The sequence below is a fragment of the Brevibacillus sp. IT-7CA2 genome (genome assembly GCF_949767855.1).
Taxonomy (GTDB): domain Bacteria; phylum Bacillota; class Bacilli; order Brevibacillales; family Brevibacillaceae; genus Brevibacillus.
Genome location: NZ_CATKQT010000015.1, coordinates 1 through 55,942, shown reverse-complemented (window position 1 = coordinate 55,942; position 55,942 = coordinate 1). Strand labels below are relative to the sequence as shown.

Here is a 55,942-nt window from a genome sequence, read left to right as displayed (position 1 = left end):
GACCCCTATTACTAGGAGTCTTGTTACTTGGTACGGGCTTCTACTGGTGTTGGGGTGGTCTGCCAACGCTCCCCACAGTCCAGACATTTGCACTTGATTACTTTACGCTTTTCTAAGGCAAGACGAACGGCAAACAGGATAAAGGCCCCTGATAGTCCGAGGAACAAAAAGATGACAGGAGTCCCTTTCACCGAAATGCCGATCAAGGCAAGCACTGCCAAAACCGCTACATAAATGGTTATGTATACTGGCTTATTGATCGAATCGGTAAAATCGATCTTTGCAGAACGGCACTTCGGGCACTTTGGTTGCGCACTCATGGTATTCTCTCCCCGTTTCTTGGATCATGTACATCTTACACGAAAACAGAGAGGGACACTACACTGCCATGAAAATGTCGTTTTTCCTTTTCACTTTCTCCGCGAATGTCTATAATAGTAGGACATTGTAGAGCATGAGGTGATGGATACAGTGGATGACATCTGTGAAATCCAATGTTTTGATGAGGAAAAAGTAAATCGGTTAAAGCCGCTCGCCACAGAATCAGAAGGGGTAGCAAAAATCTTCAAGGCGTTGGCCGATGACACCCGCGCCAAAATCATTCACATCCTCTCGATGGAAGACGAGCTCTGTGTCTGTGATGTGGCTGCTATCATCGGAAGCTCAATCGCTAACACCTCCCACCATCTGCGGCTTCTTCGCAACATGGGACTAGCCAAGTATCGAAAAGAAGGAAAACTCGTTTTTTACTCGTTGGATGATGACCATGTACGCCATCTCATATCTGCGGGGATTGAACACGCCAAAGAACAGAAAACGATTGTCCGAGCTACCTGATGCTCGGGCTTTTTTGTTACTCCCGCATTTTAAACATTTGATTAACCATGGCGATTTACATTCGTTTTCCGGGTAAAACGCTGCCTGATCGCCTCTATTCCCACAAATATAAGGAAGTAACATATACTGGCGAACACAAAAACCGTTGCCTGCGGATAAAACAATGAAGCATGCGGATCAACACTCATTAGCCATTGAAAAAACACAGGCACATAGCCGATAACAGCATATCCCCCGAAACGCACAGCGTATTTTTTCCACCCGAACAAGTGTGATCGACTCACTAGCCAGTCCACGAATACCGACAGCCATACGAAGACAATCAGGTTCAATGCCATACTGATAAGTACACCCAGCAAATACTCTTTTCCGAACCCGTATGGCGCGCTTGGATCACGATAGTTATAGATGATCAATGCAGCATATAGACCGGTAATAAAAGGGGATATGACTGCGGCGAGTATACGCATGCCGCTATTCATGGAAATCACTCCCTTGCTTCGCTTCGTTCTGATTCGTTTGTCGTTCTCGCAGTAGGATGCTCACCCGTCGGTAGGCTGACCGTAGCCGTTGTCCCTTCGCCTATCCGGCTTTGAATATGTATGCTGCCTTTTGCAACCTGCAAAATTTTTTGCACGATAGAAAGACCGAGACCGCTTCCCGTTGCTTCTCGATTGCGTGACTTGTCTCCTTTGTAAAAACGGTCAAAGACATGCTCCTGCTCTTCTTCTGACATGCCGATCCCCGTATCCCGAATGGTCACGAAGATTCGCGTATCCTTCTGTATCGCAATGTAAAGAGAGCCAGCCGTTGGGGTGAATTTAATACTGTTGGCAAGCAGGTTCATCCATACTTGATTGAGCAGCTGCTTGTCACCCACGATGAAGGTCTCCGGTAAAGTCAGCTCCATCGCGAGCTTTTTTTGTTGCCACTGATGCTGCAAAACTAAGAGGACTTGCCTGATCTGCTCATCCAGACGGAAACGTATCGGTTCGTACAGACCTGTCTCTTTGTCCAGGGACGCGAGCGTCAACAGTTGCTTGCTCAAGGAAGACAGCCGCCTGCTCTCTTCTTCGATGATAGTCAAGTACGTCTCCCGCTGTTCGTTTGTCACACCACCGCTGCGGATGGCTTGAGAAAAGCCTTGGATCGATGTCAATGGAGACTGGATTTCATGAGAGACATTGGAGACAAACTCTTGGCGCATCTCGTCCAGTTGTTTGAGTGACTCTGTCATCCTGGCAAAATGCATGGCCAAATCGCCGATTTCGTCCCGGCGAGCGATGTCCAGGTGAATGTCGTACTGGCCTTCTGCCAGCTTTTTGGTCGCATGGCTCAGCTTCTCGATCGGTTTCACCAAATAACGGGTAAATATCAAAATCAGGATCAGGCTAAGTACAAACATCGCTGCCAGCAGCAAGGCAAACATAATATGCACCTCGCCAAACTGCTGCTCAATATTTGGCCGTACAAACAGGGCGTATTTTTTCCCTTCTGCTGTAAGCGGCAAGCCAATGCTATTTTTCAATGTATTCTCAAAAAATCCGGTCACAAACAAGCCGTGCTCTTCTTCTGTGATCCCTCTGTAGGTCTCACCCGCCAACACTTTTTGAACAATGGCAGGCTCTATCTGCTGATCACGAAAAGGTGCTCCGAATTGGCTTACTCCGCCATTCTCATCCACGAGATGCAGTTGAAAATTCAAATTGGCGACATGGGTCATGTAGGAGGACAGGTCGAGTGTGGATTTATGCTCGTACAAATCGATCATCTGCTGTCCAATGCTCGTGATTTTCTGTTCATTATAAGCGCGCAGATTTCGTTGATAATACTCATTTGCCAACAAAAATCCAAGTGTGCCGCTGATCAGTACAATTGCGACGAAGGTAAGAACTACCCGGACGTAGAGAGATTTCACGTGCCTCGTACCTCCAGCTTGTAGCCTAAGCCGCGAACGGTAGAAATGACAAAGTCATTTGTTTTCTCCGTAAATTTCTCTCGCAGCCGCTTAATATGCACATCGATGGTACGACTATCGCTCTCGGTATCGCCGCCCCACACGAGCTCCAACAGTTGATCCCGGGTAAAAATCCGATCAGGAAAACTGGCAAGCTGGGCAAGCAGTTCAAATTCCTTTAACGGTAAATGAATCAACTCATCTCTTACCTTCACGACATGGCTGATACGATCGATGACGGTATCGTTCATGACGATGATTTGTTTGCTGACCATCTGATAGCGACGCAGCAAGGCCTTGATGCGGTACAGCAATTCGGTAGGCTCAAATGGCTTGGTCAAATAATCATCCGTCCCCGCCAAAAAACCTTTTTCTTTATCCCGCACCTCTCCCTTTGCCGTTAGCATGATGATAGGGAGGTCGTAAAATTCCCGTATCTCCCGGCACAGCTCCCAGCCGTTTTTGCCTGGCATCATCACATCCACAATGGCGAGCTGGACAGATTCCTGTTCCAATAGCTGCGAAGCCTCATTTCCATCCACACAAGCCAAGACGTGGTATCCCTCTTTTGCCAAGTAAAATCGCAATAGCTCACGTACGTGTGGATCATCATCTGCAATCAGAATCGTCAGTTTCATCAAGCTGGCCCCCTTGTTACTCCGCCCTCTGGTTCTCCTGCTTCATTATTTTGAATGATACTCACTTGTATACCATCCTGCAAATCGTCAATGGCTTGCACCTATCTATGTGGATCAATCGTAAAGAAGCAATATGAACAAGAGATGAACGAATCCTGCTGGCTCTTGAAGACTCTTACACATCTGATTAAATCTGCGGGAAGCATACTCTTTTCCCGGAAAAACAGCCGTTTGCGCACACAAAAAAGCGGCAGACACCTAAGCCCGCCGCTCTTGTTACTCATCGATTACTTACGAAACATCTCTGTAAACCACGCGGCCGAAGCCTCTACTTCCTTCACCGTCAGCTGATGACCATATGAATCCCAATGCACAGTCACGTCAGCGCCTGCTTCTGTCAGTAGTCGGTTCAGCTCCTCTGTCTCTTGTGCAGTACAGATCGGATCATTCGTACCCGCTCCGATGAACACCGGGATGGCTGACATATCAGGCAGAGCGATCCCACGGCGTGGAACCATTGGGTGGTAAAGAATCGCCCCTTTTAGCGGATTCGGGTAATGGAACAGGAGACTACCTGCGATATTCGCCCCGTTCGAATAGCCTACTGCCACGATATTGTCTCGCTCGATCTGATACGTATCCGCCGCCTGATCCAAAAACTCATGCAGCTCCTGCGTGCGGTTGACCAAATCCTCTTCGTCAAAAACACCCTCTGATAGGCGTCGGAAGAATCGCGGCATGCCATTTTCGAGAACATTCCCACGGACGCTCAGAACAGAAGCACCTGGATAAATGCGATTGGCCAGGGGCAAGAGGTCGTTTTCATCTCCACCTGTTCCATGAAGCAGCAACAGTGTTGGTACTTCTGAATCGGTTCCTTTTCGAAAAATGTGCTTCAAATTCATTATTTATCTTCCTCCAACACTCTGACTGTAATCGGCGGCAGGCCTTGCTCAATCTGGGCACGACGTGGCTCATACCACTCGGGGAGCATCAGTTTTTCACCCAATGTGTCAAATGGCTCATCTCGTTCAAAGCCCGGAGGATCGGTCGCAATCTCAAACAAAATCTCGCCCGGCTCGCGGAAGTAGATGGCGTTGAAATATTGACGGTCAATAATATCTGTTGGATGGAGACCGGATTGAGCCGCGCGCTGCTGCCACATTTGGTGATCTTGATCATCTATGGCACGCCATGCGATATGGTGGATCGTACCTGCACCACCTGCGCCTCTTTCTATTGGCTCGGCATTCACGTCAATGATATTGCCCAAATCGCCGTTAGCCTGGAATCGGACAAGGCCGTTTTCTTCGCCAACTCTAGTCAGTCCCATCAGTCTCTCGAGAACATCCATGGTGTGGGCTGGAGCCATACTGTACAAGATCGCTCCGCCGAAGCCTTTGATCGCCTTGTCAGCTGGCACTCCGCCAAAGGACCATTTGCTCGCTGGACCGCCTTCGCGTTCCACGATCTCCAGCTGTAAGCCGTCTCTGTCTGTAAATTGCAGATACGTTTCATTAAAACGCTCCACGCGGCGGTACTCGATTCCGAATTTTTTCAGTCGATCCTCCCAGAAGGAAAACGCCCCCACTGGAATCAAGAAAGTGGTATAGCCCACCTGCCCACCGCCCACGCGTCCACGGCGACCAGATTCCCACGGGAAAAAGGTGATCGCTGTACCTGGACTACCGACCTCATTCCCGAAGTACAGATGATACACATCTGGCGCATCGAAGTTGATCGTTTTTTTCACCATGCGCAATCCGAGAAACCCTGCATAAAAATCAACGTTATTTTGGGCGCTTGTAACAAAAGCCGTGATATGGTGAATTCCTGCTGTTTGCTGTGTCATTTTGATTAGCCTCCTCTAATTATTATTTACTTGCTTGGAATGTGTTGTAGCTCACGAACTCTCCAACGGGCTTGCGGTACCCTCTGACACGCTGGCTGGATGTATCTTCTTTTCCAATCGTGATCATCAGAGCTGGCACAAAGCTGTCCGGAACCTTTGCTATTTCTTGGACAGCTGCTGGGTCGAATCCGATCATCGGGCAAGTATCCCAGCCTTTATCCTTTGCAGCGAGCATGAACAGCATTGCGGACAAATTAGCATTGCGGATTGCTTCATCACGCTTGAACTGCTCTCCTCCACCCTCGTACATTGCTCTGACAGAAGAATTGTTGTGGTCGTACTCGCGTTGATCCATGATTCCTAATTGAAGAAGACCTTCATTAATGCGCTCTACGCTTTGGTACGCTTCCTTGTCTCCAAATACAAGCACAACTGCCGAAGCGGTTTTCACCTTATATTGTCTATATGCGGCTTCATATACACGCTCTTTTGCTTCAGGATCGGTGACAACTACATAATGGGCATGCTGCAAGTTGAATGCAGATGGCGCGAATTTGACCAGCGACATGATTTCATCGATCTCAGTAGGTGTTATCGTTACGTCCGCTAGAAACTTGTTTGCGGATCTTCTGTTTTTTACAAGAGTAGTGAATTCACTCATGGGACTTCCTCCTCGATTTTTTCTATCTCAATCATTTTTGAATATCTTAAATTAAAGATAATGGCGTTTAAAAATGTTCCTGCCTGGGGAAGTAAGATGACGATGTTACAAAAATAAATATCTTGAATTTGAGATAATTATAGGACTAAAATTCTCCCTTGTCAACAGCCCAAGGCCAGAAGAATGAAATCTCTTCCAGCCTAAAGCTCTTGTCAGTTGGCGTACCAGTAAAGAGCATAATCGGTCATGACAGAAGGATACCCCATTTGGCGCAGCATCGCCGTTATGTTTCCACGATGATACGTTCCGTGATTGACCACTTGCATGATGATTTCTGCCAAGCTCGTATCGCGTACTCTCGTGTACGGATTGTCGAGTACAATGTGGCGATCCAAATCTTCTTCTTGGTTGAGAAAAGCTCTGAATTGCTCGACCAGCTCGGCATACATCTGCTCTACTTCCTCCAAGCTTTTTCCCGTTAATTCCTTTTCCTTCTGCCATGCCTCATTTAATGCCGCTTGCATGTCCATTCCCTGCAATATGCGAATCCAGCCTTGGTCCACCATATAAATATGCTCCATCACTTTTGCTACTGTCGGGAAAACGCTTTGGACCTCCTGCTCGTAAACACCTTCCGGAAGTTCCTTCAAGCGATTGATTAACGTCTGATTCGCCCACGCGTGAAAGTCGTACATGTTTTTGGCATAGTGCGTCATGATAAAGCCCCCTCTGTGGTTCGTCGATAGCTCTATCATAGACTGGCTTCCCTGACAAATACGGTCAGTGATGCCTCGTGCTCCAGCCAAAATCTCATTTTTTCTAATGAAAACAATTGTTCCATATGGTGGACTCCTGGAGGAAACGCTTCTTCATACAGTGATTTTGCTACGGCAGCCGCCACCATTGCGGTCATGTTGGACTGATCACGCCCGTAAAGCAGACATTCTACTGTCGCCTCGTTCGTTCCCCGTTTTCCTCGTGCTTCTACCTTAATGGCAAACCGATCATCCCCCATTTTCCAACGCCCAAACGCTTCAATCGTGGCTTCCCGTACTTTTGGTTGATGAAGTAGTCGGCAAATTCCTATGCTCTTCAAACCAGCTACCACTCTCGTCATCCCATCCAGATCAAAACAAAGTCGGGTAGATACTGTAGGGACATCCAAGGTGCGTGCCAATGTCTGTTGATCGGAAAACGGAAATCGATACGCGTGCTTTTTTCCCAGCCCCGGTCCAAAATCAACAAGCTTGCCCTCTGTCATGCTCTCTACGGTTACACGCTGATGCTTGTTCATCACCTCGTAGCTCGTGCACAAGTTATCGACAGTCCATTCAATCGCGGCCTTCCCATGCCGATCACCGAGCCCAAGCATAATGAATATGTCCAGCTCATTCACCTGATCCAGCAAGCGATGAGCTTCCCCTGCGAGCAGGTTGGTCAGCCCTGGCGCCAGTCCTACACTGAGCACGGCGGTTCCCATGTTCTTCGTTTCAGTTTGGCTCCCCCATTGTTCGATTTGCGTCAAAAAATGGCCATTCGCCGAAATATCGAGATAATCCGTTCCATTTCGCACACACCCTTCCACAAAAGCCGTATTCGTCTGATCCAGACACATGACCACCAGCTTTACTTTTTCCAGCATGCTTTGGTCTAACGGCTTTTGAATATCGAGTTGCAGCGGCAGCACCTTCCCATCTGCTTCTCGGCAAAATGCTTCAGCCTTCTCCAAGCTGCGTCCGGCTGCATACACCCGTCCCGGATATGCTTCACCCAAATTCTTGCATATGGTTGCCCCTACATGACCGTACCCTCCAACTACCACAATTCGATCCTTGCTCATGCCTTCTCCACCTCTGTGCCTCTCTTTTTCTGTCGCTCAAGACGTCCCGCATACCACCAGACCAACAATCCGCTCAGGCAAATCAACCCTCCTGCTTCAAAAACCGCACGATACGCATCGATCGTCGGCTGCACAGCTTGACTCGACTCACCGTTCATCATACCCAGTCCCAACGCTGCGCCGACCACCATCCCCGCATTGCGTGTCAGGGCGATCATGCCTCCGATCGCGCCCGCATGCTCCATCGGAACGTGGCGCATGATGTAGCTGTTGTTAGGCGAAGCAATCAGCCCCATACCTGCCCCTACCAAAGCCAGTACCGCGATGATTTCTACCTTAGATAATGCCTCTAACCAGATCGCCAAGACGGTCATCCCTGCCCCCATCGCACCAAGACCTGCAAAAATGAGTGGGCGTGCACGATAGCGGTCTGAAGCCCAGCCACTAAAAGGACCCGTCAGTGCCAGTAGCAGTGGGTAAGCAGTCATCATATACCCTGCCGTCAAAGGGGATTCATGCGCTCGATCAAGCAAGTAGAACGGTAGAACAACCAGTACGAGATTAGCGAGCACAAACGAAGTGAAGCTAATGAACAGTCCACTGGACACAGCCGATAGGCGAAAAACCGACACGGGCAAAAACGGCACTGACTGTCGCCGCTCCCACCAGACAAACGCCCATGCCAAGACGAGTACACCCCCAAAAAGAATGAGCATCCCTTGTGAAGCCCAGCCCCACCCGTTTCCATTGGAGATCGCGATAATGACTGAGCTGACCAGCAGCATGAACAGACCTGCCCCAACAAGATCAAGTGAACTGGCCTTCTTCGTCTGCTCATGAGGAGGAATGTAACGAAAAGCCAGCCCCGTAGCCAAGATGGCGACAGGAACATGAATCAGAAACAACCACTCCCAGCTCAACCACGACGCGATCATCCCACCTGCAATCGGCCCGGTCATGCCGCCAAGCGCAACAGCTGTACTCATGATCCCCATTGCCCTTCCCCGCATTTCTTTTGGGAGCAAAATCGCGATGAGCGCGATATTGGTAGCCTGGAACATAGCCGCTCCGATGGCTTGCACGATTCGAAGCGCCAACAGCATCGTGATCGTCGTCGAGAATGCCACCAAGACAGAGCTTACCGTGAACAGCAGGAAACCGTAATTGTGCAGCACACGATGCCCGTATCGATCTCCCAGCTTGCCCATGAAAGGAAGAAGTGACGCAATGACAAGCAAATAACCCGTTGTAATCCATTGTGCGATCGCCAGCTCCGTCTGGAAAATGTATGTGAACTGAGGGAGCGAGACATTGACAATCCCCGCCGTAAAATGAGACAAGAATGCACCCAGACAAATCGCGATCATCATGAAAAAGCGCTGCCGCTGGCTCATATGGTCTTTCCAACTCCTCGCGTATCTTGTAAATTTAGACTAAGAATTATTCTCAATTATAGAGAGTACCGAGGAGAGCACCATCCCACAAAGCTGGGATTTTCCTTTGCCAATAGACGTACAGGAGAAATGCAGATGAGCACAAATCGGGAAGCGAGTAAACGAAAAGTGATGGCACTGGCTGAACGCTTTTCTCACTCCTCACAAGACTATCGGATAGCACTCTTGCAGCTTTTGCGAGAGTTTGTCCCTTTTGACGGGGCCTGCTGTACCGCCGTTGATCCGCAAACACTTTTGTCCACCGGAGCCATTACGGAAGACGGGGTGGAAGCCATTCATCATGGTATTTTTGAGCATGAATACTTGCGCGAGGACTTCAACCGGTATGATGATCTGTGCAAAGCGGCTGAGCCTGTCGCGACGTTGAGTCAAGCGACCGAGGGCCAGCTTGAACGCAGTGACCGCTATCGCAATGTTCTGCTCCCCGCCGGTTTTCATGATGAAATGCGTGCTGCCCTCAAGTACGACGGTGCATGCTGGGGCTATTTAACGTTGTTTCGTTCGCAGGTGCGGCCCTTTTTTTCTGAGCAAGAACGTGAATGTATTTTGGCTTTGGCGCCGCTGATTGCTTATCAGTTGCGAAAGACGAGTCTGTCCTTACCTGCTGAGGAGAATACGTGGATGGAAGAAGAAATGGGGATATTGATGCTGTCGGATCAGTTCACCTTGCTCGCTGCCAATCCTACAGCGGAAAAATGGCTGAGCCTGCTTCGCCAATGGGAATCGATTGATCGCGATACCTTGCCCCGACCAGTGCGAGCGGTTTGTTCGCGGGCACTCTCTCAGCTGGCAGAAGCAGGTCACACGACATCCATGGCAAAAGTCTGCATTCGCATGCCAGATGGCCCTTACATGACGATTCAGGCAAGCCCCATGAACAGCCAAAGCAGGACGGTGCACTTAGCTGTATTGTTCGGTCCCGCAAAACCTGCTGACATGCTGCCGCTCATCGCCGAAGCATACGGATTGTCTGTAAGAGAAAAGCAAATACTCGACCAGATTGTCCGCGGCGCTTCCACGAAGGAGCTCGCACGCACACTGCACATCTCCGCTTATACGGTTCAGGATCATTTGAAGTCCATCTTCGTAAAAACCGGGGTGTCCAGCAGACGAGAGCTGATCTGGCAATTGTTTACCCGATTTGGCGTACAGGCGAATCAGTGAAAACCTGGCCAAAAAAGCCCCCTTCTTACAGCACACGCTGCCAGAAAGGGGCTTTTCGCTACTGCTGACAATCCCTGTAATGAACAGAATCTGCTTCCTGCTGAGCCAATGCCCGTCCATACAGCATAAGCTGTTCCGACCGGGAGCGTCTGTACAGCGGTCGAGAGCAAATACAAGCTACTACTTGCAACCATTTATGTAGATGCTGTCAAATTCAGATGAAAAATCAGCTCTTCGCCATACTCCCCCGCAAATCTCCATCCTTGATCGACGAGCCCCGCCTTTTTATACAGTTGGATTGCCGGCGTATTCGTATGATGAACCGTCAACACGATTTCATCTCGCTCCGGGTAATGCTCTCTCGCGATGTCAGCCAAGCCCTGGAATACTCGCAAGGCGTAGCCCTTCTTTTGATGGCGGGAATCGATCGAAAATGATTTGAAAATAATCGCCTGGTCATTTGGTGTGTAGGGATTGCCTGTGTATGGTGTGAATAAGGCAAAACAGCCGATCAGATGGTCTTGGTCGAAAACCACATAGGGCTTATAACCAGGATTGTTTTGAGATGCTTCGATCACATCGACTGGCATAGACGTGTAGATCGCTTGTTCTTGCGGCAAATCGTAAGCCATGATCGAAGGGGAGTCGCTTTTTTCGTACGGTCTGATAATGAACATATCGGTTCCTTTCTCTTCTATCGGAAAAATTCTCGGCAGCCCGGTATGAATCGGTAAGCACCAGACTGCCACCGCCCTGAAATTGATTCATTTACTCGGCTTTTGATTTCTGCTCTCCTATTTTTTGGTTCAGCTTTTCGAATGCCAATGCCAGCTCTTCCTTCGGGATCATCGCATACCGATCGCCAATACTTACCTCATAGGAGCTAGAAAATTCGTCGTCCTGTCTGACATAATGCGTGAAGCCAATCCCGGTTTCTTCACTGAGTGAGACCATGATACGATCGAGCTCTTCTTTCGGCAAATCTGCGTGCACATGAAACATGTTGGATACAGGCACGGCCGGTCTCGTAGATATCCCCTGGCATTGGTTGTAGAGTGTCGCCAGCTCTTTTGCATCCTCGAAATATTGACTGAATTTATGTTTTCTCTGCTCAAAATGGTATTCTGCCGTGACAATATACGGGTACAAACTAATAAGGTCCCCGCCATGGCGTCTTTTCCATACCTTCGATTGCTTCGTGAAGTCTTCATCCCCAGCCAGGATCGCTCCGGCAATTCCGCCTATCCCTTTGTAAAAGGAAACGTACACGCTATCGAACAATGCGCATACCTCATCGGCTGACTTCTGGTAATACGGCAGGATTTCCAAAAGCCGGGCACCATCTAGATGCAGCCGAATTCCTTTTTCCCGACAATAACGGGAGATCGCCTCCAAATCCTCATACGCAGGCAGCTGTCCACCAATCTCACGTTGTGGCAATTCCAGCAACAGGCACGCGATATCGTCGTCCATGCTGAGAACATCGTCCAGTCCAATCACGCTGTCTTTATCCGCCAGCAAGACAGCCTCGATCTGATGCAGCTCTTTGAGCCCATCTTCCTCGTGAATCTCCAAGTGACAGAGCGGATGATAGGCGACCTTTTTGATTCCCTTCTCATCACACCAGATGCGTAACGCGATTTGTTGGGCCATCGTACCGCTGGGAAAAAATACGGCAGACTCTTTGCCCAAATATTCGGCCATCTTGTGCTGAAAATTCTCGATGAGTTCGCCTGACCCGTACATATCACCCTCCACATTCCCATCCACCCTGGACAGGACCTGCTGCAATTGATGGAGGTCTCTCTTGCTGTGCCCGGCGATTTGATAAGTGGTCTTTTTAAATACTTCTCGCAAGGTTTTCGTATCGTTCATCTTGGCAGGGCTCCTTTTCCTTTCTCATCTTCAATCGCTTGATAGGCAGTGGTCCAGAAATCAAGGAAAGCACCAGGTGGTTGTGGTGAATCCATCAGACGCTGGGTCAAGAGAATGCCAATCATTTCTTCCTGCGGATCTGTGTAGGCTGACGTTCCGAAACCACCGTCCCAGCCAAATCGCCCAGGCACCGTCCACAGATCATAACGCCTTATGTTTACGGCCATTCCGAAGCCCCAGCTGCTATGTCCACCGAAGAAAACGTGGAAATCGGCCTTCTGTTGTGCTGTCAGATGATCCATTGTCATTAGCTCTACGGATGGACGGGACAAAATGCGCTCGCGTCCGTAACGTCCCTTGCCCAGCATCATCTGGCAAAACGCCAAATTGTCGTCCACGGTGGAAACAAGCCCTCCCCCACCTGACTGGAAAACCGGCGGCTTGCTCCACTGACCCGTTCTCGGATCATCGTAAACCTTCAGCCCTCCATTAGTGGAATCACGCATGTAGCTCGGTGGCAGCCTATCCAGCTTCTCCGCCGGAACATGAAATCCGGTATCCTTCATGCCAAGCGGCTCAAAAATACGTTCCTGTAGAAATGCTTCCAACGATTGTCCGGTTATGCGTGAAATAAGTACACCCAAGACATCCGATCCTATATGATACGCCCATGATTCTCCCGGCTGGTGGATCAGTGGCAAGCTCTCGAACTGCTTCATCCATTCATCTGGTGATTTTGTAGGGAGGTCCGGTCCAGGGACGAATCCCTTTTCAGCCATGGCGCGCTGAATGGGGTACATATCCGGGGGAGCCATGATGTATCCGAACCCAAGCTGAAAGGTAAGCAAATCGCGCAGCGTAATTGGGCGCTTGGCTGGTACCGTGTCATCCAACGTACTATCGATTCTACGCAACACCTGGCGCTGACTCAGTTCCGGCAGCCATCGATCCACACCTTCATCCAGCCGCACCCGACATTCCTCCACCAAAATCATGGCGGCTACTGCAACAATCGGCTTCGTCATGGAAGCGATGCGAAAAATCGTGTCACGCCGCATCGGTTCACCGCCCTCTAGTGATTGCGTGCCAATCGAATCGACATGCACCTCGCCTTTACGATAAACCAGTGAGACCAGTCCTGGCAGTTCTCCGCGCTCGACATAGCCACTCAGCCTGTCATGCATGCGTCCGAGTCTGTCTAATGAAAATGCTCCCTTGCTCATCCCTTAACCCCTCCGTCCGGTTTTCAAAAAAACTCTTATGGAAGTGGTGGTTATTCTCGGATGCAGATGCTTCTTACCTTTAAAGATATCACATTTCACAAGCAGCTTATGTCGTTTGTTGTTTGACGTACAGATGACGGTATTCACTCGGCGTCTTGCCCGTCATTTTTTTAAACAACGTGACAAAATACGGCGTATTCGGCATTCCTACCAATTGCGCAACATCCGCGATCTGGTTGTTCGAATGAGCCAGCAGCTCTCGCGCCCTTTCTATCCGCTTTTTCTGGATGTACTCCACGGGCGTCATATCCATGAGTCGCTTAAACGTTCGCTGCAAATGAAACGGACTGCCATGGCACATATCAGCCAAATGCTCCAACGTCAGCTTTTCGTTATAATGAGAATCAATATACTGTGTAATTTGTGCCACCCACTCACGATCAGGCAACCTCTCTCCCGTGGGCTTGCAGCGTTTACATGGGCGAAATTCTTCCCGCAGGGCTTGGCTTGCATTTTGGAAAACCCGCACATTCTCCCTCTTCGGCGGCTTCGACTTGCACGACGGTCTACAAAAGATCTTCGTCGTTTTTACCGCATAAAAAAATTGATCATCGTAAGACACATCGTTATGAATAATGGCCTGCCATCGCTCATCGGTTACCGGTTCCTCCAAGACATGTCATCTCCTTTGCCATAGCCGTTTTCGAATCGCTTGCTCTTACCGACAGTATACCCCCACGCTATGTGATCCGTACTGCTAGAAGATTAAAATAGCAAGATAACGAAATGACAATATAGCTTTTTTTGTTATAAAACTAGGAGGAAGTCAGACAGGAGGTTTTCGCATGACAAGCGGTCTATCCCACTCGGCTTGGGTCGATAATAGAGAAGAAATAATCTTATCCGTGCCTACGGAATTCAGTTTTTCGCAAAATCTTCAATACTTGTCCAGAGCATCCAACGAATGCATGTTTCACATTCAAAACGGGCGCCTCTACAAAGCCATCCCAATGGAACAAGATCCACAAGTGGTCGAAATTCACGCAGATAACGATCAAGGATTGACTGTGCGTTTCCTCAGCCCTTCCCTTCCCACTGAAAAAGTCCGGATAGAGGTAGCACGCTATGTTCGCGATTGGTTCGATCTCGATCGAAATTTGGTTCCGTTTTATGAGCTTGCCGCAGAGGATGCTCTTCTGCAGCAGGCCGTTGAAAAGTTTTACGGGCTGCGGACCATGGGCATTCCCGACCTGTTTGAAGCGCTCAGTTGGGGAATCATTGGACAACAAATTAACCTGACCTATGCGTACACGCTTAAACGGCGGTTGGTAGAGACATTTGGAAGACGGGTAGAGTTCGAAGGACAGACGTATTGGCTTTTTCCCACAGCGGAAAAAATCTCCGGATTGACCGTCGCTGATCTGGATGGATTGCGCATGACGACAAAGAAATGCGAGTATTTGATTGACGTCGCACAACTCATCGTTGAAGGGAAACTATCGAAAGAGCTATTATGGGACGGAGGAGATTATCAAACCGCGGAGAAACGATTGACCAGCATCCGCGGGATTGGACCGTGGACGGCCAATTATGTGCTCATGCGCTGTCTGCGAATACCCTCTGCTTTTCCCATTGATGATGTCGGCCTGCACAATGCGATCAAATTTTTACTAGGCAAAGAAAAAAAGCCGACAAAAGCAGAAATACGAGAGCTATCCAAGGCTTGGACGAATTGGGAGTCGTACGCTACTTTTTATTTATGGCGTTTTCTTTATTAATCAAAGGAGGTTCTATCCTATGCTAAAAATAGGTTCGCACGTATCATTCTCCGGTAAAGGACTGCTGAATGCTGCCGAAGAAGCAGCCACTTACGGCTCGAGTACTTTTATGATCTACACCGGTGCACCGCAAAACACCCGCCGCAAGCCGATCGAGGACCAGTACATTACGGAAGGCAAAGAAGTAATGGCCAAGCAGGGCGTGGATGAAATTGTGGTACATGCCCCGTACATTATTAACTTGGGCTCTTACAAGGACGATACCTATGAGCTTGCTGTCCGCTTTCTGCAAGAAGAGATTCGCCGGACAGACTACATTGGCGTCAAAAATATCGTGCTCCACCCTGGCGCTTACACCGACAAGGATGCGGAGTACGGCATTGCCCGGATCGCAGAAGGCTTGAATGAAGTTCTGACAGGCATCAAAGACACCGACGTGAAAATCGCGCTGGAGACTATGGCGGGCAAAGGAACGGAAATCGGTCGTAGCTTTGAGGAAATCGCGTCCATCATCGAGAAAGTAGAAGACAACAGCAGGCTGACCGTCTGCATGGATACTTGCCATATTCACGACGCTGGCTATGATATCGTCAACGACTTCGATGGCGTCTTGGAACAGTTTGACCGGACAATCGGCTTGGATCGACTCGCCGTTGTTCACTTGAATGACAGCAAAAACTTCCGCGGGGCAGGCAAAGACCGCCACGCGCCAATCGGTGCGGGACTCATCGGCTTTGATGCGATGAACTACATCGTGAATCACGAGAAAATCCGCCACCTGCCACTTGTACTGGAGACACCTTGGATCAGCAAGGAAAAAGGCAACGAGCGTCCGATGTACGAGGCAGAAATCGCCCTCTTGCGCGGGGAAGTGGACAAGCGCTTCGGCGATGAATTCATGGACCATGTGGAGCGCCTCGATTTCTTTTTCCGCAAACAGGATATTACCAGACGCGAGTATGTGATTGGAATTTGGGATCTGCTCAAAAACGACGCGAAGGCAAAGAAAGCCGATGGCCGCGAGCCGATGGAGCGTCTGTACGATATGGTGAAGGAAGCGAGATTGTTCCCAGATCTCACCGAAGAGCAGATCAACCACCGCTTGTCTGCCTACTTCGCAATTCCGAAATTCTCGTAAGGAAAAAATCCATGTAGGCTTGCTATGGCTTCCTCCTGTTGAAGTGAATGTACCGACATCAACCAATAAAGGAGGAAGCCACATGCCTTCGAAAACTTACACCCTGCTGGGAGCCGATCGCCAGTTTTATAAAAGCAATACACCCGGTACATTTGGCGGCTACAAGCCAGGTAAAATATATGGCCGACTGGATTGTCCCTCTGCCCTCAGAGCCATTACGCGAGGCGGTTATGTGCGCCATCGTGTATTTTTTGCTGATGAAGCTACCGCTATTGCTGCGGGGTATCGGCCTTGTGCTGTTTGTTTACGAGAGAAATATTTGTTGTGGAAAGAGATGCGTGCGTAAATCAATGAGCCCTGCCATTCCGTTCATTTCCTCGTTTGAAATTCCCTGTGATTTTCGCTAGGTGCAATTGTACAGTCTGGATCTTTTGCGATCCGATAGTGAAAGGGATTTTCGTCTAAACGATTTCTTTTATCAATCCGGCTCATTTACCAGCCTCCTGGTCTCTCTATAGAACACCTGCGGGGATTCGAAAGAGTACATAGTTGCCCGTCCACATTTGTGACGTGATGATCAGCTTCTCTTTCCTCCGTTCAAAAAAGTATCCGGCCCCTTCTTGCTGGATAAAGGTCCATCCTTTTTCTGTCACCGCTCGTTTCATCGCTTCTGCCGCTGATGCTTGATTCGCTTGCGGCCCATACCCATACCAATCAACGCTTTCCTCCGTCGTCAATTTGACGATGGTTCCCGTGTTTTCGCCCAACAGCTCCGTCACTTCTCTTTTGGACTTGGATTCGAATGGTAATGCAGGATACCAGATCAGAGAAGCATAAGCGATCATGATGAAACAAAAGCCCAAGGAGAATACGAGGAACAGGACTCTCGCTCTCTTGTTCATGCTCATGCAACTACTCCTCTTCCTCAAAAATCGCTACCGGACGCGCCCATCCCGCGCTCGCTCCTTTCACTTTCACAGGAAACACAGAAACGGTAAACCCGTAGGGCCTCGGCAATTGCTCCAAATTCGCCAGCTTTTCAATTTGGCAATACTCTTTCTCTTTTCCCACATAGTGAGCCGCCCATAAAACGCCATCACGCGGATTTTGTTTATAATCAGCAGCTTGAACGGAAAACGGAATATCCCATCCCCACCCATCGGTTCCCATGACCTTGATTCCTTGATCGATCAGCCAATGTGTCGCTTCGGCGGATACTCCTGCGTGTGATTGAAAATAGTGCTCTTCATAGTATCTTTTATCCGCATCCGTCCTGATCAGGACAATATCGAACGGTTTCAGTTCGTATTGGATTTGGGCGAGCTTCTGTTTAACATCATTCACCGTGATTTCATAGCCAGACGGCTTTTCACTAAAATCAAGCAGGACACCATCTCCGTAGAACCACTCCAACGGCAACTGATCAATCGTTTTCGCCGGCTCTCCCTCTGAAGTAGGCCAGTAATGCCAAGGCGCATCTACATGTGTCCCTGTATGTGTCGTGAGTGTCACCGTTTCACTCGCCCAAGCCTTCTGTTCAGGAAAATCCGTTGGTTGCAAACCGAAATACTGGGCAGCTTGGACAGCCCCTTCTTCATGACTATTGTATTGAATCTCAGGTGGAAACGGTTCTTTTGCCAGACGATCAAGAGGCACACTCAGATCAATGAACCGACGTGCTTTTCTATTCATAGCAGGATTCCCTTCCTTCCGCTTTGTAATTTTCTGTATTTTTGGTTAACTTCACTTTACTACCTGCCTTCCACCAGCGTCAAATGAACACAAGCAAAAGACCAGTACCTCGTCGTCTATACAGGTACTGGCCTTCTTCATGGGGATTCTATGGGAATTTGTACTTCTACATACGTATCGCCCCCATGCGGGGATTGCAGATAGTTTTCTCTGCCTGGCTGATCTTTTTTGATCCGGTATTGATTGCGCTCTATCCATCTTGCCAAGTCAATACAGGCCGTAGAAGGAACGAATGGCTCTACACGTTGGACAAGGGTGGCCATCATCGGCTCCTCTGGCAGCATACGTATTTCCAGCATGTCGGATGCGGATGGCAAGGGAATGTCCTGTTTGAGTACATAGCCGATCTCCATTTCGAATGCTGTCTCGTCTCTCTCCGACTCCTTCCACAAAACGATAGGAGAAAGCATCCCTCTCTGCTGCTTGCCTGCATAATGAGCCAGCCGATCGAAAAACATCGGAATCTCTTCCACTGTACCTTCCGCACGGAACGAGACAACCTTTTGGGCTTCGACTCGTTTAAAGACAACCTCTTGTTCTACGTACCCCTTTTGCTCGATCCATAGCAGACGCTCCTTGATTCGATTCAATCGTGCTTGCTCCTCCTCTAGTAGCTGTTCCATTTCCCTTTCTTTTTGCCTGAATATGCCTTGGAGTTGTTCCAGGGACATCTCTTCATGAAGCAATTGCTGAATTTGCTGCAACGTAAAGCCCAAGTCCTTGTACATGAGGATTCGATTGAGCGTAACCAATTGCTCTGCTGCATAAAACCGATAGCCCGTCTCTTTGTCGATATCCGCTGGCTTCAAAATACTAATTTGGTCATAAAATCGAAGCGTCTTTAAGGACACTCTGCTCAATCGGGAAAATTCACTGATCTTAAACATGGAAAAACCCCAATCTGTCATTCCCTTGACTTTCCCCTGTACGGGAACGTTTATAGTTGAAAAAAATCATGCTTACAAAGGAGCAATGCGAGATGGATTACGACATTTTTCACTTGGGAGATGTTCGCTTGCAGTCAGGAGTGACACTGCCACATGCATTTATTGCTTACAAAACGTATGGCACGCTCAACGCAGCCAAGGATAACGTCATTATATTTCCTACATCGTTTGGAGACCAGCATTACCAAAACGAATGGCTCATCGGGGAAGATAAGGCTTTGAATCCGAATCAATATTTTATCATCATTCCCAACATGCTCGGCAACGGGCTATCGTCCTCCCCGAGCAATACAGCCAGCCCGTATGATCAAGCCAATTTTCCACACGTTACGATCTACGATAATGTCGCACTTCAGCATCGACTCATTACGGAGAGGTTTGGCATCAAAAAAATTGCGCTGGCAACCGGCTGGTCGATGGGGGCCATCCAGGCTTTTCATTGGGCGGCGAGCTACCCAGATATGGTCGAACGAATGGCTCCTTTTGCCGGAACCGCAAAAACATGGCCGCATAACATCGTCTTGATCGAAGGGATCCGAGCAGCATTGCAGGCCGATGTAGCTTGGAATAACGGGCAGTATACAGCATCTCCCGAGGTTGGCTTACGTACCTTGGGGCGCGTTTATGCAAGTTGGGGGTTTTCACAGCCATTTTATCGCGAGGAATGCTATAAAGCTTTGGGCTATGAGACACTTTCCGAATTTATCTCGGGATTTTGGGAGGAGAGCTTTGTTCCGTCAGATGCAAACGATTTGCTGGCGATGATGTGGACGTGGCAGCATGCCGACATTAGCCAAAATGATAGATACAAGGGAGACTTTGAGGCGGCGTTACGAAGCATCCAGGCACGAACGGTTGTGATGCCTGTACGGACTGATTTGTATTTCACGCCAGAAGACAGTGAATATGAGACGAAGCACATCCCAAACGCTACCTATAAGCCGATTGAATCAATATGGGGACACTTGGCTGGGTTTGGACTTAACCCTGTCGATACCGCGTTTATTGATAACACCTTAAAAGAACTGTTGGGGACAAATTGAAAATTGTTTCATGACCCTCCTCCTCTTTATCTTATAAATCAGACTGTATCAAATGAGTGCTCAAATTAAAAATGCGTGCAAGCCCTAGATCATTTCACATAAAATGGAGTGGAGCAAAAAGGAGGGATTTCCAAATGGCCTCATTAATTTATCATGTTGCCGTATCGTTAGACAATTTCATTGCCGATCAAGGGATCATAGATGGAAATATTGAAAACACTCTCTTTTTATTTGAGGGAGAACATGTACCGGACTTTTTATCTGAAATTCAGGAATATGATGCTGTGCTGATGGGCGCCAAAACGTATGAGTTTGGGTTTAAATTCGGTGCCAAGCCAGGCGAACCAGGCTATAAGGGAATCAAGCATTATATTTTCTCTAACTCCATGCAGTTTGAATCCAATGCAGAAGTCGAGCTGGTCAAAGGCGATGCCATCGAATTTATCAAGAATCTCAAACAGCAAGAAACCGGTAAGCTGTGGCTATGTGGGGGCGGTGAATTGGCAGGAGCGTTACTGGCACATCAACTGATTGATCAATTAGTGCTGAAAGTGAATCCGGTGATGGTCGGTGAAGGTATCCCTCTATTTGGAAGTGCGAAGCCACGTCTCAAACTCGAGTTAGTAGACATGAAACAGTACGCGAACGGCGTAACGAAACCTACTTACAATATTGTTTATATATAATCTCGCTTACTAAGAGAAACGAGACCGCTTTATTCGACCCGTTTCTTTACCTTCTGTCATATAGAAAAAAGATGGGGAATCCCCCATCTTTTGATTACGTTACGTCCTGCAGCTCACGAGTTGGAACTTCTGCTGCTTTTTGAATTTCAATTTTCCGTATGCGATGCTTGTCTTTCTTTCGGATCGTAAAGACGAGATCATCGTATTGCCATTGGATACCTTCTTTGAGCGTCGAATTTTGACTGTATAGCCAACCCCCGATGGTATCGAGCTCTTCTTCATTAATATTGGCGTTAAGCAAGTCGTTAACCTCTGAGAGAAGTACCTTTCCGTCTACAATCACATGGCTGTTCTCTTCTACGATTTCGATTTCGGCTTTTTCCTCCGCGTCGAACTCATCACGGATCTCACCTACAATTTCCTCCAAAATATCTTCGATCGTAACCATTCCGGAGGTACCGCCATACTCGTCAATCAGGATGGCGATATGCGTTCTTTGTTTCTGCATCTTTTTCAAAAGGTCTTTTACAGGAGTAGCCTCTGAAACCGTCAAAAACGGTCGGATGAGCTTGGAAATATCCAAATTCGGATCATCTGCATAATTTAGAAAGAATTCCTTCGTGTTAATCATCCCGATAATATGATCTTTGTTTTGCGAAATAACTGGGAAACGGGTATATTGCTCTTCTTTCATGATTCGCAGGTTTTGCTCAAGGGTATATTCCTTGTGCAAACAGCTCATATCTGTTCTCGGGACCATAATCTCGCGGGCCAGCATCTCGTCAAAGGCAAAGATATTGCTGACGTATCCATACTCAGACTGATTAATTTTGCCGCTCTCATAGCTTTCCGTCAGAATGATTCGCAGCTCTTCTTCTGAGTGACTTTCTTCGTGCTCCTTGGTCGGTTTCATACCGAATGAACGCACAAGCAGAGCAGCAGAGCCATTCAGCACCCAGATCGCAGGGTACATCAATTTATAGAACAAAATAATAGGTTTCGCACACAGTAAGCTAACCGCTTCTGCCTTTTGGATCGCCACTGTTTTCGGTGCCAGTTCCCCGACAACCACATGTAGAAACGTAACGAGTGAGTAAGCAATCACAAACGACAGAACTGCAACGACTTGTTCGGGTAAATAAGGCGTAAGAATTGGGCTAATGATACTTTCAATCGTCGGTTTCCCCAATACCCCCAAGCCAATGGCTGTCAACGTAATCCCCAACTGACACGCTGACAAATATCCATCCAGGTTACTAACTACTTTCTGAACAGCAAGAGCATTCTTTCTCCCTTCCATGACCAATTGGTCTACACGGCTTGGGCGAAGCTTTACAATTGCGAATTCAGTTGCCACAAAAAAAGCAGTAGCAACAATCAGAAAAGCAATTAGTAACAAATTCATGGTTAGCAATATCCTATCCCCTCTTCATTAGAAGTCTTACGTTTTCATTGTACGAAACTCAGCTCCTCCACATCAACGTTCGCTTATATCCAATTTCGTCTTAATTGTTTGATTATAGGCAGTTTTGCTATTTCAGGTCACTCACCCTCACAATTGCTGACTACAGGCATAGCATACTCACCCATATCCTTCCCTTCCTCTCGCTCTTTATTCGATTTTCCCCAACTCCAACACGACCGGACAATGATCGCTTCCCATCACCTGTGAGTCAATTCCCGCCCCGAGCAACGACGGTGCCAGTTTCTCAGACGCGAGAAAATAATCAATACGCCACCCGATATTCCGTTCTCTTACTTTCGGCATGAAAGACCACCACGTATATGCATCTGTCTGATCCGGATAAAAATATCGATAGGTATCTACAAACCCAGCTGCCAGCAAACTCGTCATCTTCTCTCGCTCTTCAGGAGTAAAGCCAGAATTATTGCGATTGGACTTCGCATTCTTCAAATCAATCTCTTGATGAGCGACATTCAGATCCCCACAAACCACTACAGGCTTCTTCGCATCTAGCTGCAATAAGTAGTTCCGAAACCGATCTTCCCATTCCAGCCGATAATCCAATCTCGACAAATCACGCTTCGCATTCGGGGTATATACCGTTACCAGATAGAAATCCTGGAACTCCAATGTAATGATGCGTCCCTCAGGCTCATGGTCTTCTTCCAAGCCGTAACGTACAGATAGTGGTTCCATTCTTGTAAAAACAGCCGTTCCGGAATACCCCTTTTTCTCTGCGTAGTTCCAATATTGATGATACTCCTCGCCGATCTCCATCTCGATTTGACCTTCTTGCAGCTTCGTTTCCTGCAAGCAAAATATATCGGCATTCGCCTCTTTGAAGTAATCGTAGAATCCTTTGTTTACACATGCGCGAAGTCCATTTACATTCCAAGAAATCAATTTCATCATCGCTAATCTCCTCGTCGCTATTCGTTAGATTCCATGGTACACTATCTTTGTTTTCAATTATAGGAGGTTACGATGATGGACATCGCAATGGGCATCGCATTCATGAGACTTCGTTAAAATCAACAAGACCCCATGTAGGCTCAACCATTTTCAAAAACGGAATGGGATGAGTTTATTCGTGTTTGATTGATTTTAACTATTCATAAATGAGGTGTTTTTGTTATGTCAAAAAACAATGTAGAGCAAATGCTTGCACTCGCGAAAAATAACGGAATCCTTGTAGACCCAACTACCGTGAAGGTAAATGAATCCGGCTTAGATTTTCTTGCGATTTTTGCAAGTACGATAGATGGCGTTCCATGGGTATTGCGCCAACCACGACGGGACGATGTCGTGGAGACAGCTCGTTATGAGAAAAAGGTGTTAGATCTCGTTGCCAAACATCTACGTGTCGAAGTACCGAATTGGCAGGTTCACACTTCTGAATTCATCGCTTATCCAATCCTGGGTGGCACCCCGATGGCGACGATCAATATGGAAACTAAAAATTATGATTGGTATTTGAATCCTGAATCTCTACCTGAACTGTGCATACAAACGTGGGCAGAAGCATTGGTGGAATTACACGGTATTCATCATGATCTTGCTCGCGATGCTGGTATCCGCGTCAAGCAGCCTAGCGAAGCACGAGCAAGCCTTCGAGAAAAGATGAATGAAGTCAAACGTGTCTTTGGCGTTTCTGGGACGCTATGGGATCGATGGCAAAAATGGCTTGCGGATGACACATTCTGGCCTGCTCACTCTGCTCTTGTGCATGGTGACCTCCATCCGGGGCATATCCTGGTTGCTGAAAACGGCAAGGTAACGGGGCTCCTGGATTGGACGGAGGCCGAGGTCGCTGACCCTGCCATTGATTTCACGGTCTTTTACATGTTGTTCGGAGACACTGGCTTGGCCGATTTCATCCAACGGTATGAGAAAGCAGGAGGCCGTGTATGGCCGCGTATGCATGAGCATATTGCAGAAATGACATCAGCGTATCCCGCCATTCTTGCCACCTTCGCGTTGAAATCAGGGCTGGAAGAGTTCAAGATCATGGCACGACAAGCTCTAGGTGTCGACGAAAACGGCAAAGAGATCTCTTCATAGATAAACCAACCACCGTCCCCGTTTGGAGGCGGTGGTTTTTCTAAGTAAATAGCTACAATGAGCCATTACTGACTTGGAAATAAGGTGTTACAATAAATCGGCTCATTTGGACAATCCTTTACTAAATAGATGGAGTGAATATGATGAAGCGAGGACTTCTTATTGGCATTGGTGCTGTAGTCGTAGTAGCAGGCGTGCTTTCCATTCCTGTTGAGGCAGGCCCCTCACCCGATACACGAATCATATTGGAGCACACAAACAAAACGTATATTTCACCGCCCTGTTATGAGCAAGCAAACAAAACCAACAATCTAGCCGAGGCCAATATTCAAAAAGCGCAGGAATTGAATTATCAGCCAGAATCCAGCTGCACGGCAAATTCACTTGCCCCCATCAAGCAACCGATTGCTTCTGTACTCGCCGCAAATCTCGGAATCAAACAAGGCCGATGGGCTTGGTAATAGCACTACGTTCTGGTTCACGAATTGTTCAAGTAAAATAGCTCATCTGAGCCATCTCCTTTTATCAACAAAGTTTATATAATCATCAAGAACGTCATCGAGAGGAGTAACCCTGCATGCTATTTAAAAAGTGGAACCGTAACTTCCACCGTTACATCGGACTCATCGTTAGCCTTTTCTTACTGATGTGGGCCATTACTGGTTTTCTCCTGTTAAATGTCCCTTGGTATCAGGAAAAAGCCACAGACTTGAAAACGACAATGATCGAGGTACCTGCCCAACCAGAAAAGCTAACCATCTCCTATGTGGGTGAGAAGTTAGTAGAAACTGGGGAATATTCTTGGGATGAAATCAGATCGATCGCAAAATCAGGTGACTCTTTCAAAGTGTACGTCAGCAGAGATCCAATTTTGCGGCTGACTGTTTCTTCCGAAGGGCACATCACAGCCTTGAAACAAGATCCCATTTTAGATTTCTTCTACGGACTGCATGTGGGCGAATGGGAAGACCTCAATTATGTGACTGTGTTAGAGATTGTCTCCATCTTAACGGCTTTTCTTGTCGTATCCGGGCTTATTTATTTCCTGCCCAAACGCTGGTTTAAGAAACGTGAAAAGAAAATATAAAGGCTTCGTCCATAAAAAAAGAGCGTTAGCTATAGCAGCTAATGCTCTTTTTTGATTAATAGTACGGAGAAATCATGATGTAAACAATGACGCCCGTCGCACTGACATACAGCCACATCGGCATCGTCCAGCGGGCAATTTTTTTATGTTTTTCCACCTTCATGTTGAGTCCACGTGCAGTCGTAATCAACGCAAATGGAACGATAATCGCCGACAACAAAATATGTGTAATCAAGATGAAGTAATAGATCGGTCGCACAATTCCCTCTCCCCCGTAGGAAGTACTAGGTGCCATTCCGTGGTAGACCACATACGAAACCAGGAAGAGAGCTGTTGTGGAGAAGGCTGCAAAAATATATCCTCGATGCATCTTAATGTTTTTGTACTTCACGATGGAAACAAGCGCGGCAATCAAAAATACAAAGGTGAAGCTGTTCATGACCGCATTAAAAAACGGCAGAAACGTCAGGTCGAGATGGCTGAAATCATTGTTTTTCGGCATGAAGTACAAGATGGCGATAAGCGTGTTAATCGCTATGGTGAGAGTAACGATAATCGGTGTATAGTTGCGTTGTTTCATTCTTATGCTCCTTTTTTCTCAGATCATGAATGAGTATCCCGCTTTAGTCTACCCATTGACGAGCCCGGACATTGGCAGCTGAAGACGGTTAACCAGTCCAGTCATCCTAATGATAAACGAAGTAGGTATGCCGTACAAAGGCGATTTGATGAACAAAAAAAGGACCAACAAATGTTGGTCCCCTTCGTTATTTCTTGTTTGATTGCTCGTCCAATGGTACTGCCTTGCTAACTCCTAGTGCAAAGAAGCTGATGACCACAATCGCCAAGAAGACAATTCCGGCAATCAGGGAAACGCGTGTGTCATCATTGATCCACATACCAATGAGTACCATGATGAGAAAAGCAATGGTCAAATAGTTGCTCACTGGGGCAAAAGGCATTTTGAATGGATGGTTGTCCATTTCAGCACCCTTTGCTTTTCGGAATCTGATTTGACTGATCAAAATGACAAACCACGGTACCATACCAGGCAGCACACTCGCACTGTACACATACACGAAGAGATTTTCTGGGGCGATATAGCTTAAGATAACCCCAATGCCCAGACCAATCAGCACACCAATCGTACCTAACAACGGCACACCATTCGAAGACAGCTTCGTAAAAATTTTCGGGGCTTGGCCATTAACACCTAAGGTATACAGCATACGCCCTGCACTATAAATCCCGCTATTACAGCCAGACATAGCAGCAGTGATCACGACAAAGTTAATAATACCTGCAGCAGCGGCAATACCAATTTTCGCAAAAGTAGCAACGAACGGACTGCCGATTGCCTGTAATTGATCCCAAGGGTAAACGGTTACAATAACAAAGATCGCACCGATATAGAAAATCAAAATACGCCAAATGATACTTTGGATCGCACTCGTTAATGTTTTTTTCGGGTCTTTTGCTTCCCCCGCGGTAATCCCGATGAGCTCGACACCTTGATACGCCCCAATCACCAAGGAAAGTGCGAAGAAAAAGCCTGTCCAACCGCCCGTAAAGAATCCGCCATTCTCCCACAGATTCGATAATCCGATTGCGTTTCCACCATTTCCAATGCCAAAGAAAATCAATCCAAACCCTGCAATAATCATCAAAACGATCGTGACAATTTTGATCATGGCAAACCAAAACTCAAATTCACCAAATGATTTTACCGAGACCAAGTTTGCTGCACCCAGAATCACCATGGCAATAATGCCTGGAATCCAAGGCGGTAAATCCGGGAACCAATACTGCATATACTGCCCGACGGCGATGATCTCTGCCATCCCGACAATGACCCACTGAAACCAGTTACTCCAAGCCGTCATATAACCTGCTAACGGATGGATATATTTATGCCCAAAGGTCGCAAATGAACCCGTACTTGGTTCCATATACAACATTTCACCCATTGCACGCATGATGAAAAAAATAAAAATTCCTACAATTGCATAAGCTAGCATGACGGATGGGCCTGTCCATTTGATCGTGCTGGCTGACCCCATAAATAGCCCAACACCGATCGTACCGCCCAAAGCAATCATCTGAATATGACGGGCTTCCAGGCCTCTCTTCAGTTCCTTGTTTCCCACGTAAGCTTCCTCTTCCTCTCTGCTGCTGGCGGTATTTTAAGATTGCTTCTAGTCATTCTCATTTTATTGATTGAAAAACTGCCCCTTAAATCTCTCTTCACTTCTTATCAAGCATTCCTACTGGTTAGTAAGATTATTCACCTCTCTTGCCTCACACTATATTTATTGATTACTTCATATATTTTAATATATTTTTATAATATCCACAATTATATTTACAAGGAAAATACTTGATAACAAAATATGTTGGCATTCAAGAAGAAGAAAAAATACGTGACAAATCAATTAATTCCAGATGTGATCCTACCTCCATAAAGGATAAGCAGTATGAAAATTTCCCAGCAAAGAAATACTATCAGCGATTTTAAAATAGGAGGAAATGGAATCATGGAACACTATTTGGCCGAACAGTATCGTGAAGGACTGCAATCTTTTGGACAGCTGATGCCAGAGGCCTTACAAGCATATAATGAATTCACCAGCCTATGCTTTTCGTCCGGTGAATTGTCATCCAAGCATAAGCATTTGCAGGCACTGGCCGTCTCCCTCTACGCTGGAAATGAGCACTGCATTGTCTATCATTTGGAAGCAGCTCTCAACGACGGAGTTTCCCAAAAAGAAATTGCTGAAACAGTAGCGGTAGCCGGAGCATTCGGCGGCGGAACGACCCTTTCGCATGGAGTCATATTAATCAATGAAGTGATGGAGGAAAAACAGGGAACGATTCAATGAGAAGATGACCGAAAAAAAGCACAACAATCACCGAGATCTTCCTCGTTCGGTTGTTGTGCTTTTTGCCTCATCGATTATTTAGGATTAAGCGCTCTTGCCATCGCATCCACATAGCTTTGGCTGGCGCGCTGGCTCACTTCCGCTTCGGGGACAAACACTTCAAAGCAGTGGTAGCATCCGGGATACAGATGAAATTCTACATCTACGCCCGCTTGTGCAAGGCGCGTCACATATTCGATCGTCTCATCTCGGAACAGATCGAGCTGTCCTACGCACGTATAAGTCGGCGGCAGCCCCTCCAAGTTTTCTGCTCTCGATGGCACCGCATATGCGGATACCTGACTGTCGTCGGCACCTTCGCCTAGGTACATGCTCCACGCAGCCAAATTGTTTGTCCGGTTCCAGGTTGCATTTTCAGCCTCAATTTCATAGCTCGACGCTGTACGATTACGGTTGTCGATCATTGGATACAACGGCATTTGGAAGATAAGCGCCGGTCCGCCTTTGTCGCGGGCCATTAAAGCAAGTGCTGCGGTCAGCCCCCCTCCCCCGCTTGCACCAGCAATCGCAACCCGGTCCAAATCGATGCCGAGTGACTCAGCTTCGTCTGTCATCCACGTTAAACCGGCGTAACAGTCATGGATGGCAGCTGGATAAGGGTGCTCGGGAGCCAGACGATAATCGACTGATACGACGACACAATTAGCCGCTTGTACGAAGCGTTCGCATAGAGCGTCATCCATATCGGGGTGCCCCATCACATAGCCTCCTCCGTGAATCCACAGCATGGCTGGAAGCTTACTGCCTGTTCGCTGAACGGGCTCGTATATTTTAGCTAGCATCTCTCCTGCTGCGCCCGGAATCATTCGACTTGTGGTACGTACGTGCTCTGACTTCACAATAGGCGGATTTTTCAGCATGGCCCTGCTCGACTCCAAATTTTCTTCGAGTTGAAAACCAGGGAATTTTGCTAATGTTTGGTTTAATTCCGGCAGTACTCGACGATGAAAATCCACGTGAATCCCTCCATTAAGCAAATGTTGATTCTTGCTGTGTCTCTGCTTCCCACTTGGTTATTTCCTCTCGCACCCGAGGCGCTACCTCTGTTCCTAGTAGCTCAATGGCTCTCATTACCTGTTCATGCGGCATCGTGGATATTGGCACATACATCATAAAGCGCGTCATGCCTACATGTTTGCGAAGGTGGATGATCTTTTGAGCAACCGTCTCCGGATCACCTACATACAATGCCCCTTCCAAGCTGCGTGCGGCATCGAAGCTAGCACGGTTATAATGCGCCCAGCCCCGCTCCCTACCGATTTTATTCATTCCTGCTTGTGTAGAAGGAAAGAATGTATCTGCCGCCAGTTCCGTATCTTCTGCAACAAATCCTAGTGAATGTGACCCAACCGTTAATCGTGTTACGTCATGACCAGCGTGCATGGCCACCTTCTTGTAAAGCTGCACAAGTGGTGCAAACTGCCGCGGACTTCCACCAATGATCGCTAGCATCAGCGGCAATCCCAGCAGACCTGCACGAACAACAGATTCCTGATTGCCTCCGCTGCCAATCCATATGGGTAAAGGATTCTGAACGGGCCGTGGATACACGCCCAAATTCTGAATAGCTGGCCGATGACCGCCCCTCCAGGTTACTTTTTCGGACGCCTGTATTTTAAGGAGCAGTTCCAAATGTTCTTCAAACAGCTCATCATAGTCATTCAATTCATAGCCGAACAAGGGAAAAGACTCGATAAAGGAACCCCGTCCCGCCATAATCTCTGCCCGTCCATTCGAAATGCCATCAAGTGTAGCAAAATCTTGAAAAACACGCACTGGATCAGCCGACGAAAGCACTGTCACTGCACTGGTCAGCCGAATCCTTTTTGTCAGTGACGCAGCCGCAGACAGCACCATTGCTGGAGAAGAAGCTGCATAATCCTTGCGATGATGTTCACCTATGCCAAATACATCAAGCCCAACCTGATCAGCGAGGACGATTTCCTCGACAACTTCACGCAATCGCTGTGCGTGGCTCATCACTTCACCTGTCTGAACATCCGGTGTCGTTTCCACAAACGAAGTAATCCCAATCTCCACAGGCCATCTCTCCTTTTGCAAAATTTATATCAGTCAACAGCTCATGAAACTCGTCTGGTCACTGCCCAATACAACAGAGCCAATGTACTGACAGAGGCTCCGAGCAAGCATACTCCCTCCCAACCAAAATGCGCATATGTATAGGTCGAGGCAAAGGAGCCAGCAGAAGAGCCGATCGAATAGAAAACCATATACCCTGCCGTGAGCCGACTCCGCGCCTCTGCACCCAGGGTGAAGATCATACTTTGATTCGTAACATGCACGGCCTGTACCGCCAAATCAAGCAAAACTATACCTATCGCCAAGGCAAAAAGCGACTGTTCTGTATAGCTGATTAGCAACCAGGATAGTAACAATAGGCTCAAAGCAAAGCCCGTCGTTCTCTGTCCATAGCCTCGATCTGCAAGCTTCCCTGCCCTTGCTGCAGCTAACGCTCCGGCAACTCCTGCGAGACCAAACGCCCCGATCGCCGTATGCGACAGAGATAATGGCGGCGCACTCAGAGGCAGTACCAATGGCGTCCACAAAATACTAAAAGCAGCAAAAATCAGCATAGCCAGAACAGAGCGAATACGTAATAGCCGTTCTTGTGCGAACAACATCAGTACAGACCTAAGCAACTGGAGATAGGATAGCGGCTTTACCTCCCGCTCACTATTTGGCAATACCCGAAATAATACGCAAACCATTACCAATAGAAATGCAGCAGAGACCAGATATACGGAACGCCACCCTGCAAGATCTGTTAATATCCCCGCAATGGTTCGCGCTAGAAGTATGCCAATGACGATTCCACTTGTAACGCCTCCAACCACTCGCCCTCGCTCAGCAGGGGCAGCCATTGTCGCCGCAAATGCAACGATCGTCTGTGTCACAACGGCTAGCAAGCCTACCGCAGCTATACCTGCGAATAGTACCGTGCTGGTGGAGGCAGTCCCTACGATAACCAGCGCTACCACAGACAAAAACATCTGACCGATAATCAGGCGGCGCTGATTCAATAAATCGCCCAGCGGCACAAGCAATAACAGTCCTACTGCATAAAAGATTTGAGTAAGGGTGATGAGAATCCCAATGATGGAATAGTCAATTCCGAACTCAATAGACAAATGATCAAGTAGTGGTTGCGCGAAGTAGATATTCGCAACTGACATCCCGCAAGCAACTGCAAACAATAGTGTTACATAGCGAGGCATGGGAGAGACTTGCACTGAATCCGCCTTCCTATCGGCTTTGGCCGTTACTTTTTCAATAACCTCCTCCATCTGACTTCACCTAACCTCCTTTCATTTTTCGTTGAGAACAAAATAACATACCGATCGGTACGTTATGGTGCCCAGTAAATATATCCCACTATTTCTTTTTCTGTCAATACCATTCTTTTCTCGTTAAAATAAACCGTCCTGAAATTGACAAGACAGATGAAAAACAATAAAATATAAAATACCATTCAGTACAAAACATCTATTGACTGTTACATAGATTCGAATACTTGAGTAATGAGAGGAACTCTTTATGGCAAGAACACGCGAATTTGACGAAGAAAAAGTACTAGATGCAGCTATGCAGCTTTTTTGGGAGAAGGGGTATGAAGCTACCTCATTAAGTGATTTAACTTCCCGAATGGGCATCCAGCGCCCCAGTATTTACTCAACCTTTGGGGACAAAAAAGAATTGTTCGAAACCGCACTACGTAGATACACGATGTCTCGTGCTTCCGAGATACGAACGAAGCTTCAAAACCAGCCATCCGTAAAAGAGGCATTTCGCCATTTTTTTAAAGAGGTAGCCGACGAGGAATATACGGAAGGTCTCAGCCGAGGATGCTTTTGCATTAATACCATGGTCGAGCTTGCCCCTCATGATGAGAAATTTGAGATTTTGACAAGGGAACATCAAATGTACCTCTCCGTCATCTTTCAAGAAACAATCGAGCGAGGTATCCAATCAGGTGAACTCGATTCGAGTATAGACGCGAAAGCTACCGCACAAGCGCTTATCGTATCGTTAATTGGACTGACCGTAATCATGAAATCTCGTCCAACACGATCATTTGTTGATAATTCGATAGAAGTTACACTCACCTTACTTAGGTAACCATTTGAATCAACTTGGACAAAAAAAGACCAACATATGTTGGTCTTCTTTCTCTTTATCACTACAACTACTGTTAGCGCTCCAATTTAAAGCGCTGCACCAATGACTGCAACTCTTCAGCAATGTTGGCAAGATTTCCTGCCGAAGCCGCCACTTCCTCCATCGAAGCATTCTGTTCTTCACTGGCTGCGGCGACTTGGTCGACCTCTTGTGCAGTGGCTTGGCTCATGGCGCTCGATTCACCAAAGGCTACAAGCATCGATGTATTAGATTGCATCAACCCTTCGCTGACGCGAGCTACTTGAGCGAGGTGAGCGTCAATGCGGTTAATGGCCTCATACATCTCCGTAAAACGTTGCTCAACCGATTGTGTCAAATCACTTCCCGCTGTAGCAGAATTCACACCTTCCTCTGTGCGTCTTACCATGTGAAGGACGCGATTCTGAACCTCGCCGATCAGACTGTCGATCTTTTCAGCAGCAGAACCTGTCTGATCAGCCAGCTTCCGTACCTCATCAGCGACGACAGCGAACCCGCGGCCTTCTTGCCCGGCACGTGCCGCTTCAATAGCTGCATTCAACGCTAGCAAATTCGTCTGAGAGGCGATATCTTGGATGAAATTCGTCACCCCGCTAATTTCTCCAGCAACCCGTTTTAACTCCTCCATCTCATCTTTTGAACGAGTGGAATGCTCCACGATCATATTCACCTGTTGTCTCGCCGCTCCAAGGGACTCCTCCCCAGTACTGGCCAGACCTGTAATAAGCTGCGACATTTCCGTGCTCTCACGCAGGATGCGGATGGCATCATCCAGCTCCTGTTGCGCTTGAGTCGCCGATTGCTTCACGGTATCAATACTCCGATTCATATCTGAAGACATCGACGCTATTTCTTGCATGGAGGCAGCGACTTGTTCAATCGTTTGCACGTTCTCCTCCGAATTCGCAGACAAATGATGGGAGGAAGCAGAGATTTGCTCGGAATGATCGGTAATTTGACGCAGAACATCGGACAACGATTGCGACATCGTATTGAAGTTGGATTGCAGCTGCCCAATCTCATCTATTCTTCCACTCTCGATGGACCTGACTGTCAAATCCCCCTGCGCAATCGAGTCGGTCAGTTGCTTCAATTGCAGGATTGGTCGCACAGTCCGTTTCATGAAGATCCAGACAAACAAGGCAATAAGGGCAAGCAAAAGCACGATAAACATGAACGATATCCGCAACAGTGGCCCCGTTTTTTGATTGATTTCACTCCAATCAATCACGGAAACGACGTTCAATCCGAGCGAATTTTGCTTGTTGAAATGGTAGTATTCACGAAGCTCGTCAACGTCCATTTCGAAAGACCCCTGCTCTTGTTCACGCATCACTTGGAAGCGCTCGTCTTCAAGCGGCTTGCCTTGTGGGAATCGCGGATGCGACATCGTTACGTTGTTCTGATCGAACAGGCTGACATATCCCTTTTCACCGATCTTGTACGTCTTTACCAGCTCGTTTAAGTGATCGATAGAAACGTCGATACCCGCTACTCCTGTACCGCCCGATACCGTCTTGGCAAACGTAATCACGTAGCTCCCACTGACCGCGTCGATGTAAGGGGGCGTCACAACGATCTGCCCTTTATGCTGAATCGCTTGCTTGTACCACTCACGCGTAGTCGGATCAATTTCCTTCTTCGCCGAGTTGTAGTATCGATTGTCGTAGTACATGAACGCAGCCAAGACATTGTCAATGTCTTTCTCTATGTTGTGGATACGATCATAGATATACGAATCCGCATTTTGCCCCGGAGGAACTTGAACATCCGCAAAGCTATCGATCGTAACAGAATAATCTCGATACGAATTATTGAGTACTTGTGTAATCATCGTGGTAACCGATTCAACTTGGGATAACAATTCGCGCTCTAATTGGTTCCGTGCCAGTTGTGTCAAGGAAAGGCTCAGAACGACAGAAGGAACAACGATAAGCAAGACGAGAAAAAACAGCATCTGCTTGGATAGCGATGCTTTATAGCCGGTAAACATCTTTTTGATCATCTGTGATGACTCCTCTCTTATGGAAATAAGATAACTAGCTGCTGTGAGAGCAACAGAACAAACCGTTTTTTGCAGCCCAAACACCGCCTCACAAGTCGACTAAAGGCGTACTGATAGACGGCCAAGCCCCATAACTGTGCTGACCTTCTCCAAGTTCATGTAAAGTATATTTTCCCTATTACTATCACTCTGAAACTTCACTGCACCCAAACACGGCAGTTTACTAATCTTTGTAAAATTTAAATACCTAAACAGTAGTAGCTCTGGAGGTTTTTTCAGTGTATTTTCAGAGGAAAATACCGGGTAATCCAAGCAAGTAGCCATTTAAACAGTTGTTTGAAAACGGCTCAGTTGTTCACGATACCGTTTCATCCGCACTCGTCACAGCTGCATTTTTCATCATATAATGAATTATTGATATTACAGTAACTCCTTACCTACCAAACATACGGAGCTGGTTAACCATATGAATATCCTTGTAACCGGAGCAACAGGTTTTCTCGGAAAAAAACTCTCCCAAGATCTATTAAACGAAGGCCATACCCTTTACTTACTCGCTCGAAATGAAAAAAAGGCAAGCGATTTGTTGCATAGCTTTGCCGAAAAACACCGGGCACGGGTACATATTTTACTAGGTGACGTTTCGAAAAAAGGCTTGGGCGTCTCTGAAGATGATCTAGGACAGCTCAACCCAAAAATAGATACGATGTACCATATTGCCGCATACCTGTCCTTCGATCCCGCTCAGAAACCACAGACGTACGAGGTAAATGTAGAGGGAACAAAAAATACGTTACAATTCGCAGAAGCCATTGGCTCCCCCCGCTTTATCTATGTGAGTACGGCTTATACCATTGGCACTGAAACAGAAGGACAAGAAGCGCTGTACAGCCCGGAACGCTCCTTCGTGAACAACTACGAAGAGACAAAATGCTTGGCGGAGCATCTGGTTTTCTCCTACAGCGACAAAATGGAGACCATCATTGTCAGACCGTCGATCATTATCGGTGATTCCAAAACGGGCGAAGCCGATACCAATTTTGGCTTGTATGGATTATTAAAAGGTCTTCGCGTGCTGAAAAGAAGAGCGTCCCGAACAGAAGGCTGGGAAAATCAAAAGTACCGGATTTTGGTGGATGTCGACGTGAACTCGAACCTCGTTCCGGTTGATTATGTCTCTTCTGTCTTGCTCGCTGCACTTACGCATGGTGAGCATAAAGAAATCTATCATGCTACCAATCCTGTTCCACCTACCCAACAGCTTGTAGTGGATTGCATCAAAGAAGTCTTGGATTTTCCGAATCTAGTTCCTGTTCCATTTGAAACAGAAGAGCTGTTATCTGATGAAGAGAAAACCTTTAATGCATCGATGAGCTTGTTCCATTCATATTGGAAGCGGAGTATCTCTTTCCCGAATGACAACACCAAGAAACTGCTGCAAAAAGTGGGTCAAAGCGAATTGCAGATGGATAAAGAGATGTTGATTGGGATTATGAGTGGATTTCAGAAGCAGGCTGTGCTTACGTAGGTAGTTGCAATATAATAAACCCTGTAACAGCAAGGAATTTGCCGTTACAGGGTTTGTTTGTGCGATGATTTTTCCTTTTTAGGACGTTAAGTCCGGGCCGTTACCGCTCTCACGCTCAAAATATGGAAAGTAAGGATGGTCATTATGGAATTAAACGAAAAGCACATGCGACAAAATTTTATTAATTGGTTACGTCAACGTCTCAAAGCTAATGGGGAACCCTACTCAGAGAATACAATCGGTACTTATGCCTCTTCTTTATCCACAGCCCCCAGTAAACTAGCGGGAATAGAGCTCGAAACAACCAACTTATATGAGATAACTCGATCAGAAAAATTCAAGCAATTACGGATAGTAATAGAAAGCGCGGAGAATTATGAAGAGGTCAACAAAAATGCTGGTAACAAGGCATTTCATTACGCTATGCAAAATTATGAAGAGTTTTTAACAGAACTGGAGCAAGGAACTACATCTATAGCTAACGACAGCACTCTGCGAGCCTCTACTTCTACACCATCTCGTACTGATATAGATAAAAACATGATATTATACGGCCCTCCAGGAACCGGAAAAACCTATCATGCTGTCACTTATGCTGTGGCTATGATTGAAAACTTACCGCTCCAAAAAGTAAAAGAAGAAATCAACACATTGGGTTATGATAAAATCCTAACAAAATATCGCAAATATCAAGAGAACGGACAAATTCAATTTACTACTTTTCATCAATCCTATGGTTATGAGGAGTTTATCGAAGGGATTAAGCCGAAACTAGATATAGAAAATAGCGATGAGGGGAATCCCTCGATTTCTTACGAGATTAAGCCCGGTATTTTCAAGCAATTCTGTGAAAGAGCACTTGCTCCAATCGTTCAAGATAGCAACGAATATGGCATTCGAAAAGAACCGACGATATGGAAAGTATCTTTAGGTCGCGGGAAAGGAAACCCGATCAAAAAAGATTGTTTCGACCAGAACAGAATAAGAATTGGATGGGACGAGTACGGTGAAACTCTTTCAGAGGATACTGATTACAGTCAGGATGGAGGCAAGAACATTATTTCTCGCTTCATCGATGAGATGATGGTCGGCGATATTGTCTTAGTTCTCCATAATGAGAGAACAATTGATGCTATTGGCGTTGTGACAGGTGATTATGAATGGTTACATGATGTAACAGAGTATAAAAGAAGTCGTAACGTAAAATGGTTAGCCAAAAATATTCACAAAGACATCTACGAATTGAACGGAAATACAGTGATGACACTAGGTTCCGTTTATCGACTTACACGTATCACACTTGCAGATGTAATGCACATCCTGACAGAACTTGATCTTACACCTGATGCTTCGATCCAAGAGAATAATAATCGGTATGTTTTTATCATCGATGAAATTAATCGCGGCAACATATCCAAGATCTTTGGTGAATTAATCACTTTAATCGAGCCAACCAAACGACTTGGCCAATCAGAAGAAATAAAAGTACAACTCCCTTATTCACCAGAAAAGTTTGGAGTACCTAACAATGTATTTATTCTTGGGACCATGAATACTGCGGATAGATCCATCTCCAGACTCGATACGGCACTTCGTCGCCGCTTCCAATTTGCTGAAATGTTACCTGAACCCGAAATCCTGAGGTCCATAGACACCCCTGGTATTGATCTATGTGCCATGTTAACCAAAATAAATCGACGTATTGAGGCGTTATTCGATCGTGAGCACACCATCGGTCATGCTTATTTCATTCCATTAGCAAAAGATCCTTCAATAGAACGCCTTGCCCATATCTTCAAGAATGCCATTATTCCATTGTTACAAGAATACTTCTACGAAGATTACGAGCTCATTCGATTGGTTCTCGGTGACAACTACAAGAATCCAGATGAACAATTCATCCAGACTAAGAAGCTAAATGTCTCAGAGCTTTTTGGTGCGACAGACCATATCGAGCTTGATGATAAAACTTCGTACGAAATTAACGAGCATGCCTTTTTCCATGCACCATCCTATCGCAAAATTTACGAGCAATAGGAGATACACATGAACAAAGTTTATACTGTGAAAGAGTTTGACGTATTTACACGAGATATGAATGTTGAGGATAGCCGCTACCATGCCTTACCTAAAGCTACATTTAACCAATTAGAACAATTTATTTTAACCAATAAGCCCGATATCTCTACTGATGCAGATATCATGGATTTCATGTCTATTTCTAGCAAACGCGGTATAGGTAAAATTATTCGTATTAAAAACTATGTCGGCATAATTACCTTGAGTGATGGAACTGTCATTGAAATTCTACCAAAACTATACTCACAAGATCGGAACGACTCAAAAGATGAAACCAAGCGCATCTTCCTAGACATGCTTAAGTTTTCATTGAACTTGCCTTACAAAACATTCAAAATCTCCGATGTTCATATAGAGAAAAATAACATTTTGGAAATTTTCATTCGAATGTTTATTGATCAAATCTATGTATTAGTCAAACGCGGATTGAAGTCTGCCTATATCGAACATCAGGACAATGAATTTTTTTTAAAAGGAAAGCTCAATTTTTCGCAACATATCAAATATAACTTTGCACATCAAGAACGCTTTTATATTGAATACGATATCTTTAATGTTAATCGTCCAGAGAATAAGCTAATAAAATCAACATTACAATTTTTACGAAGAGTAAGTAGTAATCGTAAAAATAAGAAGGATATCAGCATTTTATTAACTTCATTTGATGAAATTGATCTTGCAATAAATGTTGAGCAGGAGTTTTCAAAAGTAACCCTTGATCGGAATATAAAAGAATACAAAACGATTTTATCATGGTGCAGCATCTTTCTTAGAAAAACTAGCTTCACAACATTTAGTGGACAAGGAGTTGCATACGCTCTTCTATTCCCAATGGAAAAAATCTTTGAATCCTATATCGCGGGTCAATTAAGAAAAGCGCTAGATTTGGATTTGTATTCGATGAAAACTCAAGATCGCTCATTCCACTTGTATGAAAGTCCAAACCGATTCTTACTCAGGCCTGATATTGTCGTATACAAAGAGGATCGACCCGTCGTTGTAGACACCAAGTGGAAGATACTCAAAAATCAACCGTTTCAAAACTATGGCATCTCACAAGCTGATATGTATCAGTCCTATGCCTATCATAAAAAATATGACGCAAATACCGTGATACTGTTGTACCCATGGACACCATCATTTGCTGACCTGCAGGAGCAGATTGTGTACGCTAGTCACGATCAGGTGACCGTTCGCATCGCGTTTGTGGATCTTACAGATATAAAGCAGTCGATTCATGAACTCTATCAACTAATTGATAAATACATGTAAATGAAGAAAAGTATGAAGCATCCCCGTACCATTGAGGATGCTTCGTTTTTTTTCGTACGAATATTAATTAACACAGTCTCTGTATCTCCCTACTACTCCAATTGATCTTTCCATGTGTAAGCGTAAAATAGTCCCTCCTAACCATCAGATGGATACTATTTACGTTTACTTGGCGACGCCCCCCGCTTTGTGCCAATAGCAGTCAATCCTTTTTAAAGCCTAACCACGGTAACCGAGTTAGTCGGTGTGTGCGACGGCGCGGATTTCAATCAGTTGGTGAGGAAACGCAAGACCAGACACGCCGATGAGGGTACCGGCCGGCCGATGGTCGCCCACATACTCTTTGTACAGACCGACGCACTGCTCGAAATGCTCTTGCGGATTAGTCAGAAAGATCTCCATCTCAGCGATGTTCGACCTCGTGACACCAAATCCCGCCAGCACCCGATCGAGGTTCTCCAACGTCTGCCGGGTTTGTGCCTCGAAATCGCCCTCGCCAACGAATGCGCCCTGCATATCGTGGGAAAATTGCCCCGAAATGTAGATGGTACCATGGACGCTATAACCTTGTGTGAGGCCGAAACCTTCTTCCCAAGCGACACCGTGATTGTAGGTTTTGACATGAGTCATTTTGTTCTCTCCTTTACTGAAAGTAAGGCTAGAATAAAATGAATTCACATAAAAAAATAGTACGCACTTTATTGATAGCTACTACCAGAAAGGATAGTGAAAAACCAAAACCGTTAAATGGAATCCCGGTTTTACCAGCAAAGTTGAAGGAGTTCAATAGGACAAAAACGAATCCGCACATACAATATTTTCTATGAGAGGATGTTTTGTTCATGCTAAAAAAAAGTATGCTTTCTGCTTTGGGTCTACTAGTAGTTACAATGTCTCTATCCATTCCTACCCAGGCTGCTGAACTCTCAACATCTTCTCAGGAAACGTTACTTCAAAATAAATCAACCGACTCTCGTAAAGTATCAGGAATCACTAGTGTTAATTTTGGAGCTACAAGAACGATTTCAAAATCGACTCCGATCCTCCAGATTGGGTCATTACAACCGCTACATCAGACTTTTATATCCTTACTTATAAAGGATAGTCGTACTCAGATCAAACTTGCATAATGACAATGACACCCACCCGTGAGAGCGGGTGGGTTTTTTCAAAGATTCCGTCATTACTGGTTCAGTGAATCAAGCGACGTGCGAACATTATTGGCAAACGAATAGTTGTTTCTAGCATCCCAGTTGATAGACCAGGTCATAATTCCTTGGAACTGCGGATAACCAGCTGGATTTTGGAGTTTGTAAGTTCCTCCAAAAGACGTGCCCTTTACCAAATATTGAAGGGCTTTCTGGATATCGGCAGGAGACGTATACCCTCCCCCGGCAGCACTTGGAGCAGAAGGCAGCCCGATAGCGACTTGGTTCTCCCTCAAAGCTGGAAACATGTTGTTAGGATTACGACCGATAGGGAATCCTTTCAATAGCATTTCTGCCATCGCTACTTGGAAATCAGCCGTTCCTTGTTGATACGTACGACCATCTAATGCTTCTAGCGCTCCAGAATTATAGTGTTGGACGTGGATATAATTCATTCGATCGCGAAGGGCATGAATCACAGGCAGATAAGCGCCCCACGGCCCACCATAGGAAGCGTAACCTCCTTGGACATAAGCCGTTTCTGGCGCCATTGTCAAAATGAAAGATGGGCCAAATGTATTCGTGATCGTCTGAGTCGCTGAGATTAAGTTTATAATTTTAGGTGTTGTTGGATTTCTAAAATCAGTATCCCCCGCATTTAGCGATAAGGAGCTTCCTTCCAGATCAATATCCATACCATCAAAACCATACGTTTGAATGATCGAAGTCATCGAGGTAATAAAATTTTGTTTGGCAGCTTCTGTCGTCAGCTCGACTGTACCATTCGCTCCGCCAATCGAGATGAGGACCTTCTTCCCCTTTGATTTTAACAAGGCGATATCCGACTTAAATTCCTCAATGGATGCATTGAACGGCACGAATCCCATTGTCGCATGATCGCCACCGACTGGTTCTGCGAACGCAACATTGATTACATCGTATTTATCTGAGACATCTCTTAGCTTGAGTACCGTAGAACCATTGTCAAAATTATGCCAGTAGCCGATCAAAACTCGTTTGGATACCGGTTCATTTGGGGATTTAGCTAAAGTTGTTACCATTATCGAGGCGCTGGGTGGGGATACATTGCCTGCGGCATCTTTTGCCTGTATCGTGAATGAATAAGTCGTATTCGCTAGAAGCCCAGTCACAGTATAGGATGTTGTATTCGATGTACCAGCGAGTGTATCTCCGTTGTAGACGAGATACTCCTGAACAGCTATGTTATCCGTAGAAGCTGACCAAGATAAGCTGACCGAACTGCTTGATTTCCCTACTTCACTCAGATTTGCTGGGGACGTAGGTGGAATGGTATCGGGAGCAGAGGGACCTTGCAGTTGCCACAGTGTTGGTACGTTGGGCGGTTCCCATCCGACAAGCGATGTATGAGCAAATGTACATTTGTAATCTTGCCCTTGATACGTAACCACGTCTCCTAAGTTGTATACGGTGTTGGGAGTCCACGGTGTCATGGCGTTAGAAGACTGCGGGAATATAGAAAAGATTAAGATAAGCGACAGTACTACCAAAAATCCTGTTTTTCTTATCAAATACATCAAACAAATCCTCCTTCATTTTTACTTGTAATAAAAAAAGAGTGTCCTTTACATCTTTGCTTAACCCCCCTCATACAGATGAGCTAATATAACAATATCCTTATATTTGGAAAAGATGTATTTTTTTGATTAATATACACATAAAAAAACCTCTATCGAGGCTTTTTCGAAGAGGTGCGACCGCGTTTTTGCGGAAAATTTTCTTATGCTCCAAACCTCCATTCCCATTAGAAGGGCTACGTTTCAACGCGGAAGCAACTATGTATATTACAAAAACAAGCATCTTTCCCCGGCAAAGAAATTTATCGCTCCGTTTCTCATGGTAAAATAACTCAGAATAACATCATTGACAACGTTTTCACAGAATAATAGAATACACTTACGACAAGTTAACTATGATGGAGATTCGGAGACTCATACTTTTTGGCACTTTCATTTTTGAAAGCGCCATTAAGGTATGGGTTTTTTTACGTGTATCGCCATCCTTGTTAAAAATTACTTAGGGGAGGAATAAGATGCTCAAACTGTTTAAGCCTGCACCGCCTATTGACAGATTGCCTGACGAACAAATTGATTCTGAGTATAAAAAGCTCAGGCTTCAGGTGTTTCTCGGAATCTTCATCGGTTATGCGGCGTACTATCTCATCCGCAAAAACTTCTCGCTCGCCATGCCTTATTTGATTGAAGAAGGATATACAAAAACAGAGCTCGGTTTTGCGTTATCCGCCATTTCAATTTCCTACGGGATCAGCAAGTTTGTAATGGCCATTTTTTCAGACCGAAGCAACCCGCGAATGTTCTTACCTGCCGGTTTGATTCTTTCTGCACTTATTAGTTTGCTGATGGGCGTTGTTCCTTACTTCACCTCATCCGTCTCGATCATGTTTGTAATGCTGTTCCTGAACGGTTGGTTCCAGGGAATGGGCTGGCCTCCATCCGGGCGTGTCCTCGTACACTGGTTTAGTGTAAGTGAAAGAGGAAACAAAACAGCCATTTGGAATGTAGCCCATAACGTTGGCGGAGGCTTGATGGCCCCCCTCGCTGTTGCAGGTGCAGCGATGTTCGCCGGGCTTTCGGGTAATACCGCTTCCGGATATGAAGGCGTGTTTATCCTGCCTGCTCTGGTTGCCATTGTCTTTGCAATCATTACGTATTTCTTAATTCGCGATACTCCGCAGTCAGTCGGCCTGCCGCCTATTGAAGAATATCGCAATGACTATCCAAATAAGGCGAAGAAAACGTTTGAAACAGAATTCTCCACAAAAGAAATCCTTTTCAAATATGTGTTGAACAACAAATGGGTTTGGGCAATCGCGATTGCCAACATCTTCGTTTACTTCGTCCGTTACGGCGTTCTCGACTGGGCGCCGACCTATTTGAGCGAGGAAAAAGGCTTTGATATGAGCAAGTCGAGCGTTGCCTACTTCTTGTACGAATGGGCAGGTATCCCGGGAACGCTCCTGTGCGGCTGGCTGTCCGATAAATTGTTCAAGGGCCGCCGTGGACCCGCAGGGTTTGTCTTTATGCTAGGCGTATTGATCGCTGTTCTGGTCTACTGGTTCAACCCACCTGGAAATTCCGTGGTCGATATGATTTGCCTGATCGCTATCGGTTTCCTGATTTACGGTCCAGTCATGCTGATTGGTTTGCAAGCCCTTGATTTTGTTCCGAAAAAGGCTGCCGGAACAGCTGCAGGGCTGACGGGTCTGTTTGGTTACCTGGGCGGTACAGTCACAGCGAATGCATTGATGGGGGTTATCGTTGATAAATCCGGCTGGGATGCAGGATTTATGTTGCTGACAGCTTCGTGCGTATTGGCTGCTCTTGTTTTTGCCCTTACTTGGAATGTGCGGGGGCAGGAAGTAGTTAAAAATCATTAAAATAGCAAAAAGAAGGATGAAAATCGTTGTGATTTTTATCCTTCTTTTTTTATGGTATGAATAACCAGTCTTCGAAACCACTGCTCCTGATCAACATATTTTGAAAAAACCTGACACCCGATATTAAAAAACAGTATTTAGAACCAAAAACACAATTTCACAATGTAGGTTAATCCTCTCACTATGAAACTCTCTAGTTGATGCAAAAGTAGTATTTTCGAATAAACATTTTTTCTTATACCAAACGAGTAAAAAACAAAGTATATGAAATAAATTCTTTATACGAATTTATGACACTTTCCCTCAACAACTATTCTTCAAAAAAACCTGTTATAACAATAATTTGTCATAACAGGTAATTATAAATCACAAACATAGTATCATGCTGAAAGAAAACCACTGACCTGCGTTCGCTTTAAGCCAGTGGCTCAGCATAAACCAGTACTCGCGCTAACTGTGCGCGGTCGAATGCCGGCTGACTGGTATTCTGATCAGAATCCACCATGACATATTACCTGCCAACTTCCTTCTCCAGCCGGATTTCACCGATGTACCAGAACCGATTCCCCCCGATCCAGAGTGGCCTAACCTGAACATTGAATACCACATAAAAGATATGCTGCACCATTTTTGACCGAAGGAAATTTACTTTTAAATCCATTTCTGAATTTTCGCTTCCTTACGACTGTACTACTATACAATCGATTTTCCAGCTGATTGGAATAAGAATTGTCATGCAAGAACAAAATAGGACAAGTTCTTTTTACGACTGTAATGAAGCTGCAAGGAGGAAAACCATGTGGAAAACAATTGTTTCAAATCTTCCTGCCTGGCCAGTTTTTATTCAAGCCGCAGTCGTTTTTCTTGTTCCTTATGCGATTTCAAGATTATTTCATTGGATTCGTACAACGGAGGAAGAGTGATATAGATGGAAAGTATCACTCCATTTACAGACGATTACCTATCGAATTTGAATCTTATCCGTCAGGAAATCGGCCAAAACGCAGATGTGCATGTCCGCGAATTTTCTTTCGGACAGACTGCCATTCGTGCTTCCATTATTTTTGTAGATGGGTTATCCGATCGGGATCTCATCGATAATACTATTCTGAAAACGCTCATGAATGATTCTGTGGCAGTGATGGTACAGGAGCATTCTTCCGGGGACGTTTCTGTTTCCAAAGAGTTTTTCATCAATCATGTGCTTTCCATCCATGAAATACTGGAATGCCGGGATGTATACGATCTGAGGACAAAAGTATTGACTGGCTTCACGGCACTATTGATTGAAGGGGCTGCAAATGCTTTTCTTCTTAATACCGTAAAAGTAAAAACAAGAAATATAGATGAACCTGTCTCAGAATCTTTGGTCAGAGGCCCTAGAGTAGGCTTCACGGAAACGTTAAGCGAAAATACCGCCCTATTGCGGAGACACGGTGAAAATGGAGATCTTCTCTTCCTAAAATTTCAGGTGGGCGAGCGTGCAAAAAAAGAGCTGATTATCGCCTATATGAAAGAGATTGCGAATCCCGCATTGGTTGAAGAAGTAAAAAACCGAATTACGAAAATTAAAATTGACCATGTGCCGGAATCCGGCTATGTGGAGCAATTTATTGAAGATAATTATCTCAGCCCATTCCCGCAGGTGCAGAGCACAGAACGGCCTGACCGCGTCATCAGTGCATTACTGGAAGGACGAGTGGCCATCTTGCTGGATGGTACTCCTTTTGCCTTAATCGTTCCGGTTACGTTCAGCATGCTCCTGCAATCTCCTGAAGACTATTATGAGCGCTGGATTCCAAGCACATTCATTCGCTTGTTGCGCTTTTTCACTGCCTTTGCTTCCTTGCTTATACCGGCCCTCTATATTTCCTTTATCTCTTTTCACCAAGGGTTGATTCCTACCGAATTGGCTATTTCCATCATCAGCACTCGACAAGGAGTTCCATTTCCCGCTCTATTGGAGGCACTGATCATGGAAGTTTCCATCGAGATTATGAGAGAAGCCGGTCTTCGATTGCCGAAACCAATCGGCCCTGCCATCGGGATTGTCGGTGGACTGATTATTGGTCAAGCTGCAGTACAAGCTGGTATTGTCAGCCCAATTATGGTAATCGTCGTGGCTGTCACTGCTATTTCCTCCTTTGCCATTCCGTCATACAACCTGGGTATTTCCTTACGTCTCATTCGGTTTTTGGTCATGTTCTCCGCAGCCATGTTTGGATTGTACGGGGTGATTTTGTTTTTTCTCCTGCTTACGAGTCATTTGGTAAAACTAAAAAGTTTTGGTGTACCTTATGTTACTCCTGCTGTTCCCTATCGGTTAAGGGATTGGAAAGATTTTATGGTGCGCATGCCACTCATGATGATGAAACGCCGTCCAAAAATGCTGCATACGAAAGAGCCGACTCGCAAAGGATAGCCACTCAGTATAGAAGGTGAAGCCCAAAATGATACCCACCCGAAATGATCGGATCACCACCTCGCAAACAGCAGTGATCATCATCAACTTTATACTGGGAGCGGGAATCCTTACCCTGCCTAGAATCTCAGTGGAAAAAACAAAAACACCGGATGTATGGATAAGTGTCCTCATTGGCGGTTTACTCGCGATGCTCACTGGGATAATTATTGTAAAATTAAGCCAGCGGTTCCCGGATAAAACGTTTTTTGAATATAGCCAGGAGATTGCAGGGGAATGGGTTGGAGGGATACTCAGCCTTCTCATCATCTGTTATTTTTGTTTAACCTCATCTCTTCAAGTCCGATCTATGGCTGAAGTAACAACCTTTTACTTGCTGGAGAAAACCCCAACGTGGGCCATTGTTATGGTATTTTTGTGGGTTGCGCTTTATCTTGTCGTAGGTGGCATCAATTGTCTCGCCCGTATGCTTGAGATTATCTTGCCAATTACTGTCCTCTTTTTTTTGGTGGTTTCCTTGATGAGCATAAAAATTTTTGAAATCGATCATCTTCGTCCCGTTTTGGGGCTGGGGTGGAAACCGGTGTTCGATGGGATTAAACCCACTGCGCTCGCTTATACCGGTTTTGAAATAATGATGATTCTGGTGGTATACATGAGACAGCCAAACAAAGCCGTGAAAGCCGTTGTGGTGGGAATTAGCGCCTCGTTGATCTTTTACCTGATCACAGTCGTGATGGTCATTGGGGCGTTTTCAATCGATGGAGTCGTCACAAGGACATGGCCGACCATTGATCTCATACGAAGCTTTGAAATTACCGGTTTACTCTTTGAACGGTTTGAATCGTTGCTGCTCGTATTATGGATTATGCAAATCTTTTCTACTTTCACGTTGGCTTACTACTCAGCCGCCCTAGGCCTCGCCCAGCTCTTCAAGAAAAATATTGAACCGTTTCTATTTGGATTGCTGCCTGTTATCTACATCATCACGATGACTCCTAAAGAAATCAATAGTGTATTTGCACTTGGAGATGTTGTCGGCAATGCAGCCTTTTTCTTATTTGGTGTAATGCCCCTTCTCCTTCTTATTATTTCTGGCTGGAAGGTGGGTAAGCATGAAGCAAAGTCATCATCGTGAGCGGCTCCTCCTCTTGACATCGTTATCTGTTTTCCTGCTCTTCTTACTGACCGGATGCTGGAGCAGCAACGATATCGACAAGATGGGTGTAGGCATCGGTTTGGCATTGGATGTCGGCAACAAATCAAATGTTGAAAAAAAGCTGGAAAAGCAGGGAAAGAGCCCTCCTCACGTTGACACAATCACCATGACCTATCAATTTATTAACCCAAAAGCAACAAGCAAAGAAAGCAGTTCGGCAGGACCACAACAAAAAGCATATTTGAATGCGTCCCAAACCGGTGAATCTATCCTTCCAATCATCCGTGAATTTTCATTGAGTCATGATGCCCCCTTGTTCAGCCCGCACTTAAAAGTCATTGTGATTAGCGAGGCTCTGTTACACACACATCGTTTGGAATCTTTGCTGGATCTATTTCTGCGAGATAACGAAATACGTCCAAGCTGCTTGGTATTGGTTAGTAATGGGAATGCCCGCAATGTCTTGGAAACCAAAAAACCTGGAGAATTGCCAGCACTGAATTTGCTTGGAATCGTAGATAACCGAAGCCGAACAGCCAAAATTTTACCTCCTGTGTCACTCGCCAAATTAACGGCCAAGTTGAATTCCGAATCAAGCTTTCTCTTGCAAAATGTAGCCGCTTCTGGCAAAGAAGTGAAGTTTGAGGGAGCAGCCGTGATCAATGGAAAGACAAAAAAATGGGCGGGATTTTTAAACGAAATGGATTTGGAGGGTATAACGTGGATAACCGGAAAAGGAAAAGGAGGGCTAGTGAGAAGCCATGACAAGGAGACAGGTCAACTCATCATCTATGAGATCGAAACCATGGAGAGCAAAATCACTCCCCATGTTGACGGAAACAAGATTTCCTTTGATGTGCATATCAATTCGAAGGGACGCTTGTCTGAAAATTGGGTGTTGAATGCGAATCCTTTTGAAAATGAATTCCTGAAAAGGGTGGAAAAAGCGGCTGAATTGGAAGTACGTAAACTAGTCAAGAGTGTCACAGCAAAAATGCAAAACAATTTCCATGCTGATGTTGCCGGATTCGGAGAACGTTTGCGAATCGAGTATCCAAAAACGTGGGAGAAAGTAAAAAAAGATTGGGATCAAACATTCAGCACCGTACCCATCACTTACTTCGTAAAGCTGACCACGACTGATTTCGGCGCATCAGGACCTAGCAAGTGAAGCTTCCTTTCGTTATCCATTAATTGCGATTGGAGTAAGTTACCCCCTCTCCCTTTTCTCCATTCCCTCTTCGTATGAATCACTTAACTTCTGCTATGACCATACCGTCCCGTCTTTTTTTGAGGGAGAACATGATGATACCCTGAAGAAATTGCTATCACATCCGTTAGTCCAGCGACTTTTGCAGGGATCATATGTTGCAAACGCTAAAATAAGGTGTTATATTATTTGACGTATCAATAGTTGATGCGTCAAATATCATCAAGTTATCATGCTCAACTGACTGTATGTTGTCATTGCTTGTGGATATATGACTGAGTTCCTATTCATATTGCCCCCGGGAGGCATTTTTCATGACACGCAAGGAATTTGAAGAGGAGCAGATACTGAATCTGCTCATTGGATTAACCAATAAAATAAGTCCCAAGTTCGAACGCTGTACCGGAATCAGCTCTACTCGTCTCGCGATCCTGCAAATCCTTTGTGAATGCAACGAAATCAATCAGTCCCAGCTACAAAAGCACATCAATATCGACAGTGCTGCCATTACACGCCACCTGAAGCAACTGGAAGCGGATTGCATGGTGACCCGACACAAAAATCCAAATGATAACCGCGAAACCTTCGTTCGTCTATCCGAAGAAGGACATCATCGGATTGAAGGGTACAAAAGCGAGAAACGAAATTTTATCCAGCAGATTCTGGAAGGCTTCAGCGAGGATGAAACGCAGGTCTTAACTGATTTTCTCAAACGGATGCAAAACAACATTTGATTGTTCAAGAAAGGAGTCTGTTTTCACATGATAAACACAGTACAAAGAACAAATGATTTTCGTGAAATCACGTTTGGTCGTCGTTCTGTCAAACTTTATGATCCTGAAATAAAAATCAGCCGCGAGGAAATGATTGAAATTCTAGCGGGAGCCACACGCGCTCCATCTTCGGTCAACATGCAGCCTTGGCGCTTTGTGGTGATCGAAAGTCAAGAAGAGAAAGAAAAGCTTGCAGAGCTGGCACGCTTCAACAAGACGCAGGTACTCACCTCTTCCGCCGTCATTGCCGTATTCGTCGACATGAATAATGCGGAATATATGGATGAGATATTTGGAAAAGCTGTCGAGCTCGGATACATGCCGCAGGAAGTGAAGGACATGCAGCTGAAAGCCGTAAAGCCTTACTACGCCAATATACCAGCTTCTGACCTGCGGGATGTCAATTTTATCGATGCCGGTCTCGTATCCATGCAATTGATGCTGGTTGCCCGTTCATTCGGCTATGACACGAACCCGATCGGCGGCTATGAAAAGGATCAAATAGCAGAAGCGTTTGATTTGGACAAAGATCGCTATCAACCGATCATGCTGATCAGTATCGGGAAAGCAGCCAAGGAAGGATACCCATCTTACCGTCTCCCTGTTGAGACAGTGACAACCTGGAAATAATTCAAATTCGTTGGAAGAAAGGTAGAAAACCATGCTTATTATACATGCCCATCTGCAAGTGATACCCGCACAGGAAGAAGCCTTCCTTCAAGCGGCTAAAGCCCTGGTTGCTGCAAGCCAAGCTGAAGAAGGGAATGTGGGATACACCCTTCTGAAAAGCACAGAGCAAGAATATCACTACACCATGGTAGAAAAGTGGAAGGACGCTGCCGCAGTAGCGGTCCACAATGCAAGCGCTCATTTTCAGGCTTTTGTGAAGGAAGCTCCCTCCTTTTTTGCAGCAGCTATGGAATTAGAAGTATTCGCAGGAGAGCCTGTGAAGTTATAATTCGTGATGTACGGAAAAATAGCAAGGTTGGTCCTGCGATCAGCCTTGCTGTTTTTTTTGTAGGGAGGAAAGACGCTGCCGTGAAAGAGAAATTTTCGTTATGGAATATCAAATTTCTGCTTTAAAAGAGCAGCCGCCAACAATTTATTGACAGCGCTTTCTTTTTCCCTTACATTAGTAAACAATATAATATTTTTGTGATGGAGATAAGGAGATTCACAATATTTCATTTGGTATGGTATAACCTACCAATGAAATTTGTGGATCTTTTTTTTCATCCAAATGGAGGAGGCAGAACATGAAAAAACTGGTTACATCCCTGGCAGCCGCTCTCGCTATTACAACAAGCTTTGGAAGCGTATCCTTTGCCGAAGCAGATAAGATTGTCATCGCCCACCGCGGAGCAAGCGCATACTTGCCAGAACATACGCTGCCCGCAAAAGCGATGGCTTACGCGATGGGAGTCGACTACATCGAACAAGACGTGGTCATGACAAAGGACAACAAACTGGTCATCATGCACGACCATTATCTGGACAGCGTAACCAATGTAGCGGAGGTCTACCCAGATCGAAAACGAAAAGACGGGAGGTACTACGTTATTGATTTCACTCTTGACGAGATCAAGAAACTGAAAGCAACAGAGGTCTTCACAGTGGAAAACGGCAAGCAGGTACAAGACTATCCGGATCGCTTCCCTCTCTGGAAATCCAGCTTCAGTGTTCACACCCTGGAAGAAGAGATTGAACTGATCCAGGGTATGAACAAAAGCACAGGTCGTAACGTAGGGATCTATTCAGAGATCAAAGCTCCTTGGTTCCACAGACACGAAGGAAAGGACATCAGCCTCGCAGTGCTACAGGTGTTGAAAAAGTACGGCTATGTGTCCAAGAATGACAAAGCGTACATACAGACTTTCGACCCCAATGAAGCAAAACGGATTCGCAAGGAACTCTATCCATATTTGAATATGAACGTGAAGCTTGTACAGCTCATGGCAGAAACCGGCTGGAACGAAACCATGAACTATGAAAACGGTAAGGCAGTTCCCTACAACTACGATTGGATGTTTGAAAAAGGGGCGATGAAAGAAATTGCGAAATACGCAGACGGCGTAGGGCCATGGAAGCCGATGATCATCAAAGAAGAGTCGACGAGAGACCACCTGATCATTACCAATCTTGTCAAAGAGGCTCATGAAGCTGACCTGGAAGTGCATCCATACACCTTCCGAGCGGATGAAGGACAAATCCCTGCCTATGCAGCAAGCTTCGAGGAGATGCTCGATCAGTTCTACTTCACAGCAGGAGTTGACGGGGTGTTTACGGACTTCCCTGACCGTGCCGTTGATTTTTTACGAAGAGCGGAGTCCCAAAGCAAAACGTCCCAGTACAAGGGTAGCTGACACAGACCGCAAAGTAACTTAAAAACACCTCTTTAACACTAAAACGCCGGTATCTTGTACGCTAAGGATTACCGGCTTTAATAATTGTGGGATTCTTTTTGGGACATAGCAGAGATACTATGGACCACTCGGGAGAAGGTCGAGCTAAACGCATCTATATAAACCAAAAGAGCTGCACGCCGAAGTCCAGCTCCAGCCGTACAGCTCTTTATCCTATTTACGCCTCACGGTAGAAAGTAAAGCGAACTGCGCACAATGTTGTCCAGCATTTCACGTTCCGCGGTTACCGTGGTCACCGTAATCCCGTGCATAACATTAACCAGGTATTGAGCCAATGCTCTCAAATTCCAGGTTCCCTTCAGCTCACCGGTCTGCACCGCACGTTCCAACAGTTGGTAAAAGGCTTCCTCGTTCTCAGCCATATTGGCTTGGACCCGCTTAAATACCTCCGGGTGGGAAGCTGCCAGCTCTAACGAAGCATTCACCATAAAGCAGCTTCTGCGACGCGTATATTCGATGACCTCGTGAAAATAGCGCAGCAGAAGTTCTTTCGCCGGCCTTTGTTCATACAAGATAGCCGCCAGTTGTTGTTTGGATTGCCGGTCGTAACGCTCCAGCGCCTGAAGGTACAAGTCCTCTTTACTTCCAAACGTCTCATAAATGCTGCTTCGGCTAAGTCCAAGCTGCTCCACCAAATCCTGCATAGAACAACCCTCGTACCCTTTCTCCCAAAACACGTCAATTGCCAGATCCAATACTTTTGGAATTTCAAAACTTTTATTTCTGCTCATACCCAACCTCTTCCCAAAACAACCTTAAGCGGCTAGGAAGGTGCGTGAAAATCCATTTTCACTTAAGCTTCTACAAACTGCAGGATCTCGCTGTTAAACTTGTCCTTCTCTTCAAACACGAGTCCATGGCCGCTTTCTTCAAACACGATGACTTCCGCATCTGGAAACCCGTTAATCTGAGGTTCAAAAGACATTGTATCATGTTTGCCTTGGAAAATACGAACCGGCACATGAATTTGGGACAATTCTTCCCGCGAATCTTCATAAGCAAGGCTCTTGAGCGACATTGCAAGAGCTATGGGATCGGTCTCCAGCGACATCCGGTTGTACCAGTCGACAAAAGCCTGACTCGGCTTTTGATAGAACAAAGAGCTGTTGAATCCTTCGATCAGCTGTGGACGGTCCTGCTGTGCAGCTTCTACAAGGGACTCCACAACCTCAACCAGCAAGCCGTAAGGATAATCCGGTCTTTGTGTGAAGAGAGGCGTAGCGGCGGAGGCAAGTACCAACTTGGAAACACCATAACCCTGATGTCTTGCCATATATCTCACCGCAACGGCCCCGCCCATCGAAAAGCCGACCAGTGTCGCATTTTCAATCTCAAGCTCCTCAAACACCCGGCGAATGTCATCCGCAAACTGATTGTACGAATAGCCGTTGAACGGACGGTCAGATTTCCCGAAACCTCTCAAATCAATACCGATGTAACGAATTCCTTTGAACGGAAGAACGTTTCTTTGGTATTCATACATGGCTTGCCCGACAGGGAGGCCATGTATGAACACAACCGGCTTCCCTTCCCCGACATCTTCCACATACAAGGTTACGTTGCCTCCCACAGGTACATAATGACCAGAAGCTGTTGTTAATCTTTGAGTCATAATAATGATCCTCCTATATTATCCGATTTTTAGATCTTTGACGCATTCTGGAATAATCGTTCCGAAAAAGGTTTTTAAAAATCGAGTCGCTGAGACTCGATGGTTGCTTCCTAAATCATTTCCGAAACAAGCCTGTTTTTCTCTTTTCGGAACGATCGTTCCTTTGTGGAAATGATTGTACTCTTTTTTACGCCTTGGAGTCAAGCGGGAGGAAAGCCGTTTAAAGTCATCGGCATTGTTTGTTGGAGAATATTTACGTACTATTAGCTGGTTTCGTTTAAGACTGAACCCAATAAATGAAACAGCGGCGACTTAAGACCTGAAAATAAAGGCTTAGACTACCGCTGTTGTTACTGTGCGTCTATTCATACCCATGAAACCCTAAGGTTTGCACATGATAGGATTTGGCACTTCTGTTTGAAGGTTCTTCCAAAAGGGGACGCAGCCAAGATTACGTTCTCATCCTACGATTATATCCATTAAAGTGCTTAAGCATTTGGGTGAAATCATGAAGCTCCTCATCTTTCCAGTCCGAGATTCGTTCAAAAAAAACAGACTCTTTCTCCTTAAGCGCTTCTATTATTTTTTGTTGTCCATGCGCGGTAAGAGATAGCACAATTTCACGACCATCATTAGGGGAAGCTTCTCTGCTCACATACCCCAGAGCCTGGAGCTGTTTGACAAGGCGACTGACCGAGCTTCGATCCATCGCAGTTGATTCCGCTAAAGTGGCAGCATTAGTTGGGCCATAGGAGTACAGCCAGCGAACAATATGGAAAGCTGCAGGCTGTAAGGAGGAATCGAATTTCGCTGCGGATCTGACATTTAGGGCATGTGAAGCGCTGATGAGTGCGTTCAGCTGCTCGCCCAACTCAATCTCCAGTTTCTCCCTCGATTCATTTTTGGATGGAGTATAGTTCATCCTCACTCACCTTTCTTTCGATCAAATAATAACTCCACTTTGATTGACATATATCAATCAATTCAATATGATGGACATATGTCAATCAAATACCCTGACTCGCCTATTATTATTCGAAAAAATTGTATCACATGAAGGAGAAATGATGATGCCTAAAAAAGCAACGGTTGTCATAACAGGTGCCACCAGCGGTCTTGGACAGCTTGTCTCGATTGAATTGGCAAGACGCGGTTTTGACCTTGTCTTGACTGCCAGGAGTAAAGAACGTTCTGAAGCTACTAGAAAACAGATTGAAGCGATTACATCATCAGCGAAGGTTGACTTTTTTTATGGAGATTTATCGCTATTAAAGGATGTTAAACGGGTTGGCAGTGAAATAGCAGCCGCTTACCCTAAAATTGATGTGCTATTGAACAATGCGGGAATTCATGCCTTCGAGCCCCGTATTACTCCCGAGGGCCTTCCTGAAATGATTGCTGTCAATTATTTATCACCGTGGCTGTTGTCACATACGATAAAGCCGTCTCTACAAAACGCAGGGAAGGCCAAAGTTGTCAATGTTGCCTCTGAAGCTTCACGCCGTCACGGCGTTTTAAAGCTCCCCGAGGATTTAACTGATATAACTCCCTTTACCGCTCGCGGTTCATCCGCCATTTATGGAAAAACCAAATTGTTCAATATTATGTTCACTGCTGAACTGGCACGAAGGTGGGCAGGTACGGGAATCAGCGTAAATGCGCTAAATCCAGGATTTAATGTTACCGGACTAGGACGAGAACTTTGGTTTGCATCCGTATTAGAACGATTGTTGAAAGCCCTTCGTCTTGGAGATCCGCGAAGAGGAGCCGATATTATTACACGATTGATTGTAGAGCCGGAATATCAAAAACTGACAGGCGGGTACTTTAATGTTGGGACCGGAAAACCAATTGAACCGGTGCATCCCGGGGGAGATGCTACAATGCAGCACAAATTGTGGCAGGCTACAGAAGATTTGCTGGAGCAGAAGGGGTTTCTTTCCTAAAATACCGATGATGAAAGGAAAAGACAAACGATAGTTAACTAAACACACCGTCAAAAGAAGTCCCCTTCTCTGACAACTGGCTGCATGCTGGTCAACGGATTATTTTTTCCCGTGACAGCTTATCTCATGCAGCGCTTAGATATCGCTCAATTCTCAATAAGATAAATTAGTGAGAGACCTTTCCATCACTGCTTTGGAGGGTTATTTGACATGCTCATTTTGAGTATAGCATTAATCAAAAAAGGCATTTAATGAAAAATGTTGACGTCCTATTAGCTGGTATAGCTTAGCGAGGCTGCCGGATGATCCCCAGCAGCCTCTGATGTCTTTGCTAAGCTATCGATACCCGTTACTTC

Annotated in this window: 56 protein-coding genes; 25 read left to right on the top strand and 31 right to left on the bottom strand. The window is 45.9% G+C overall.

The features are described 5' to 3' along the window. Nucleotides 1–23: 23 nt before the first annotated feature. The gene (locus tag ACM6JA_RS11865) at nucleotides 24–320 is read right to left on the bottom strand and encodes a hypothetical protein (protein ID WP_414852446.1); all 297 of its coding nucleotides are present in this window, start codon (nucleotides 318–320) and stop codon (nucleotides 24–26) included. A gap of 142 nt (nucleotides 321–462) precedes the next feature. On the opposite strand from ACM6JA_RS11865, the gene ACM6JA_RS11860 reads away from it, so the two are divergent. Continuing rightward, a complete protein-coding gene (locus tag ACM6JA_RS11860) occupies nucleotides 463–837 on the top strand; it encodes an ArsR/SmtB family transcription factor (protein ID WP_007724888.1) in 375 nt (124 codons plus the stop codon). A 41-nt stretch (nucleotides 838–878) separates the two neighbouring features. Here ACM6JA_RS11860 and ACM6JA_RS11855 read toward each other — a convergent pair whose 3' ends face one another. From ACM6JA_RS11855 to ACM6JA_RS11815, 9 genes are all read right to left on the bottom strand, one after another. Further along, nucleotides 879–1,319, bottom strand: a complete 441-nt coding sequence (locus tag ACM6JA_RS11855; RefSeq protein WP_414852445.1) for a hypothetical protein — start codon at nucleotides 1,317–1,319, stop codon at nucleotides 879–881. A gap of 5 nt (nucleotides 1,320–1,324) precedes the next feature. After that, nucleotides 1,325–2,755, bottom strand: a complete 1,431-nt coding sequence (locus tag ACM6JA_RS11850; RefSeq protein WP_414852444.1) for a sensor histidine kinase — start codon at nucleotides 2,753–2,755, stop codon at nucleotides 1,325–1,327. After that, a complete protein-coding gene (locus tag ACM6JA_RS11845; protein WP_414852443.1) occupies nucleotides 2,752–3,432 on the bottom strand; it encodes a response regulator transcription factor in 681 nt (226 codons plus the stop codon). Before ACM6JA_RS11845 ends, ACM6JA_RS11850 begins: the two co-directional genes overlap by 4 nt. 287 nt (nucleotides 3,433–3,719) lie before the next feature. Next, nucleotides 3,720–4,337, bottom strand: a complete 618-nt coding sequence (locus tag ACM6JA_RS11840) for an alpha/beta hydrolase (protein WP_414852442.1) — start codon at nucleotides 4,335–4,337, stop codon at nucleotides 3,720–3,722. Then, the gene (locus tag ACM6JA_RS11835; RefSeq protein WP_007724877.1) at nucleotides 4,337–5,284 is read right to left on the bottom strand and encodes a ring-cleaving dioxygenase; all 948 of its coding nucleotides are present in this window, start codon (nucleotides 5,282–5,284) and stop codon (nucleotides 4,337–4,339) included. The genes ACM6JA_RS11840 and ACM6JA_RS11835 overlap by 1 nt, the downstream gene beginning before the upstream one ends. Nucleotides 5,285–5,306: 22 nt before the next feature. Then, complete coding sequence (locus ACM6JA_RS11830) at nucleotides 5,307–5,945, bottom strand: nitroreductase family protein (protein WP_414852441.1); 639 nt, start codon at nucleotides 5,943–5,945, stop codon at nucleotides 5,307–5,309. 212 nt (nucleotides 5,946–6,157) lie between these two features. Then, on the bottom strand, nucleotides 6,158–6,661 hold the full coding sequence (locus ACM6JA_RS11825) for a DinB family protein (RefSeq protein ID WP_414852440.1): 504 nt from the start codon (nucleotides 6,659–6,661) through the stop codon (nucleotides 6,158–6,160). Nucleotides 6,662–6,696: 35 nt separating this feature from the next. Then, complete coding sequence (locus tag ACM6JA_RS11820; protein ID WP_414852439.1) at nucleotides 6,697–7,785, bottom strand: saccharopine dehydrogenase family protein; 1,089 nt, start codon at nucleotides 7,783–7,785, stop codon at nucleotides 6,697–6,699. Next, nucleotides 7,782–9,179, bottom strand: a complete 1,398-nt coding sequence (locus ACM6JA_RS11815; protein WP_414852438.1) for an MFS transporter — start codon at nucleotides 9,177–9,179, stop codon at nucleotides 7,782–7,784. The genes ACM6JA_RS11820 and ACM6JA_RS11815 overlap by 4 nt, the downstream gene beginning before the upstream one ends. A 135-nt stretch (nucleotides 9,180–9,314) precedes the next feature. Here ACM6JA_RS11815 and ACM6JA_RS11810 point away from each other — a divergent pair, with 135 nt between their 5' ends. Continuing rightward, nucleotides 9,315–10,403, top strand: coding sequence for a response regulator transcription factor (locus ACM6JA_RS11810; protein WP_414852437.1), 1,089 nt, complete (start codon nucleotides 9,315–9,317; stop codon nucleotides 10,401–10,403). Here the strand turns inward: ACM6JA_RS11810 and ACM6JA_RS11805 are convergent. From ACM6JA_RS11805 to ACM6JA_RS11785, 5 genes are all read right to left on the bottom strand, one after another. Continuing rightward, entirely contained in the window at nucleotides 10,397–10,597 is a 201-nt protein-coding gene (locus ACM6JA_RS11805; protein WP_414852436.1) for an SMR family transporter, read from the bottom strand. The genes ACM6JA_RS11810 and ACM6JA_RS11805 overlap by 7 nt on opposite strands. Beyond that, a complete protein-coding gene (locus tag ACM6JA_RS11800) occupies nucleotides 10,598–11,080 on the bottom strand; it encodes a GNAT family N-acetyltransferase (RefSeq protein ID WP_414852435.1) in 483 nt (160 codons plus the stop codon). A 91-nt stretch (nucleotides 11,081–11,171) separates the two neighbouring features. Continuing rightward, the gene (locus tag ACM6JA_RS11795; RefSeq protein WP_414852434.1) at nucleotides 11,172–12,278 is read right to left on the bottom strand and encodes a threonine aldolase family protein; all 1,107 of its coding nucleotides are present in this window, start codon (nucleotides 12,276–12,278) and stop codon (nucleotides 11,172–11,174) included. After that, entirely contained in the window at nucleotides 12,275–13,501 is a 1,227-nt protein-coding gene (locus ACM6JA_RS11790; protein ID WP_414852433.1) for a serine hydrolase domain-containing protein, read from the bottom strand. The genes ACM6JA_RS11795 and ACM6JA_RS11790 overlap by 4 nt, the downstream gene beginning before the upstream one ends. A 106-nt stretch (nucleotides 13,502–13,607) precedes the next feature. Continuing rightward, a complete protein-coding gene (locus ACM6JA_RS11785; protein ID WP_414852432.1) occupies nucleotides 13,608–14,174 on the bottom strand; it encodes a bifunctional transcriptional activator/DNA repair enzyme AdaA in 567 nt (188 codons plus the stop codon). 172 nt (nucleotides 14,175–14,346) lie between these two features. On the opposite strand from ACM6JA_RS11785, the gene ACM6JA_RS11780 reads away from it, so the two are divergent. From ACM6JA_RS11780 to ACM6JA_RS11770, 3 genes are all read left to right on the top strand, one after another. Continuing rightward, the gene (locus tag ACM6JA_RS11780) at nucleotides 14,347–15,279 is read left to right on the top strand and encodes a DNA-3-methyladenine glycosylase family protein (protein WP_414852431.1); all 933 of its coding nucleotides are present in this window, start codon (nucleotides 14,347–14,349) and stop codon (nucleotides 15,277–15,279) included. A gap of 19 nt (nucleotides 15,280–15,298) precedes the next feature. Beyond that, a complete protein-coding gene (locus ACM6JA_RS11775; protein WP_414852430.1) occupies nucleotides 15,299–16,417 on the top strand; it encodes a deoxyribonuclease IV in 1,119 nt (372 codons plus the stop codon). Nucleotides 16,418–16,499: 82 nt separating this feature from the next. Further along, on the top strand, nucleotides 16,500–16,763 hold the full coding sequence (locus ACM6JA_RS11770) for an Ada metal-binding domain-containing protein (RefSeq protein WP_414852429.1): 264 nt from the start codon (nucleotides 16,500–16,502) through the stop codon (nucleotides 16,761–16,763). A gap of 166 nt (nucleotides 16,764–16,929) precedes the next feature. Here the strand turns inward: ACM6JA_RS11770 and ACM6JA_RS11765 are convergent, their stop codons facing one another. The 3 genes from ACM6JA_RS11765 to ACM6JA_RS11755 form a co-directional block, all read right to left on the bottom strand. Next, nucleotides 16,930–17,325 carry a hypothetical protein gene (locus tag ACM6JA_RS11765; protein ID WP_414852428.1) on the bottom strand — a complete coding sequence of 132 codons (396 nt, stop codon included), beginning with the start codon at nucleotides 17,323–17,325 and terminating at the stop codon, nucleotides 16,930–16,932. 4 nt (nucleotides 17,326–17,329) lie between these two features. After that, nucleotides 17,330–18,109 carry a cyclase family protein gene (locus ACM6JA_RS11760; RefSeq protein ID WP_137031318.1) on the bottom strand — a complete coding sequence of 260 codons (780 nt, stop codon included), beginning with the start codon at nucleotides 18,107–18,109 and terminating at the stop codon, nucleotides 17,330–17,332. A 137-nt stretch (nucleotides 18,110–18,246) separates the two neighbouring features. Next, nucleotides 18,247–19,077, bottom strand: a complete 831-nt coding sequence (locus ACM6JA_RS11755; protein ID WP_414852427.1) for a MerR family transcriptional regulator — start codon at nucleotides 19,075–19,077, stop codon at nucleotides 18,247–18,249. A 71-nt stretch (nucleotides 19,078–19,148) separates the two neighbouring features. On the opposite strand from ACM6JA_RS11755, the gene ACM6JA_RS11750 reads away from it, so the two are divergent. Beyond that, nucleotides 19,149–20,159: an alpha/beta fold hydrolase gene (locus tag ACM6JA_RS11750; RefSeq protein WP_414852426.1), complete on the top strand. Its 1,011-nt coding sequence runs from the start codon at nucleotides 19,149–19,151 to the stop codon at nucleotides 20,157–20,159. Between the two features lie 134 nt (nucleotides 20,160–20,293). Continuing rightward, nucleotides 20,294–20,845, top strand: coding sequence for a dihydrofolate reductase family protein (locus ACM6JA_RS11745; protein WP_414852425.1), 552 nt, complete (start codon nucleotides 20,294–20,296; stop codon nucleotides 20,843–20,845). A 94-nt stretch (nucleotides 20,846–20,939) separates the two neighbouring features. On the opposite strand, the gene ACM6JA_RS11740 is transcribed toward ACM6JA_RS11745, so the two are convergent. Further along, nucleotides 20,940–22,259, bottom strand: a complete 1,320-nt coding sequence (locus ACM6JA_RS11740) for a hemolysin family protein (RefSeq protein ID WP_414852424.1) — start codon at nucleotides 22,257–22,259, stop codon at nucleotides 20,940–20,942. 198 nt (nucleotides 22,260–22,457) lie between these two features. After that, the gene (locus ACM6JA_RS11735; RefSeq protein WP_414852448.1) at nucleotides 22,458–23,219 is read right to left on the bottom strand and encodes an exodeoxyribonuclease III; all 762 of its coding nucleotides are present in this window, start codon (nucleotides 23,217–23,219) and stop codon (nucleotides 22,458–22,460) included. 225 nt (nucleotides 23,220–23,444) lie between these two features. On the opposite strand from ACM6JA_RS11735, the gene mphJ reads away from it, so the two are divergent. The 3 genes from mphJ (at nucleotide 23,445) to ACM6JA_RS11720 (ending at nucleotide 25,458) form a co-directional block, all read left to right on the top strand. Beyond that, nucleotides 23,445–24,371, top strand: coding sequence for a macrolide 2'-phosphotransferase MphJ (mphJ, locus tag ACM6JA_RS11730; protein WP_414852423.1), 927 nt, complete (start codon nucleotides 23,445–23,447; stop codon nucleotides 24,369–24,371). A 143-nt stretch (nucleotides 24,372–24,514) separates the two neighbouring features. After that, nucleotides 24,515–24,832, top strand: a complete 318-nt coding sequence (locus tag ACM6JA_RS11725) for a hypothetical protein (protein ID WP_414852422.1) — start codon at nucleotides 24,515–24,517, stop codon at nucleotides 24,830–24,832. Between the two features lie 116 nt (nucleotides 24,833–24,948). Continuing rightward, entirely contained in the window at nucleotides 24,949–25,458 is a 510-nt protein-coding gene (locus ACM6JA_RS11720; protein ID WP_414852421.1) for a PepSY domain-containing protein, read from the top strand. 55 nt (nucleotides 25,459–25,513) lie between these two features. Here the strand turns inward: ACM6JA_RS11720 and ACM6JA_RS11715 are convergent, their stop codons facing one another. Together ACM6JA_RS11715 and ACM6JA_RS11710 are read right to left on the bottom strand one after the other, a co-directional pair. Beyond that, a complete protein-coding gene (locus ACM6JA_RS11715) occupies nucleotides 25,514–26,038 on the bottom strand; it encodes a DUF420 domain-containing protein (RefSeq protein WP_414852420.1) in 525 nt (174 codons plus the stop codon). A 187-nt stretch (nucleotides 26,039–26,225) separates the two neighbouring features. Further along, nucleotides 26,226–27,605 (bottom strand): amino acid permease, encoded by a 1,380-nt coding sequence (locus ACM6JA_RS11710; protein WP_414852419.1) that lies wholly within the window; start codon nucleotides 27,603–27,605, stop codon nucleotides 26,226–26,228. A 387-nt stretch (nucleotides 27,606–27,992) separates the two neighbouring features. On the opposite strand from ACM6JA_RS11710, the gene ACM6JA_RS11705 reads away from it, so the two are divergent. Next, a complete protein-coding gene (locus ACM6JA_RS11705; protein ID WP_414852418.1) occupies nucleotides 27,993–28,337 on the top strand; it encodes a carboxymuconolactone decarboxylase family protein in 345 nt (114 codons plus the stop codon). Nucleotides 28,338–28,411: 74 nt separating this feature from the next. Here ACM6JA_RS11705 and ACM6JA_RS11700 read toward each other — a convergent pair whose 3' ends face one another. The 3 genes from ACM6JA_RS11700 to ACM6JA_RS11690 are packed head-to-tail and all read right to left on the bottom strand — an operon-like array spanning nucleotide 28,412 to nucleotide 31,702. Then, nucleotides 28,412–29,353 (bottom strand): alpha/beta hydrolase, encoded by a 942-nt coding sequence (locus ACM6JA_RS11700; RefSeq protein WP_414852417.1) that lies wholly within the window; start codon nucleotides 29,351–29,353, stop codon nucleotides 28,412–28,414. 13 nt (nucleotides 29,354–29,366) lie between these two features. Continuing rightward, on the bottom strand, nucleotides 29,367–30,437 hold the full coding sequence (locus tag ACM6JA_RS11695) for an LLM class flavin-dependent oxidoreductase (RefSeq protein WP_414852416.1): 1,071 nt from the start codon (nucleotides 30,435–30,437) through the stop codon (nucleotides 29,367–29,369). 41 nt (nucleotides 30,438–30,478) lie between these two features. Beyond that, entirely contained in the window at nucleotides 30,479–31,702 is a 1,224-nt protein-coding gene (locus tag ACM6JA_RS11690) for an MFS transporter (RefSeq protein ID WP_414852415.1), read from the bottom strand. 250 nt (nucleotides 31,703–31,952) lie between these two features. On the opposite strand from ACM6JA_RS11690, the gene ACM6JA_RS11685 reads away from it, so the two are divergent. Further along, nucleotides 31,953–32,534 carry a TetR/AcrR family transcriptional regulator gene (locus tag ACM6JA_RS11685; RefSeq protein ID WP_414852414.1) on the top strand — a complete coding sequence of 194 codons (582 nt, stop codon included), beginning with the start codon at nucleotides 31,953–31,955 and terminating at the stop codon, nucleotides 32,532–32,534. A 73-nt stretch (nucleotides 32,535–32,607) separates the two neighbouring features. Here ACM6JA_RS11685 and ACM6JA_RS11680 read toward each other — a convergent pair whose 3' ends face one another. Then, nucleotides 32,608–34,578: a methyl-accepting chemotaxis protein gene (locus ACM6JA_RS11680; protein ID WP_414852413.1), complete on the bottom strand. Its 1,971-nt coding sequence runs from the start codon at nucleotides 34,576–34,578 to the stop codon at nucleotides 32,608–32,610. Nucleotides 34,579–35,044: 466 nt separating this feature from the next. On the opposite strand from ACM6JA_RS11680, the gene ACM6JA_RS11675 reads away from it, so the two are divergent. From ACM6JA_RS11675 to ACM6JA_RS11665, 3 genes are all read left to right on the top strand, one after another. Then, complete coding sequence (locus ACM6JA_RS11675) at nucleotides 35,045–36,106, top strand: SDR family oxidoreductase (RefSeq protein WP_414852412.1); 1,062 nt, start codon at nucleotides 35,045–35,047, stop codon at nucleotides 36,104–36,106. Between the two features lie 144 nt (nucleotides 36,107–36,250). Further along, complete coding sequence (locus ACM6JA_RS11670; protein ID WP_414852411.1) at nucleotides 36,251–38,143, top strand: AAA family ATPase; 1,893 nt, start codon at nucleotides 36,251–36,253, stop codon at nucleotides 38,141–38,143. 9 nt (nucleotides 38,144–38,152) lie between these two features. Continuing rightward, nucleotides 38,153–39,457: an McrC family protein gene (locus tag ACM6JA_RS11665; protein ID WP_414852410.1), complete on the top strand. Its 1,305-nt coding sequence runs from the start codon at nucleotides 38,153–38,155 to the stop codon at nucleotides 39,455–39,457. Nucleotides 39,458–39,694: 237 nt separating this feature from the next. Here the strand turns inward: ACM6JA_RS11665 and ACM6JA_RS11660 are convergent, their stop codons facing one another. Both ACM6JA_RS11660 and ACM6JA_RS11655 read right to left on the bottom strand, forming a co-directional pair. Continuing rightward, nucleotides 39,695–40,087: a RidA family protein gene (locus ACM6JA_RS11660; RefSeq protein ID WP_414852409.1), complete on the bottom strand. Its 393-nt coding sequence runs from the start codon at nucleotides 40,085–40,087 to the stop codon at nucleotides 39,695–39,697. Nucleotides 40,088–40,640: 553 nt separating this feature from the next. Then, nucleotides 40,641–42,161: a chitinase gene (locus ACM6JA_RS11655; protein WP_414852408.1), complete on the bottom strand. Its 1,521-nt coding sequence runs from the start codon at nucleotides 42,159–42,161 to the stop codon at nucleotides 40,641–40,643. A gap of 515 nt (nucleotides 42,162–42,676) precedes the next feature. Here ACM6JA_RS11655 and glpT point away from each other — a divergent pair. From glpT to glpQ, 9 genes are all read left to right on the top strand, one after another. Continuing rightward, nucleotides 42,677–44,041, top strand: coding sequence for a glycerol-3-phosphate transporter (gene glpT, locus ACM6JA_RS11650; protein WP_414852407.1), 1,365 nt, complete (start codon nucleotides 42,677–42,679; stop codon nucleotides 44,039–44,041). Nucleotides 44,042–44,838: 797 nt separating this feature from the next. After that, nucleotides 44,839–44,964: a hypothetical protein gene (locus ACM6JA_RS11645; RefSeq protein ID WP_012684041.1), complete on the top strand. Its 126-nt coding sequence runs from the start codon at nucleotides 44,839–44,841 to the stop codon at nucleotides 44,962–44,964. Nucleotides 44,965–44,969: 5 nt separating this feature from the next. Beyond that, nucleotides 44,970–46,463 (top strand): spore germination protein, encoded by a 1,494-nt coding sequence (locus ACM6JA_RS11640; RefSeq protein WP_414852406.1) that lies wholly within the window; start codon nucleotides 44,970–44,972, stop codon nucleotides 46,461–46,463. Between the two features lie 28 nt (nucleotides 46,464–46,491). Next, nucleotides 46,492–47,601: a spore germination protein gene (locus ACM6JA_RS11635; protein WP_414852447.1), complete on the top strand. Its 1,110-nt coding sequence runs from the start codon at nucleotides 46,492–46,494 to the stop codon at nucleotides 47,599–47,601. Next, nucleotides 47,579–48,793, top strand: a complete 1,215-nt coding sequence (locus tag ACM6JA_RS11630) for a Ger(x)C family spore germination protein (RefSeq protein ID WP_414852405.1) — start codon at nucleotides 47,579–47,581, stop codon at nucleotides 48,791–48,793. Before ACM6JA_RS11635 ends, ACM6JA_RS11630 begins: the two co-directional genes overlap by 23 nt. Before the next feature lie 353 nt (nucleotides 48,794–49,146). Further along, the gene (locus tag ACM6JA_RS11625) at nucleotides 49,147–49,566 is read left to right on the top strand and encodes a MarR family winged helix-turn-helix transcriptional regulator (RefSeq protein ID WP_414852404.1); all 420 of its coding nucleotides are present in this window, start codon (nucleotides 49,147–49,149) and stop codon (nucleotides 49,564–49,566) included. A gap of 27 nt (nucleotides 49,567–49,593) precedes the next feature. Continuing rightward, the gene (locus ACM6JA_RS11620) at nucleotides 49,594–50,235 is read left to right on the top strand and encodes a nitroreductase family protein (RefSeq protein ID WP_414852403.1); all 642 of its coding nucleotides are present in this window, start codon (nucleotides 49,594–49,596) and stop codon (nucleotides 50,233–50,235) included. A 31-nt stretch (nucleotides 50,236–50,266) separates the two neighbouring features. Further along, complete coding sequence (locus ACM6JA_RS11615) at nucleotides 50,267–50,563, top strand: putative quinol monooxygenase (RefSeq protein WP_414852402.1); 297 nt, start codon at nucleotides 50,267–50,269, stop codon at nucleotides 50,561–50,563. A gap of 298 nt (nucleotides 50,564–50,861) precedes the next feature. After that, nucleotides 50,862–51,968, top strand: a complete 1,107-nt coding sequence (gene glpQ, locus ACM6JA_RS11610) for a glycerophosphodiester phosphodiesterase (RefSeq protein WP_414852401.1) — start codon at nucleotides 50,862–50,864, stop codon at nucleotides 51,966–51,968. A gap of 224 nt (nucleotides 51,969–52,192) precedes the next feature. On the opposite strand, the gene ACM6JA_RS11605 is transcribed toward glpQ, so the two are convergent. The 3 genes from ACM6JA_RS11605 to ACM6JA_RS11595 all read right to left on the bottom strand — a co-directional run bounded on the left by ACM6JA_RS11605 (nucleotide 52,193) and on the right by ACM6JA_RS11595 (nucleotide 54,562). After that, nucleotides 52,193–52,759, bottom strand: coding sequence for a TetR/AcrR family transcriptional regulator (locus ACM6JA_RS11605; protein WP_414852400.1), 567 nt, complete (start codon nucleotides 52,757–52,759; stop codon nucleotides 52,193–52,195). A 62-nt stretch (nucleotides 52,760–52,821) separates the two neighbouring features. Beyond that, nucleotides 52,822–53,640 carry an alpha/beta fold hydrolase gene (locus ACM6JA_RS11600; protein WP_414852399.1) on the bottom strand — a complete coding sequence of 273 codons (819 nt, stop codon included), beginning with the start codon at nucleotides 53,638–53,640 and terminating at the stop codon, nucleotides 52,822–52,824. Nucleotides 53,641–54,091: 451 nt separating this feature from the next. Beyond that, nucleotides 54,092–54,562, bottom strand: a complete 471-nt coding sequence (locus ACM6JA_RS11595) for a MarR family winged helix-turn-helix transcriptional regulator (protein WP_414852398.1) — start codon at nucleotides 54,560–54,562, stop codon at nucleotides 54,092–54,094. A 148-nt stretch (nucleotides 54,563–54,710) separates the two neighbouring features. Here ACM6JA_RS11595 and ACM6JA_RS11590 point away from each other — a divergent pair, with 148 nt between their 5' ends. Next, nucleotides 54,711–55,586: an SDR family NAD(P)-dependent oxidoreductase gene (locus ACM6JA_RS11590; RefSeq protein WP_414852397.1), complete on the top strand. Its 876-nt coding sequence runs from the start codon at nucleotides 54,711–54,713 to the stop codon at nucleotides 55,584–55,586. Nucleotides 55,587–55,942 lie beyond the last annotated feature (356 nt).

Bases quoted from the DNA above. Each gene is read 5' to 3' on its own strand.
- ACM6JA_RS11865 (WP_414852446.1), bottom strand. From the start codon at position 320: ATGAGTGCGCAACCAAAGTGCCCGAAGTGCCGTTCTGCAAAGATCGAT.
- ACM6JA_RS11860 (WP_007724888.1), top strand. From the start codon at position 463: ATGGATACAGTGGATGACATCTGTGAAATCCAATGTTTTGATGAGGAA.
- ACM6JA_RS11855 (WP_414852445.1), bottom strand. From the start codon at position 1,319: ATGAATAGCGGCATGCGTATACTCGCCGCAGTCATATCCCCTTTTATT.
- ACM6JA_RS11845 (WP_414852443.1), bottom strand. From the start codon at position 3,432: ATGAAACTGACGATTCTGATTGCAGATGATGATCCACACGTACGTGAG.
- ACM6JA_RS11840 (WP_414852442.1), bottom strand. From the start codon at position 4,337: ATGAATTTGAAGCACATTTTTCGAAAAGGAACCGATTCAGAAGTACCA.
- ACM6JA_RS11835 (WP_007724877.1), bottom strand. From the start codon at position 5,284: ATGACACAGCAAACAGCAGGAATTCACCATATCACGGCTTTTGTTACA.
- ACM6JA_RS11830 (WP_414852441.1), bottom strand. From the start codon at position 5,945: ATGAGTGAATTCACTACTCTTGTAAAAAACAGAAGATCCGCAAACAAG.
- ACM6JA_RS11825 (WP_414852440.1), bottom strand. From the start codon at position 6,661: ATGACGCACTATGCCAAAAACATGTACGACTTTCACGCGTGGGCGAAT.
- ACM6JA_RS11820 (WP_414852439.1), bottom strand. From the start codon at position 7,785: ATGAGCAAGGATCGAATTGTGGTAGTTGGAGGGTACGGTCATGTAGGG.
- ACM6JA_RS11815 (WP_414852438.1), bottom strand. From the start codon at position 9,179: ATGAGCCAGCGGCAGCGCTTTTTCATGATGATCGCGATTTGTCTGGGT.
- ACM6JA_RS11810 (WP_414852437.1), top strand. From the start codon at position 9,315: ATGAGCACAAATCGGGAAGCGAGTAAACGAAAAGTGATGGCACTGGCT.
- ACM6JA_RS11805 (WP_414852436.1), bottom strand. From the start codon at position 10,597: ATGGTTGCAAGTAGTAGCTTGTATTTGCTCTCGACCGCTGTACAGACG.
- ACM6JA_RS11800 (WP_414852435.1), bottom strand. From the start codon at position 11,080: ATGTTCATTATCAGACCGTACGAAAAAAGCGACTCCCCTTCGATCATG.
- ACM6JA_RS11795 (WP_414852434.1), bottom strand. From the start codon at position 12,278: ATGAACGATACGAAAACCTTGCGAGAAGTATTTAAAAAGACCACTTAT.
- ACM6JA_RS11790 (WP_414852433.1), bottom strand. From the start codon at position 13,501: ATGAGCAAGGGAGCATTTTCATTAGACAGACTCGGACGCATGCATGAC.
- ACM6JA_RS11780 (WP_414852431.1), top strand. From the start codon at position 14,347: ATGACAAGCGGTCTATCCCACTCGGCTTGGGTCGATAATAGAGAAGAA.
- ACM6JA_RS11775 (WP_414852430.1), top strand. From the start codon at position 15,299: ATGCTAAAAATAGGTTCGCACGTATCATTCTCCGGTAAAGGACTGCTG.
- ACM6JA_RS11770 (WP_414852429.1), top strand. From the start codon at position 16,500: ATGCCTTCGAAAACTTACACCCTGCTGGGAGCCGATCGCCAGTTTTAT.
- ACM6JA_RS11765 (WP_414852428.1), bottom strand. From the start codon at position 17,325: ATGAGCATGAACAAGAGAGCGAGAGTCCTGTTCCTCGTATTCTCCTTG.
- ACM6JA_RS11760 (WP_137031318.1), bottom strand. From the start codon at position 18,109: ATGAATAGAAAAGCACGTCGGTTCATTGATCTGAGTGTGCCTCTTGAT.
- ACM6JA_RS11755 (WP_414852427.1), bottom strand. From the start codon at position 19,077: ATGACAGATTGGGGTTTTTCCATGTTTAAGATCAGTGAATTTTCCCGA.
- ACM6JA_RS11750 (WP_414852426.1), top strand. From the start codon at position 19,149: ATGGATTACGACATTTTTCACTTGGGAGATGTTCGCTTGCAGTCAGGA.
- ACM6JA_RS11745 (WP_414852425.1), top strand. From the start codon at position 20,294: ATGGCCTCATTAATTTATCATGTTGCCGTATCGTTAGACAATTTCATT.
- ACM6JA_RS11735 (WP_414852448.1), bottom strand. From the start codon at position 23,219: ATGAAATTGATTTCTTGGAATGTAAATGGACTTCGCGCATGTGTAAAC.
- mphJ (WP_414852423.1), top strand. From the start codon at position 23,445: ATGTCAAAAAACAATGTAGAGCAAATGCTTGCACTCGCGAAAAATAAC.
- ACM6JA_RS11725 (WP_414852422.1), top strand. From the start codon at position 24,515: ATGAAGCGAGGACTTCTTATTGGCATTGGTGCTGTAGTCGTAGTAGCA.
- ACM6JA_RS11720 (WP_414852421.1), top strand. From the start codon at position 24,949: ATGCTATTTAAAAAGTGGAACCGTAACTTCCACCGTTACATCGGACTC.
- ACM6JA_RS11715 (WP_414852420.1), bottom strand. From the start codon at position 26,038: ATGAAACAACGCAACTATACACCGATTATCGTTACTCTCACCATAGCG.
- ACM6JA_RS11705 (WP_414852418.1), top strand. From the start codon at position 27,993: ATGGAACACTATTTGGCCGAACAGTATCGTGAAGGACTGCAATCTTTT.
- ACM6JA_RS11690 (WP_414852415.1), bottom strand. From the start codon at position 31,702: ATGGAGGAGGTTATTGAAAAAGTAACGGCCAAAGCCGATAGGAAGGCG.
- ACM6JA_RS11685 (WP_414852414.1), top strand. From the start codon at position 31,953: ATGGCAAGAACACGCGAATTTGACGAAGAAAAAGTACTAGATGCAGCT.
- ACM6JA_RS11680 (WP_414852413.1), bottom strand. From the start codon at position 34,578: ATGATCAAAAAGATGTTTACCGGCTATAAAGCATCGCTATCCAAGCAG.
- ACM6JA_RS11675 (WP_414852412.1), top strand. From the start codon at position 35,045: ATGAATATCCTTGTAACCGGAGCAACAGGTTTTCTCGGAAAAAAACTC.
- ACM6JA_RS11670 (WP_414852411.1), top strand. From the start codon at position 36,251: ATGGAATTAAACGAAAAGCACATGCGACAAAATTTTATTAATTGGTTA.
- ACM6JA_RS11665 (WP_414852410.1), top strand. From the start codon at position 38,153: ATGAACAAAGTTTATACTGTGAAAGAGTTTGACGTATTTACACGAGAT.
- ACM6JA_RS11660 (WP_414852409.1), bottom strand. From the start codon at position 40,087: ATGACTCATGTCAAAACCTACAATCACGGTGTCGCTTGGGAAGAAGGT.
- ACM6JA_RS11655 (WP_414852408.1), bottom strand. From the start codon at position 42,161: ATGTATTTGATAAGAAAAACAGGATTTTTGGTAGTACTGTCGCTTATC.
- glpT (WP_414852407.1), top strand. From the start codon at position 42,677: ATGCTCAAACTGTTTAAGCCTGCACCGCCTATTGACAGATTGCCTGAC.
- ACM6JA_RS11645 (WP_012684041.1), top strand. From the start codon at position 44,839: ATGTGGAAAACAATTGTTTCAAATCTTCCTGCCTGGCCAGTTTTTATT.
- ACM6JA_RS11640 (WP_414852406.1), top strand. From the start codon at position 44,970: ATGGAAAGTATCACTCCATTTACAGACGATTACCTATCGAATTTGAAT.
- ACM6JA_RS11635 (WP_414852447.1), top strand. From the start codon at position 46,492: ATGATACCCACCCGAAATGATCGGATCACCACCTCGCAAACAGCAGTG.
- ACM6JA_RS11630 (WP_414852405.1), top strand. From the start codon at position 47,579: ATGAAGCAAAGTCATCATCGTGAGCGGCTCCTCCTCTTGACATCGTTA.
- ACM6JA_RS11625 (WP_414852404.1), top strand. From the start codon at position 49,147: ATGACACGCAAGGAATTTGAAGAGGAGCAGATACTGAATCTGCTCATT.
- ACM6JA_RS11620 (WP_414852403.1), top strand. From the start codon at position 49,594: ATGATAAACACAGTACAAAGAACAAATGATTTTCGTGAAATCACGTTT.
- ACM6JA_RS11615 (WP_414852402.1), top strand. From the start codon at position 50,267: ATGCTTATTATACATGCCCATCTGCAAGTGATACCCGCACAGGAAGAA.
- glpQ (WP_414852401.1), top strand. From the start codon at position 50,862: ATGAAAAAACTGGTTACATCCCTGGCAGCCGCTCTCGCTATTACAACA.
- ACM6JA_RS11605 (WP_414852400.1), bottom strand. From the start codon at position 52,759: ATGAGCAGAAATAAAAGTTTTGAAATTCCAAAAGTATTGGATCTGGCA.
- ACM6JA_RS11600 (WP_414852399.1), bottom strand. From the start codon at position 53,640: ATGACTCAAAGATTAACAACAGCTTCTGGTCATTATGTACCTGTGGGA.
- ACM6JA_RS11595 (WP_414852398.1), bottom strand. From the start codon at position 54,562: ATGAACTATACTCCATCCAAAAATGAATCGAGGGAGAAACTGGAGATT.
- ACM6JA_RS11590 (WP_414852397.1), top strand. From the start codon at position 54,711: ATGCCTAAAAAAGCAACGGTTGTCATAACAGGTGCCACCAGCGGTCTT.